The 57,671-nt window shown below is 40.6% G+C and carries 44 protein-coding genes and 2 tRNA genes (1 of these 46 running past the window's edge); 31 read left to right on the top strand and 15 right to left on the bottom strand.

Annotation, left to right across the window (positions count from 1 at the left end; genetic code table 11):
• The 10 genes in view from DET49_RS13615 to ftsZ are tightly spaced (at most 60 nt apart) and all read left to right on the top strand, a layout consistent with a single transcriptional unit that may run on beyond the window.
• Positions 1–220, top strand: partial view of a penicillin-binding protein gene (locus DET49_RS13615; RefSeq protein WP_133548624.1) — the final stretch only. Its footprint begins 1,772 nt before the window's first position; only the last 220 of its 1,992 coding nucleotides appear in the window; its start codon lies off the left edge, out of view; its stop codon occupies positions 218–220.
• Positions 217–1,683, top strand: a complete 1,467-nt coding sequence (locus DET49_RS13610; protein WP_133548623.1) for a UDP-N-acetylmuramoyl-L-alanyl-D-glutamate--2,6-diaminopimelate ligase — start codon at positions 217–219, stop codon at positions 1,681–1,683. Before DET49_RS13615 ends, DET49_RS13610 begins: the two co-directional genes overlap by 4 nt.
• Before the next feature lie 39 nt (positions 1,684–1,722).
• Positions 1,723–2,961: a phospho-N-acetylmuramoyl-pentapeptide-transferase gene (mraY, locus tag DET49_RS13605; protein ID WP_133548622.1), complete on the top strand. Its 1,239-nt coding sequence runs from the start codon at positions 1,723–1,725 to the stop codon at positions 2,959–2,961.
• A gap of 6 nt (positions 2,962–2,967) precedes the next feature.
• Positions 2,968–4,335: a UDP-N-acetylmuramoyl-L-alanine--D-glutamate ligase gene (murD, locus tag DET49_RS13600; protein WP_133548621.1), complete on the top strand. Its 1,368-nt coding sequence runs from the start codon at positions 2,968–2,970 to the stop codon at positions 4,333–4,335.
• A 56-nt stretch (positions 4,336–4,391) separates the two neighbouring features.
• A complete protein-coding gene (locus tag DET49_RS13595; RefSeq protein ID WP_133548620.1) occupies positions 4,392–5,600 on the top strand; it encodes an FtsW/RodA/SpoVE family cell cycle protein in 1,209 nt (402 codons plus the stop codon).
• 60 nt (positions 5,601–5,660) lie between these two features.
• Complete coding sequence (gene murG / locus DET49_RS13590; RefSeq protein WP_133548619.1) at positions 5,661–6,752, top strand: undecaprenyldiphospho-muramoylpentapeptide beta-N-acetylglucosaminyltransferase; 1,092 nt, start codon at positions 5,661–5,663, stop codon at positions 6,750–6,752.
• A gap of 38 nt (positions 6,753–6,790) precedes the next feature.
• On the top strand, positions 6,791–8,146 hold the full coding sequence (murC, locus tag DET49_RS13585) for a UDP-N-acetylmuramate--L-alanine ligase (protein WP_133548618.1): 1,356 nt from the start codon (positions 6,791–6,793) through the stop codon (positions 8,144–8,146).
• The gene (locus tag DET49_RS13580) at positions 8,136–8,852 is read left to right on the top strand and encodes a cell division protein FtsQ/DivIB (RefSeq protein ID WP_133548617.1); all 717 of its coding nucleotides are present in this window, start codon (positions 8,136–8,138) and stop codon (positions 8,850–8,852) included. The genes murC and DET49_RS13580 overlap by 11 nt, the downstream gene beginning before the upstream one ends.
• 3 nt (positions 8,853–8,855) lie before the next feature.
• Complete coding sequence (gene ftsA, locus DET49_RS13575; protein ID WP_133548616.1) at positions 8,856–10,223, top strand: cell division protein FtsA; 1,368 nt, start codon at positions 8,856–8,858, stop codon at positions 10,221–10,223.
• A gap of 26 nt (positions 10,224–10,249) precedes the next feature.
• Positions 10,250–12,280, top strand: coding sequence for a cell division protein FtsZ (gene ftsZ, locus DET49_RS13570; protein WP_133548615.1), 2,031 nt, complete (start codon positions 10,250–10,252; stop codon positions 12,278–12,280).
• 91 nt (positions 12,281–12,371) lie between these two features.
• Here the strand turns inward: ftsZ and DET49_RS13565 are convergent, their stop codons facing one another.
• The 5 genes from DET49_RS13565 to dacB all read right to left on the bottom strand — a co-directional run bounded on the left by DET49_RS13565 (position 12,372) and on the right by dacB (position 17,300).
• Positions 12,372–12,575 carry a hypothetical protein gene (locus DET49_RS13565; RefSeq protein WP_133548614.1) on the bottom strand — a complete coding sequence of 68 codons (204 nt, stop codon included), beginning with the start codon at positions 12,573–12,575 and terminating at the stop codon, positions 12,372–12,374.
• 122 nt (positions 12,576–12,697) lie between these two features.
• Positions 12,698–13,255, bottom strand: a complete 558-nt coding sequence (locus tag DET49_RS13560; RefSeq protein WP_133548613.1) for a hypothetical protein — start codon at positions 13,253–13,255, stop codon at positions 12,698–12,700.
• A gap of 26 nt (positions 13,256–13,281) precedes the next feature.
• Positions 13,282–14,808, bottom strand: coding sequence for a helicase HerA-like domain-containing protein (locus DET49_RS13555; protein WP_133548612.1), 1,527 nt, complete (start codon positions 14,806–14,808; stop codon positions 13,282–13,284).
• Positions 14,809–14,885: 77 nt separating this feature from the next.
• Complete coding sequence (locus DET49_RS13550; protein WP_133548611.1) at positions 14,886–15,938, bottom strand: LD-carboxypeptidase; 1,053 nt, start codon at positions 15,936–15,938, stop codon at positions 14,886–14,888.
• Positions 15,939–15,962: 24 nt separating this feature from the next.
• On the bottom strand, positions 15,963–17,300 hold the full coding sequence (gene dacB / locus DET49_RS13545; RefSeq protein WP_133548610.1) for a D-alanyl-D-alanine carboxypeptidase/D-alanyl-D-alanine-endopeptidase: 1,338 nt from the start codon (positions 17,298–17,300) through the stop codon (positions 15,963–15,965).
• A gap of 165 nt (positions 17,301–17,465) precedes the next feature.
• Between dacB and DET49_RS13540 the strand changes: the two genes are divergently transcribed.
• The 4 genes from DET49_RS13540 to DET49_RS13525 all read left to right on the top strand — a co-directional run bounded on the left by DET49_RS13540 (position 17,466) and on the right by DET49_RS13525 (position 24,287).
• A complete protein-coding gene (locus tag DET49_RS13540) occupies positions 17,466–20,558 on the top strand; it encodes a SusC/RagA family TonB-linked outer membrane protein (RefSeq protein WP_133548609.1) in 3,093 nt (1,030 codons plus the stop codon).
• A gap of 12 nt (positions 20,559–20,570) precedes the next feature.
• On the top strand, positions 20,571–21,986 hold the full coding sequence (locus DET49_RS13535) for a SusD/RagB family nutrient-binding outer membrane lipoprotein (RefSeq protein WP_133548608.1): 1,416 nt from the start codon (positions 20,571–20,573) through the stop codon (positions 21,984–21,986).
• 158 nt (positions 21,987–22,144) lie between these two features.
• Positions 22,145–23,596: a M14 metallopeptidase family protein gene (locus DET49_RS13530; RefSeq protein WP_133548607.1), complete on the top strand. Its 1,452-nt coding sequence runs from the start codon at positions 22,145–22,147 to the stop codon at positions 23,594–23,596.
• A gap of 58 nt (positions 23,597–23,654) precedes the next feature.
• Positions 23,655–24,287 carry a 7-carboxy-7-deazaguanine synthase QueE gene (locus DET49_RS13525; RefSeq protein ID WP_133548606.1) on the top strand — a complete coding sequence of 211 codons (633 nt, stop codon included), beginning with the start codon at positions 23,655–23,657 and terminating at the stop codon, positions 24,285–24,287.
• Between the two features lie 55 nt (positions 24,288–24,342).
• On the opposite strand, the gene DET49_RS13520 is transcribed toward DET49_RS13525, so the two are convergent.
• Positions 24,343–24,915 carry a DUF2911 domain-containing protein gene (locus DET49_RS13520; protein ID WP_133548605.1) on the bottom strand — a complete coding sequence of 191 codons (573 nt, stop codon included), beginning with the start codon at positions 24,913–24,915 and terminating at the stop codon, positions 24,343–24,345.
• A 257-nt stretch (positions 24,916–25,172) separates the two neighbouring features.
• On the opposite strand from DET49_RS13520, the gene asnB reads away from it, so the two are divergent.
• The 5 genes from asnB to secDF all read left to right on the top strand — a co-directional run bounded on the left by asnB (position 25,173) and on the right by secDF (position 34,248).
• The gene (asnB, locus tag DET49_RS13515; RefSeq protein WP_133548604.1) at positions 25,173–26,792 is read left to right on the top strand and encodes an asparagine synthase B; all 1,620 of its coding nucleotides are present in this window, start codon (positions 25,173–25,175) and stop codon (positions 26,790–26,792) included.
• Positions 26,793–26,976: 184 nt separating this feature from the next.
• Positions 26,977–28,917, top strand: a complete 1,941-nt coding sequence (gyrB, locus tag DET49_RS13510) for a DNA topoisomerase (ATP-hydrolyzing) subunit B (RefSeq protein WP_133548603.1) — start codon at positions 26,977–26,979, stop codon at positions 28,915–28,917.
• Between the two features lie 122 nt (positions 28,918–29,039).
• A complete protein-coding gene (locus DET49_RS13505; protein ID WP_133548602.1) occupies positions 29,040–30,062 on the top strand; it encodes a DUF6588 family protein in 1,023 nt (340 codons plus the stop codon).
• 91 nt (positions 30,063–30,153) lie between these two features.
• Entirely contained in the window at positions 30,154–31,080 is a 927-nt protein-coding gene (gene mdh, locus DET49_RS13500; protein ID WP_133548601.1) for a malate dehydrogenase, read from the top strand.
• 165 nt (positions 31,081–31,245) lie between these two features.
• Positions 31,246–34,248: a protein translocase subunit SecDF gene (gene secDF, locus DET49_RS13495; protein WP_133548600.1), complete on the top strand. Its 3,003-nt coding sequence runs from the start codon at positions 31,246–31,248 to the stop codon at positions 34,246–34,248.
• Between the two features lie 247 nt (positions 34,249–34,495).
• Here secDF and DET49_RS13490 read toward each other — a convergent pair whose 3' ends face one another.
• The 6 genes from DET49_RS13490 to folE form a co-directional block, all read right to left on the bottom strand.
• Positions 34,496–34,990 (bottom strand): DUF192 domain-containing protein, encoded by a 495-nt coding sequence (locus tag DET49_RS13490; protein ID WP_133548599.1) that lies wholly within the window; start codon positions 34,988–34,990, stop codon positions 34,496–34,498.
• Positions 34,987–35,808 carry a prolipoprotein diacylglyceryl transferase gene (lgt, locus tag DET49_RS13485; RefSeq protein ID WP_133548598.1) on the bottom strand — a complete coding sequence of 274 codons (822 nt, stop codon included), beginning with the start codon at positions 35,806–35,808 and terminating at the stop codon, positions 34,987–34,989. Before lgt ends, DET49_RS13490 begins: the two co-directional genes overlap by 4 nt.
• A 50-nt stretch (positions 35,809–35,858) precedes the next feature.
• Positions 35,859–36,104, bottom strand: a complete 246-nt coding sequence (gene yidD / locus DET49_RS13480) for a membrane protein insertion efficiency factor YidD (RefSeq protein ID WP_133548597.1) — start codon at positions 36,102–36,104, stop codon at positions 35,859–35,861.
• 5 nt (positions 36,105–36,109) lie between these two features.
• Positions 36,110–36,673, bottom strand: a complete 564-nt coding sequence (locus DET49_RS13475; RefSeq protein ID WP_133548596.1) for a GNAT family N-acetyltransferase — start codon at positions 36,671–36,673, stop codon at positions 36,110–36,112.
• A 148-nt stretch (positions 36,674–36,821) separates the two neighbouring features.
• A complete protein-coding gene (cysS, locus tag DET49_RS13470; RefSeq protein ID WP_133548595.1) occupies positions 36,822–38,306 on the bottom strand; it encodes a cysteine--tRNA ligase in 1,485 nt (494 codons plus the stop codon).
• Between the two features lie 35 nt (positions 38,307–38,341).
• A complete protein-coding gene (folE, locus tag DET49_RS13465; protein ID WP_133548594.1) occupies positions 38,342–39,019 on the bottom strand; it encodes a GTP cyclohydrolase I FolE in 678 nt (225 codons plus the stop codon).
• Between the two features lie 131 nt (positions 39,020–39,150).
• On the opposite strand from folE, the gene DET49_RS13460 reads away from it, so the two are divergent.
• Entirely contained in the window at positions 39,151–40,995 is a 1,845-nt protein-coding gene (locus tag DET49_RS13460) for a T9SS type B sorting domain-containing protein (protein ID WP_133548593.1), read from the top strand.
• Positions 40,996–41,104: 109 nt separating this feature from the next.
• On the opposite strand, the gene DET49_RS13455 is transcribed toward DET49_RS13460, so the two are convergent.
• The 3 genes from DET49_RS13455 to DET49_RS13445 form a co-directional block, all read right to left on the bottom strand.
• Positions 41,105–42,565, bottom strand: coding sequence for a glutamate synthase subunit beta (locus tag DET49_RS13455; RefSeq protein ID WP_133548592.1), 1,461 nt, complete (start codon positions 42,563–42,565; stop codon positions 41,105–41,107).
• Between the two features lie 2 nt (positions 42,566–42,567).
• Positions 42,568–47,091, bottom strand: a complete 4,524-nt coding sequence (gene gltB, locus DET49_RS13450) for a glutamate synthase large subunit (RefSeq protein ID WP_133548591.1) — start codon at positions 47,089–47,091, stop codon at positions 42,568–42,570.
• 238 nt (positions 47,092–47,329) lie between these two features.
• Positions 47,330–48,472: an acyl-CoA dehydrogenase gene (locus tag DET49_RS13445; RefSeq protein WP_133548590.1), complete on the bottom strand. Its 1,143-nt coding sequence runs from the start codon at positions 48,470–48,472 to the stop codon at positions 47,330–47,332.
• A 93-nt stretch (positions 48,473–48,565) separates the two neighbouring features.
• Between DET49_RS13445 and DET49_RS13440 the strand changes: the two genes are divergently transcribed.
• The 11 genes from DET49_RS13440 to DET49_RS13390 all read left to right on the top strand — a co-directional run bounded on the left by DET49_RS13440 (position 48,566) and on the right by DET49_RS13390 (position 57,430).
• A complete protein-coding gene (locus DET49_RS13440) occupies positions 48,566–49,630 on the top strand; it encodes an anhydro-N-acetylmuramic acid kinase (RefSeq protein ID WP_133548589.1) in 1,065 nt (354 codons plus the stop codon).
• A gap of 65 nt (positions 49,631–49,695) precedes the next feature.
• A complete protein-coding gene (locus DET49_RS13435; RefSeq protein WP_133548588.1) occupies positions 49,696–50,922 on the top strand; it encodes a Glu/Leu/Phe/Val dehydrogenase dimerization domain-containing protein in 1,227 nt (408 codons plus the stop codon).
• Positions 50,923–51,142: 220 nt separating this feature from the next.
• Entirely contained in the window at positions 51,143–51,844 is a 702-nt protein-coding gene (locus tag DET49_RS13430) for a MotA/TolQ/ExbB proton channel family protein (protein WP_133548587.1), read from the top strand.
• A gap of 1 nt (position 51,845) precedes the next feature.
• Positions 51,846–52,238 (top strand): ExbD/TolR family protein, encoded by a 393-nt coding sequence (locus DET49_RS13425; protein WP_133548586.1) that lies wholly within the window; start codon positions 51,846–51,848, stop codon positions 52,236–52,238.
• 1 nt (position 52,239) lies between these two features.
• Complete coding sequence (locus tag DET49_RS13420) at positions 52,240–53,064, top strand: energy transducer TonB (protein WP_133548585.1); 825 nt, start codon at positions 52,240–52,242, stop codon at positions 53,062–53,064.
• A 30-nt stretch (positions 53,065–53,094) separates the two neighbouring features.
• Complete coding sequence (locus tag DET49_RS13415) at positions 53,095–54,285, top strand: bifunctional folylpolyglutamate synthase/dihydrofolate synthase (RefSeq protein ID WP_133548650.1); 1,191 nt, start codon at positions 53,095–53,097, stop codon at positions 54,283–54,285.
• 66 nt (positions 54,286–54,351) lie between these two features.
• Positions 54,352–54,426 (top strand) — tRNA-Val (locus tag DET49_RS13410).
• A gap of 95 nt (positions 54,427–54,521) precedes the next feature.
• Positions 54,522–54,596 (top strand) — tRNA-Val (locus DET49_RS13405).
• 612 nt (positions 54,597–55,208) lie between these two features.
• Positions 55,209–55,529, top strand: a complete 321-nt coding sequence (locus tag DET49_RS13400) for a helix-turn-helix domain-containing protein (protein WP_243729671.1) — start codon at positions 55,209–55,211, stop codon at positions 55,527–55,529.
• Positions 55,523–56,827 carry a type II toxin-antitoxin system HipA family toxin gene (locus tag DET49_RS13395; protein ID WP_133548583.1) on the top strand — a complete coding sequence of 435 codons (1,305 nt, stop codon included), beginning with the start codon at positions 55,523–55,525 and terminating at the stop codon, positions 56,825–56,827. Before DET49_RS13400 ends, DET49_RS13395 begins: the two co-directional genes overlap by 7 nt.
• Before the next feature lie 84 nt (positions 56,828–56,911).
• Positions 56,912–57,430, top strand: a complete 519-nt coding sequence (locus DET49_RS13390) for a hypothetical protein (protein ID WP_133548582.1) — start codon at positions 56,912–56,914, stop codon at positions 57,428–57,430.
• Positions 57,431–57,671: the final 241 nt, after the last annotated feature.

The raw sequence follows: 57,671 nt of genomic DNA, 5'->3' as shown, positions 1-57,671 counted from the left end.
TAAGATCGCTAAGGATTTTGAAACTTATTATGCTAAAATAGAAAACGAAAAGCTGATTATGCCAGATGTAACCGGGATGCCGGCAATGGATGCCGTTTCTCTATTAGAGAACCTTGGCCTTAAAGTGAACTTTAGCGGAACAGGGAGAGTGAGTGGGCAATCCATATCGGCAGGACAAAAAATAGCAACAAACCAACAAGTAAAATTAAATATAGGTTGAGAGTCTTAAAAGACATATTGTATAAAGTAAAAATCGATGCCGTCGTAGGAAATACTTCGGTGACTATCAATAAGCTTGAGTTTGATTCAAGAAAAGTGGAATTGAACGACGCTTTCGTAGCTATTCGCGGAAGCCTATCAGATGGTCACGAGTTTATAAACCAGGCCATCAATCAAGGAGCGCTTGCGGTTATTTGTGAAGAATTCCCGCAGGAAATCGTAAATGGGGTCACCTATATTAAAGTTGGAAATACCCAGCAGGCCTTAGCCTATATCGCTGCGAACTATTACGATAATCCCTCTGAAAAATTAAAGCTTATAGGGGTTACCGGCACCAACGGAAAAACTACGATAGCCACACTTTTATATCATTTATTTACAAAAGCAGGCTTTAAAGTCGGATTACTTTCTACGGTGAAAGTGATGGTTGCAGAAAATTCTTTTGATGCGGTAAGGACTACACCAGATTCCATCACGATCAATAATTATTTAAAGCAGATGAATGATGAGGGCGTGGAATTTTGCTTTATGGAGGTGAGTTCTCATGGGATAGATCAGCACAGGACTACAGCTTTGGAATTTGCTGGCGGAATTTTCACAAATCTAAGTCATGATCATTTAGATTATCACGATAGTTTTGCGCAATACCGGGATGTGAAAAAGCGATTTTTTGACGAGTTGCCGGCTTCAGCCTTTGCCCTTACAAATATCGATGATAAGAACGGGCAGGTGATGCTTCAAAATACAAAAGCACAAAAATATACCTACGCTTTAAAATCCTACGCCGATTATAAAGCGCAAATCCTTGAAAATTCTTTCACCGGATTATTGCTAAAGGTAAACGACCAGGAATTATGGACACGCCTGATTGGAAGTTTCAATGCTTATAATGTGTTGGCTATTTATGCCACGGCAGAACTTTTAGGACTGGAATCTATAGAAAGTTTAAAAATCATCAGTGAATTAAATTCAGTGAGCGGAAGGTTTCAGTATATCATTTCAGAAAAGCAGAAGATTACTGCTATTGTTGACTACGCCCATACTCCGGATGCCTTAAAGAATGTCCTGGAGACCATTAATAGCATTCGTACAAAAAATGAAGAACTGATAACAGTGGTAGGTTGCGGGGGAGATCGCGATAAAACCAAAAGACCAAAAATGGGACATATCGCTTCGGCTTTAAGTACCAAGGTGATTTTTACCAGCGATAACCCCAGGACCGAAGATCCGGAGAAGATTATAGAAGAGGTTGAAGCAGGAGTGCAGCCACAGAATTTCAAAAAAATCATGGCCGTAACAAGTAGGAAACAGGCTATTAAAACCGCCTGTCAAATAGCAGGTGAAAGGGATATTATCCTGATTGCCGGGAAAGGGCATGAGACCTACCAGGAAGTCAATGGTAAGCGCAATGATTTTGATGATCTAAAAATAGTAACCGAGTTTTTGACACAATTAAATAAGTAAGCAAAAAAGTTTCATCTAAAGGGAGAGCAACAAGAGAATATGCTATATTATTTATTTCAATATCTAGATGCAGAATACCAGGTGCCCGGGGCCCGGTTATTTGAGTATATCTCATTTAGAACGGCTATGGCCATTATCCTTTCCCTTGCAATCTCCACCATTTACGGAAAAAGGATCATCAATTACCTTCTAAGCCAACAAGTGGGTGAAAGCGTTCGTGACCTGGGCCTTAGAGGACAAAGTGAAAAAGCGGGAACTCCGACCATGGGAGGGCTCATCATCATTTTTGCCACCTTAATTCCGGTTTTGCTTTTCGCTAAACTTGAAAATATTTACGTGCTATTGCTCATAGTAACTACCCTATGGATGGGAGCTATTGGTTTTATAGACGATTACATTAAAACCTTTAAAAAGGACAAAGAAGGCCTGAAAGGAAAATTTAAGGTTTTAGGCCAGGTGGGCCTGGGACTTATTGTAGGAGGGACCTTGTTTTTTCATCCGGGAGTTACCGTAAAGGAGGAAACTAATGAACCAGCCCCTGCGCAGCAAGAGCTGGTAGATAGTTTTCAAAAAATAAGGGAAATGGGGCCTGAGACCAAAAGCACGACCACTACCATTCCCTTTGTAAAGAATAATGAATTCGATTATTCGGTTTTGATCAGCTGGATAAACCCTGGCTTAAAAGATTATGCCTGGCTTATTTTTATCCCAATAGTGATTTTTATCGTCACCGCGGTATCTAATGGAGCTAATTTAACCGATGGAATAGATGGCCTTGCCGCAGGATCTTCGGCAATAATTGTGCTTACCCTGGGGATTTTTGCCTGGGTTTCGGGGAACATAATTTTTTCAGACTACCTCAATATTATGTATATCCCAAGATCGGGGGAGATGACGATTTTTATAGGGGCTTTTGCAGGTGCTTTGGTTGGATTCTTATGGTATAATACCTATCCCGCCCAGGTTTTTATGGGGGATACGGGAAGTCTAACTATTGGCGGAATTATCGCCGTGCTCGCAATCGCTACCCGAAAGGAATTACTGATTCCTATTTTATGTGGAATTTTTTTAATGGAGAACCTATCGGTGGTCTTACAGGTGAGTTGGTTTAAAATCACCAAGCGGAAATATGGGGAGGGCCGAAGGATTTTTCTGATGTCTCCCTTACACCATCATTATCAGAAAAGAGGTTACCACGAAAGTAAAATAGTAGTGCGTTTCTGGATCATAGGAATTTTCCTGGCCATTGTCACTATAATAACGCTGAAAATAAGATAAAAAATATTGAAAACTAAAGCTCAAAATAACAACAATTCCGGTAGAAAACTGGTGATCCTTGGCGGCGGAGAAAGCGGTGCAGGAGCTGCTATTTTGGGCCTAAAGGAAGGTTTTGAGGTTTTTGTTTCAGATAAAGGAAAAATAAAGGACAAATACAAATCGGTTTTCCAGCAATTGCAAATCGATTGGGAAGAAGAAACCCATACGCAGGCTAAAATTTTAGAGGCTGATGTGGTGATGAAAAGTCCGGGGATTCCAGAATCCGTGGCTATTGTAAAGCAACTTCAGGAAAAGGGGATTCCGGTTATTTCAGAAATAGAATTTGCCTGGGGTTTTACTTCAGCAAAAATTATCGGAATAACGGGGAGCAACGGGAAAACCACCACTACCAAATTTGTGTACCACATTTTAAAGAATGCGGGCATAAAAGTAGGAATGGCCGGGAATGTAGGAGATAGTTTTGCAAAACAAGTCGCCCAAACCAAGCCCGACTGGTTTGTCCTGGAATTAAGCAGTTTCCAGTTGGATGGAATAAAGGATTTTAGGCCGGATATCTCGGTGTTGACCAATATCACACCCGATCATTTGGACCGGTATGAACACAAGCTTGAGAATTACGTTTTTTCAAAGTTCAGAATTGCGGAAAATCAAACTGAAGAGGATTTTTTCATTTATGATTTGGACGATGAAATCATCACCAAATGGATTGAGAAAAATCCTGTTAAAGCGCAAAGATTACCGTTTTCCCTGGCGCAAAAAGTGGAGAACGGTGCTTATATAGAAAACGAGAATATTATTGTTAATATAAAAAACAACCGATTTAAGATGCCAACAACAAAACTAGGTTTGCAGGGTAAGCACAATACTAAAAATGCTATGGCTGCGGCCACTGTTTCTCAGCTATTACGAATCAGAAAAGAAACCATACGGGAGAGTATGGAGAGTTTCCAGGGAGTGGAACACCGTCTGGAAAAGGTGCTGAAGATCAATAATGTCCAATACATAAACGATTCTAAGGCGACCAATGTGAACGCTACTTTTTATGCCCTGGAGAGTATGAAAAGCGAAACCGTTTGGATCGTTGGAGGTGTGGATAAGGGAAATGTCTATGACGACCTTTTGCCACTGGTAAACGAAAAAGTAAAGGTGATCATTTGCCTTGGAATAGACAACCAAAAGTTGATACAAAACTTCGGGAACTGTGTGGATACTATTGTAGAGACACAATCCATGAAGGAAGCGGTAAGAATGGCCTACAGCCTGGCGGAAAAAGGAGACTCGGTATTGCTTTCACCGGCTTGTGCGAGTTTTGATCTTTTTGAAAATTACGAAGACAGGGGGCGCCAGTTTAAAGATGCTATTCGAAATCTTTAAAATTGAGCCTTAGCGATTATAAATACCAGTAATCAGAAAATATTATTAATAATTAAATGAGCAGCATTTTTTCAAATCTTAAAGGCGATAAGGTTATCTGGGCTACGGCAGCGTTGTTGGCAATATTTTCATTTTTGCCAGTCTATAGCGCCAGTAGTAACCTTGCGTATTTATATGGAGATGGTAGTACCTTCCAGTATTTGGTGGTGCATTTCTTCCATCTGCTTTTAGGTTTTTGTTTGCTCTTTGCTGTCCATAAAATTCCCTACCACTATTTCAGGGGATTATCCATTTTATTTCTACCGGTTATCATCGTATTGTTAATTTATACCGTTGCCCAGGGCACTATGATTGACGGTGCCTATGCCAGTAGATGGATTCAGATTCCCGGCTTAGGGGTTTCGTTTCAGTCATCTACCCTGGCATCGGTAGTCCTGATGATTTATGTAGCACGTTACTTATCAAAAAAGACCAATGACACCCTCACATTTAAGGAGTCAATTTTACCGCTTTGGATGCCTGTGGGAGTAGTATTATTATTAATTTTGCCGGCCAATTTCTCCACAACGGCCATTATATTTTCTATGGTGCTGGTGCTGATGTTTTTAGGGGGATATCCCGTGAAATACCTCGGAATTATCGTTGCTGCAGGATTGCTTTTGCTAACGATGTTTATCATAACGGCCAAAGCCTTTCCAGGCCTTCTGCCCAACCGTGTGGATACCTGGGCAAGTAGGATCGAGAGTTTTTCCAATGAGGAAGATACCGAGGCCGATTATCAGATTGAAAAGGCAAAAATTGCGATAGCCACAGGGGGTGTTGCCGGAACGGGAATTGGTAAAAGTGTTCAGCGAAATTTCTTACCGCAATCTTCATCGGATTTTATCTATGCGATTATTGTTGAGGAAATGGGGTTAATTGGAGCCTTTGGAGTCATGGCAGCGTATTTATTACTGTTATTTAGAATCGTAATCGTGGCCACTAAAGCCAATACGGTTTTCGGAAAACTGCTGGTTATGGGAGTTGGTTTACCGATAATCTTCCAGGCTTTGATCAATATGGGTGTAGCTGTAGAGTTGTTTCCGGTCACCGGACAAACTTTGCCTTTGATAAGCAGTGGGGGAACCTCTATTTGGATGACCTGTGCGGCACTTGGAATTATTTTAAGCGTAAGTGCCAAACGTGAGGAAATGAAGGAGCGCGAAGAAGCTGAAAAGGAGTTGGATAACGAAAACCCCTTGGATATATTAAGTGAAGCGATTTAAAAGAAGGGATATGTGATATCCCTGGGATGAATAAAAGATTAAGATTAAAATTTAGAACCAGTGAAAAAGGATTTACGTGTAATATTATCTGGAGGTGGCACCGGCGGGCATATTTACCCGGCCATAGCTATTGCCAATGAGATAAAAGCGCGTTATCCGGAAGCAAAAATATTGTTTGTAGGTGCCAGTGACAGGATGGAGATGGAGAAAGTTCCAGAGGCAGGGTACAAAATAGAAGGTCTTTGGATCAGCGGAATACAGCGAAAGTTAAGCCTGAGTAATTTCTTGTTTCCTTTTAAACTACTGAGTAGTTTGGCGAAATCCCGAAGAATAATCAGGGAATTCAAGCCTGATGTGGTTATTGGCACCGGGGGTTTTGCCAGCGGAGCTTTGTTAAAAGTGGCCAGTTCTAAAGGAATTCCGAGCCTTATCCAGGAGCAGAATTCTTTTCCGGGAATTACCAACAAATTACTGGCCAAGCAGGCCGATAAGATTTGTGCCGCTTACGAGGAAGTCAAACGATTTTTCCCTGCTGAAAGAACGGTGATTACGGGTAACCCGGTGCGAGAGGATTTATTGAAAATTGATGCAAATAAAACAAAAGCTCTGGCGCACTTCGGCCTTGAAAAGGACAAGAAGGTGGTGCTAGTTTTGGGGGGAAGCCTTGGAGCCAGAAGAATTAATCAATTGGTAGAAGCCAATTTGGAAAGATTTATAAAAGAAGATATTCAGCTTATCTGGCAAACAGGTAAGTTGTATTACGAAGAATATAAGAAATACAATGCAGGCCTGGTACAAACGCATTTATTTCTAAATGAAATGAACCTGGCTTATGGCGCTGCCGATGTGATTATATCCAGGGCAGGTGCCGGTACGGTTTCTGAATTAAGTATTGTAGGGAAACCGGTACTTTTTGTGCCTTCGCCAAATGTAGCAGAAGACCACCAGGCCAAAAATGCGATGGCAGTAGTAAGGAGAAATGCGGCGATGATGTTGAAAGAAAATGAGCTGGAAGAAAAATTTGAAACCGAATTTTTCGCTTTAATGGCCTCTGAGCATAGACAGAAACAGCTAGGGGAAAATATTAAAAAACTTGCTTTGCCAAATGCAACATCCAGGATTGTGGACGAAGTAGAGAAATTGATTAAATAAAATTTATTCTGAAAATAAATTCAGAAGCAGAAAATAACATGCAGGATTTAAACCATATAGAAAACATTTATTTTATCGGCATTGGCGGTATTGGAATGAGTGCCCTGGCACGTTATTTTAAATTTCAGGGAAAAAATGTGGCCGGTTACGATAAGACTTCAACTTCGCTTACCAGGACACTGGAAGCCGAAGATATTGTTGTGGTTTATGATGAGCAAATGAACTCGGTTCCTTCAAAATTTACCGATAAGGAGCATACACTGGTCGTTTATACTCCGGCAGTCCCAGGGGAGCACCAGCAACTGGCTTATTTCAAAGCCCAAGAATTTGAGCTAAAGAAAAGAGCTGCAGTACTTGGGTTGATCTCTAAGGGGAAATTCACCCTGGCCGTGGCAGGGACTCACGGCAAGACCACCACCACGGCAATTTTAGGCCATTTACTTAAAGAAACCGGCGCAAAAGTTACCGGATTTTTAGGGGGGATCAGTGAAGATATCCAAAGCAATTTAATCCTGGAAGGTGATGAGGTCATTGTAGTTGAAGCTGACGAATTTGATAGGTCTTTTCTTCATCTTTCCCCAAATATTGCTGCGATCACCTCGATGGATACTGACCATTTGGATATATATGGTAAAAAGGAAGAGTTGGAACATACCTTCAGGCAATTTGCCCGGCTGGTACCAGAAAATGGAACTTTATTCGTGAAAAATGGATTAGCCCTGGAGGGAATCACCCTTGGAATAGAAGATCAAGCTGATTATTCGGCTCGAAATATAAAGATTGAAAATGGTAGCTATCATTTTGATCTTATAACCCCCGCGGGAGTTATAGAAAATTTAAAGTTTAATCTACCCGGCAAACACAATTTGCTAAATGCTATAACCGCCCTGGCGATGGCTATCCAATATGGATCCCCAATCCCCAAGCTGGCCAGGGCGTTATATAGTTTTAAGGGTGTTAAACGAAGATTTTCATATAAAATAAGATCTGAAAAGCTCGTGCTTATAGACGATTATGCCCATCATCCGGCAGAGATTGCCGCAGTGAACCAGGCGATTCGGGAAATGCACCCGGGTAAGAAAGTACTGGCCGTTTTTCAGCCACATTTGTTTAGCAGAACCAGAGACTTTGCTGATGATTTCGGACAAAGCCTTGCTTTGTTTGATGAGCTGTTATTATTGGATATTTATCCGGCACGGGAATTACCGATGGAAGGCGTTACTTCCAGTTGGCTTTTGGATAAAGTCCCTAGTAGCCCAAAGAAATTAATTCAAATAGAAAATATTATCGAGGAGATTAAAAGATCAAATCCTGAAGTGGTGGTGCTTATGGGGGCCGGTAGTATAGGAGAAGAAGTAGAATCTATAAAAAACGCGCTGCAGGATGAAGCTTAAATTGAATTACATAAAATTGCCTTTATTACTCATTATGGTGGGCTTTTTATTCGGGTTTGCAAAAAAGCGCAATGAGGCTCGAAAAGTTAATGAAGTAAAGGTGGAATTTATAGTTGGTGAGAATCTCTATGTTACTGAGGAAGCGGTTAATAACTTGTTGATACAAAATGGAGTGACCACCTCGGGTATAGATAAAGAAATTTTAGATTTGAATAGGGTAGAGAACCTGTTGAACGATCATGATATGATAGAAAATGCTGAAGTTTTTTTAAGTCTGGATGGCAAGCTCCAAACTAAAATAAATCAGCGTAAACCCATTGGCAGGATAGTGGGAAATTCTTCCTTTTATTTGGACAGGAATGGTCGTGTAATGCCACTTTCCCCGTATTATTCCGCTCGGGTACCTTTAATTGTCGGAGTAGATTCCAGCAATGTGGATACCGCCTATTCGCTGGTAGATTATATTCAGAAGGATCGATTCCTGACCAGGCATATAACCGGCGTTAAACGTTTGCCTGGCGATAAATTTGAATTGGAAATGAGAAAACTAAACTTTTCTGTGTATTTCGGCAAAGCCCAGAACATAGCATTGAAGTTCAATAATTTTAAAGCATTTTATAAAAAAGCTTTACAAGATAAAAAATTAGGGACCTACAAAAAAGTGAATTTACAATTTGGAGATCAGGTTGTTTGCACTAAAAAGTAAATTATGGAACACAGCGACATAGCCGTAGGATTAGATATTGGAACCACAAAAATTGTGGCCATGATCGGACGTAAGAATGAATATGGAAAGGTGGAGATCGTAGGTATTGGAAAATCCAAAAGCCTTGGTGTTCACCGTGGGGTGGTAAATAATATTACCCAAACTATTCAATCCATACAACAGGCTATTCAGGAAGCAGAAGCAGATTCTGGATTAAAAATACGTGATGTAGTGGTTGGTATTGCCGGCCAGCATATAAGAAGCCTGCAACACAGTGATTACATTACCAGGACAAACCCCGAGGAGGTTATTGATGCCGATGATATTCATAGCCTTTGCAACCAGGTTCACAAACTAGTGATGTTACCGGGCGAGGAAATTATTCACGTATTGCCACAGGAATTTAAGGTAGACGGGCAGGCGGAAATAAAGGAACCTATCGGGATGTATGGCGGAAGACTCGAAGCCAACTTCCACGTAGTAGTTGGCCAGGTTTCTTCCATTAGAAATATTGGTCGATGTGTCAAGAGCGCCGGGTTGGAACTTTCCGCAGTGACTTTGGAACCATTGGCTTCGGCAAATGCGGTACTTAGCCAGGAAGAAAAGGAAGCCGGAGTAGCCCTTATAGATATTGGAGGGGGAACTACAGACCTGGCAATTTTTAAAGATGGGATTATCAGACATACCGCGGTCATTCCTTTTGGAGGAAATGTGATTACCGAGGACATTAAAGAAGGATGTTCCATAATAGAGAAACAGGCCGAACTGCTGAAAATTAAATTCGGTTCTGCCTGGCCGGGGGAAAATAAGGACAACGAGATTGTTTCGATCCCCGGCCTAAGAGGAAGGGAACCTAAGGAGATCACCTTGAAGAACCTTTCAAAAATCATTCATGCCCGGGTTGTAGAAATTATTGAACAGGTGTACCTGGAAATTAAAAACTACGGACACGAAGAACAAAAGAAAAAATTAATTGCCGGAATGGTTTTAACCGGAGGCGGTGCGCAGTTGAAGCATTTGAAGCAACTCGCGGAATATATCACCGGAATGGATACCAGAATTGGGTATCCAAACGAACACCTGGCAGGGAATAATGATAGCGAAACAACCAGTCCGGTTTATGCAACCGCAGTAGGTTTGGTTATGAATAGCCTGGAGCACGGAGAAAAGAAATTTCAGGAGGAAGTAGTGCTGAAAAGCAAAGAAGAAAGAGAAAAGGAAGAGGCGGAATTGCAAAAAGATTTTGAACAAAACCCACCGGAAGGTGATGAATTTGAACAGGATTCCGAAGCTCCCAAACGACAGCCTAAAAAGAGCATTTTTGATAAATGGGCTGAGAAGTTTAAAGATTTTTTAGATAACGCAGAGTAAAAGAGAGAACCAGTAAAACAGAATTTATGAGCAGTACAGAATTCGACAACATTGCATTCGATTTACCAAAGAATCAATCGAACGTCATCAAAGTTATTGGTGTAGGTGGAGGAGGCAGCAATGCTATAAACCACATGTTCCAGTTAGGGATAAAAGGAGTAGATTTCGTGGTTTGCAATACCGATGCACAAGCCCTGGATAATAGTCCTGTTCCCAATAAAATACAGTTAGGGGTAAGCCTAACAGAAGGTCTGGGAGCCGGAGCGAACCCACTTATTGGAGAGCAGGCCGCCGTGGAAAGTTTTGATGAAATTAAACAAATGCTTGATGTAAATACCAAAATGGTATTTATCACAGCAGGTATGGGTGGCGGTACCGGTACAGGAGCGGCTCCCGTGATTGCCAAGCAGGCCAAGGACATGGATATTCTTACCGTGGGAATCGTGACTATTCCTTTTCAGTTTGAAGGGAAGATGAGGAACGAGCAAGCTCAACTTGGGGTGGAAAAACTAAGAAGTCACGTTGATTCCCTGATTGTAATCAACAATAATAAGCTTCGTGAAGTTTATGGGAACCTGGGCTTTAAAGCCGGTTTCTCTAAGGCCGATGAGGTTTTGGCTACCGCTTCCAGGGGTATTGCGGAAGTAATTACACATCACTATACCCAAAATATTGACCTTAGGGATGCCAAAACAGTCTTAAGCAACAGTGGAACAGCAATTATGGGATCTGCACAGGCGACTGGTGCCAGCAGGGCTCAGGATGCTATTAGCAAAGCTTTGGATTCTCCTTTATTGAACGATAATAAGATTACCGGCGCCCAAAACGTATTACTGCTAATCGTATCGGGTGGCGAGGAAATCACTATTGATGAAATAGGGGAGATCAACGACCACATCCAGGCAGAGGCCGGGCACAGTGCCAATATTATTATGGGTGTTGGTGAGGACGAAGCTTTAGATGATGCGATCTCGGTTACTATCATCGCTACGGGGTTTAACGTTGAGCAACAGAACGAAATTGTAAATACCGAAACCAAAAAGATTATCCACACCCTGGAGGATGATCAAAAAGCAGAGCAAAAGTTAAATCCCAAGAAAACGGGGTTTTACCCACAAATTAATCAGCAGGTTGAAGAGCCCAAAGAAGAAGAACCAAAATCAGAGGAACCAGACAATACCATTGTACATACTTTGGATGATAGCGTCGAGGAAGTCGATGAGGTAGGAAATATTCAGGTCAAGGAGGACGAATTATACAGAACGCCTGAATCGGCCAGAGATATGGAAGTTTCTTTTGAAGAAATCAATCCTGATGATTTCATTATCAACGATACTTCAGAAGAAATAAGATCTATGGAAGTAAATGAGCCTAAAGAGGTTCAAAATGATGATGACGAACAAATAATGTTCACTTTTGATTTTCCTATAAATCAGGAAAAAAAAGAAGAACCTCAAGCGGAAAAACCTAAGCAGGAACAGCCCAGAGCTCAACAACCCAGGCAGGAGCAAAAGCAGCAGGTCAGACATCAGCTTGAAGAAGATGAGTCTAAAGATATCGAAGTAAACGAACCTGTGGAGATCATTCCGGTAACCGAAAGTTCTACCAGGGGGGTTAAACGTTACAGCCTGGACGATTATATGGAATTCGAACAATCTCTGGATAGGTCAAAACCCCAGGCCAAGAAGAAAGAAGAACCAAAGGACGAAACCATTGCTTTTGAAAAGAAAACGCTAAAACCAGAACCTGATCATTCTGAAAAAAAGCAGGAAGATAGCCAGGAGGAAGATCCATTTAACAATCCAATTTCTGAAGTTTTAATAGAGCGCGCTGCAGAGCGTAGAGCAAAAATGAAAGAATTTAATTACAAGTTTAGAAGTAATGCTGCTCAAATTGAGGAGATTGAAAAGCAACCTGCATATAAAAGGCAGGGCGTAGATTTGGATAAAAGCGAAAAAGGAGCAGGGAAATTATCCCGAACTACCTTAGGGAAAGATGACAATGATGAACTTCATTTTAGAAGAAACAATTCCTTTCTACACGATAATGTAGATTAATTAATACCAATCTCTTTTTCTTTTTTATATTACTGTTCATAAAAAAAGGTGCCTCGCAATGGGCACCTTTTTTGTATTATAAGTGATGTATTTAAAGCTTTTTCTCTGCTACAATATCCTCGGTATCTTTTCTTCTCTTTATAAGGGATATTCCGGATATAAAAAAAATGAAACCAATTATAGACAGCGCCCAGGGGCTTAGCATAAGGGCGATACTTCCAAAAATTCCCAGAATTCCAATTACCAGTGCTATGGCACCGCCAAGGGTTAGGGTAATTCCTAAGATTTTAATCATAATTAAATTATTTAGTTTGGAAAATAAAGGTAGCCAAAGATTTCAATTCTGGTGCCGGATTAACATATATTAAAGAAGTAGAATTTATTTTATGCATTTTTATCGACTAAAACATAAGATTTTTAATTCCAGTAGATCATAAAATACTTGAACTTGGCGTCATCGGGAATTTGTGAGGCCCTTATTTTTGATACCGTATCATATCTTAAATCCGCAGGTAATTCTTCTTTGTCAATAGTGATGTAAGCATTTATCTCATCAAGAAAAACCACGGCCGCGTTTAGGGTATTTTCTATTCTTGAGATATTATAATTTTCTACAATATCTTTAAAAGTACTTGCGGTACTTAGACCATCTTTTGTTTTAAACCTGGGATCAATGATTCTTATATGTCCAATTGTACTGGTAGAATCGAATTCCTGGAGCGGTTCTAGTGTCATCAGGTGTTTTCCTCCTTTTTCAAAAACTTTAATCTCGTTTGTGGCTAGAAATTCCTGTGCCCCACTTTTTTGTTTTACGATAGAGTCTTCAGCGAATAAGGAGTCTAACTGGTTGATCTTTATATCCCTGTTAACAGGCCCTACCTGGCTGGCCGTAATTAAAAACGGATTGTCCTGGTCTTTCTGACAAGAGGTTAGTCCCAGTGTTAAGCCTAGAATAAGTAGCAAAGATTTTTTCATTTTTTAGATTGAATATTGATGAGTTATTATTTTAATAGTTTATTGAGCACTCCCATCACCCCACGAATAAAAGTAGCGCTGGTGAGTACTTTGATAATCGCAGCTTGAGTTTTTCCAGGGTTGCGGCCGGAATGGGAAACTGCCTTTTTTCTTTCTAACGCTTCTGCTTCTGCTTTTGCTTTAGCCTCCCTGGCCTGTGCCTGGTCTATTTTTTTATTCAGAAGTTCATAGGCGCTTTCCCGATCGATTGCCTGGTTATATTTTGGCCTTAATTGAGAATTTATAATGATTTCTTCCAGCTCGGCATCGGTTAAAATATCCATCCTGCTCATAGGCGCTCTTAACAAGGTAGCGGCCAGGGCAGCAGGCCTTCCTTTTTCATCCAATGCCGAAACCAGGGCTTCACCGATACCTAACGAGGTAAGTTCGTTTTTGGTATCGTAATATTTAGAAATAGGATAGTTTTCGGCTGATAATTTGATCGCTTTTCGATCATTTGCAGTAAATGCCCTTAAGGCGTGTTGAATCTTTAATCCCAGTTGGCTTAGTACTTGGGGAGGAACATCGGTAGGGTTTTGGGTAACAAAATAAAGGCCAACGCCCTTAGACCGAATTAATTTTACAATACTTTCAATTTGATCAAGCAAAGCATCAGAAGCTTCCTTAAAAATAAGGTGTGCTTCGTCAATAAAGATCACAAGTTTAGGTTTGTCGAGATCACCTTCTTCGGGGAAAGTCGTGTAAATTTCTGCCAATAGACTCAGCATAAAAGTAGAAAACAACTTTGGTTTATCCTGAATATCGGTAAGCCGCAGAATGTTTACATAGGCCTGGCCGTTTTTGGCTTTCCGGGTAAGATCGGTTACCTCAAAAGAGCGTTCGCCAAAAAAACCATCTGCCCCCTGCTGCTCGAGGGCAACAATTTTTCTTAAAATAGCCCCGGTCGAGGCGCTGGAAATTCTTCCGTATTCCTTTTCTACAGTTTTTTGACCTTCACCGGTAACATACTGGAGCATCTTTTTAAGGTCCCTTAGGTCCAGCAGTGGTAACTTATGATCGTCACAATATTTAAAAATAATGGCCAGGATTCCTTCCTGGGTTGAGGTGAGCTCTAAAATTCGCGATAATAGAATGGGACCGAATTCACTAACAGTGGCTCTTAACCGAACCCCGTCTTGTTTTGAAATACTAAGAAATTCAACGGGTGCATTCGAAGATTGAAAAGGGAAACCCAGTTTTTTATGACGCTGGTGTAAAAATGCTTCTCCGGAAGATGGTTTTGCGATCCCACTGAGATCTCCTTTTACATCCATAAGTAGCACAGGCACGCCTTTTTGAGAAAGGTTTTCAGCTAAAATTTGCAGCGTTTTAGATTTTCCTGTTCCCGTCGCCCCTGCAATTAGGCCGTGGCGGTTCATAGTTTTTAAAGGAATTTTTACAGCGGCATCCGCAAAGGTTTCTCCCTGGAGCATTGCAGCTCCCAAATGAATGAAATCGCCCTTGGGCTGATAAGCGTCCCGAATGTATGCTACAAATTCTTGTGTTCTATCCACGCTTCAAATTTCCTTAAAAATAAGAATTGTTGCGAATAATTACCGGTTTTTAGCCAGTTTACTTTCTGATAGGGGAATTATTTTACAGGGTTTTCCAGGAGTTCGATACTACCTTTGGTAGCGTTTATCTTGGCTTTCAACCCATTAGGAATGGTAATATTATCATCAATATGGCCAATCATAGCTCCGGAAAATGCAGGGATATTTAACGGCCTTATGTAATGATCAATCACTTCTTCCATCGTTAACGAGCCGTAACCTGAACCCCCCGGATTACAACTGGTGCATTTCCCAAAAACAAATCCTTTGATTTTATCCAGCACCCCGCCTAATTGCAACTGACTCATCATGCGGTCTACCGCATAGATTTGTTCCCCCACATCTTCTAGATACAGGATGTTATTTTCCCAATCTGAAGGGAAATATGCTGAGCCCATAATGCCAGTTAGTACCGATAAATTTCCGCCAACCAGCCTGCCGGTAGCTTCACCACTACGAATTGTTCTTATCCTATTGTCTATTTGCACCAGGTTATCGCCCTTATCCTTGGGATTGGTAAAAGTGATTTTTTCATTTTCGAACAACAAACGTCTAAAATGATCAAAACTAAAAGAATTCCAGGTGGAAACCGCCAATGGCCCGTGGTATGTTACCAGCCCTGTTTTTTCATAAATCGCTAAATGAAGTGCGGTGATATCGCTATAGCCTATAAAGATCTTGGGGTTTTCTTTTATGATCTTATAATCTAGTTTATCAAGAATCCTCGCAGCACCGGACCCTCCACGAAGGGCCATAATTCCCTGGATCTCATCATTGCCAAACATATTGTTGAGTTCCTGGGCACGCTCCTTATCGGTTCCTGCCAGGTGGCCGTACCTACTTTTTACGAATTCCCCGAATTGCACCTTTAAACCCATCGCTTCCAGGTTTTCCCTGGCAATTTCATAAGGCTGGGTTTCAAAAATTGCGCTAGAAGGACTAACCACCCCAATAGTATCTCCCTTTTCTAATCCCTGTGGAATAATAACATCATTATTTCCAGGAGTGATTTTATCAATTCCCGTAAAGTTTGCCAGGGGAAAAGCTAAGCTTCCTATTCCTATATTCTGAATGAATTTTCTACGTTGCATCTAAGGTGATTTTAGAGATTAAAGTTAGTAATTATCACGAAGCTGGAGGAGCACTTTTTCCATTTCAGCCTTTAAAACCGCGGTAGGGACGGTGTAATTACTATTCATAAAACTAAAAATAAGCAGTTTTCCGCTTTTGGTCTTTAAATATCCGCTCAGGCTGTGATTGTTTTTTAAAGTCCCGGTTTTGGCAAAAACATACGGTTCAGCTGCTTTGTAATAATTTTTTATAGTCCCGGAATGTCCCCCGGAAGGCAGCATATCCAGTAATTTTTCCCGGGGCACATCGGCTTTGATCTTCTGCAGCAGTTTAACCATACTTCGGGGTGTAAAAAGATTGTAGCGCGATAATCCGGAGCCATCATACCACATGGGTTCATCGGGTAGGTCTTTTAAATAATTTTCTTTCATATAATCTATGGCGATATCAGATTTTAAGGTATCCGCAATTTTATTTGCGGCCATCAGCAAAATTTGTTCAGCTATAAAATTATCGCTCACCTTGAGCATTCTCTTGTAAAGGCTGTCACTTGGTATACTATATAAGGTGTGATCCAGGTCCAGGTTGATCTCCGAATGCTTAACAAGATGCACTGGCCTCTCAAGGGTATCCTTTAAAAGTTCGACGAGCATCTCGGGGGAATATTTAAAGGGTACAGCCTGTTGGAAATCTGCTTCCATGTTCTGGTTGCTGAATTTAAAGCTATTTTTAGCGATATCGCGCCTGATCCTTGATGAACCTAAACTGTCCTTTTCATTTACCAGGGAATCTTTAAAAATTTCAGGAGAAACTACAGGGCTTTCTTTATTTTCTTTAAAATCAAAAGTTACCATATTTCCATAAATGGGAAAAGCAGTGCGTTCCGCTGAATAATAGGCGTTATAATCGTCCCATGCCCAGCCGGGTCCCTGGTGTTTTTCGGTATAGGAGGGAGTCACATAAGCGAGCTGTTCCCCCTTGTTTTTTAGAAATTCAAAAACCCTTGAATCGGGTAAATTTTGATTTAAAAAAGATGGGTCCCCGGTAGCCTGAAAATAGAGCGTATCGTTTTGGAGCTGGTATTGAAGTGCAGCAATGGAATCTCCTAAAATTTTTAAGCCTGTAAAAAAGCTAAATAACTTGGTATTGGAGGCTGGGGTGAAATATTTGTCTGCATTATGGCTATAAAGGGTTTTGTTTGCCTTGGGATCAATTACTATAAAGCCAGCAAATCCCTGCCTAAAGACCGGCGATTCCTTAAAAATTTCATCCAGAGGCTTACTTATTTTTCGACTTGTGGAACAGCCTCCAAGTAAAATGATGAGTAAAAAAAAGCTAATGCTTTTTAAGGAACTTTTGATTGCAGATAAAATATTCGGCATTATATAATTTTAAACAGGTTTGCGGATTTTTAAAAAATTAGCACAAAGTTAAATTAATATTTAAGAAGTTAATAAAAGTTTAATTTTTAAATCAACAAATTTGCTCAGGTCTTGTGCTTTTAGGTATATTTAATTTATAATTCAGAAAACTTTAACACAAAAGGAATGAAAAACAAAATTTCAATTATGGCCTTGCTGGCATTTTTCCAGATTACCGGAATGTTCGCGCAGCAAAGAGAAGTCACCGGTACGGTTACCGGGGCAAGCGATGGTATGACCCTGCCGGGAGTGACCGTGCTTGTAAAAGGAACCAACAATGGTACTGTTACCGATATGGAGGGTAACTACGCTATTGATGTAGATGAAGATGCTGTCCTGGTATTTTCATCGATTGGCTTTCAAAAGCAGGAGGTGCCGGTAAATGGGCGCAGCGTGATCAATGTCACGATGAGTGAAGATCTTGAAGGTCTTGATGAAGTTGTAGTGACTTCTCTTGGTATCGAAAGGGAGAAAAAAGCACTGGGTTATGCCGTGCAGGAAATCCAGGGCGAGGATATCACCAAAACCAATCAGCCCAATATTGTAAACGCACTCCAGGGGCAAACTGCAGGTGTTCAAATTACAAATTCGGGAGGTGCTCCGGGCCAAAGTGCCAGGATTGTTATTCGGGGTGTAAACTCCCTGGATCCTAATGCCGACAACCAGCCTTTATTTGTAATAGATGGGGTGCCGGTGGATAATTCCACTATAGAAAGTAGTGGTACCCCTCGTGGATTGTCCAACCGGGCTGCCGATATTAACCCCAACGATATAGAATCTATGAGCATTCTAAAAGGTGCGGCAGCAACAGCGCTTTATGGAGTTCGAGCTGCCAACGGGGCCGTGATAATTACCACAAAAAAGGGTAAGGCGGGAGATGTGCGCATTAGTATCAATAGTACCATTGGTTTCGAAGAGGTAAATCAGTATCCTGAAATTCAGGAGGTATACGGACAGGGATTCGGTGGCGTTTATGATCCTAATTCCTTTTGGCCAAACTGGGGTCCTTCAATAGACGAAATTAGAGAAATCGATCCCGATGCTGAAATAAATGACATTTGGAGAGATGCCATGAGAACGGGTGTTCAAATTGATAACTCCTTTAGTATATCGGGTGGGAACGAGATGGCTACTTTCTATGCTTCTCTTAACAACCTGGACCAGGAAGGGATTATTCCATTTAGCAACTGGGGGCGGACCTCGGCCAGGTTTAACGGAACCCTGAAATTTAATGATAAATTTAGGGTTGCCGGAAACATGAACTATACCATATCCGGGGGAAATCGTGTGCCCCACGATAGGTTTATGGAACGTATGATTTATAATACGCCTATGCAGGATATTAACGATTACATCAATGAAGACGGCACCATGAAGAGTATTGGAACCAATACCAATCCAATTTATGATGCCCGCTTTAGCACCTTTGAAGATGAGGTTAACCGAATTATAGGGAACATGAAATTCACCTATAGCCCATCGGATTGGCTGGATGTGAATTATTTAATCGGAACGGATTTTTATACGGATTCCCGTACTGAAATTACTCCGGGTCCATTAGGGATAGAGGGAGAAGTTCCTTTAAGTTCAGAAGGTTTTATAACAGAAACCAGAATAGAAAGCAGGGATATTAACTCCAACCTTTTTATTACCCTAAAAAAACAATGGGATGAAAAATGGAATACGACCTTACGTGTAGGGAATGATATTTTTGAAAGAGATTATGAACTTGTTGAGGCTACCGGGGAAAATTTTGTAATTCCTCAGTTTTATGATCTTAGCTACGCAAGTCAGATCTCTACCTCGCAGGATAAACGTAAAAAAAGGTTGATAGGATTGTATGGGGATCTTATGGTGGATTACGATGATATGTTATTTCTCAATATCACCGGGAGAAATGACTGGACTTCCACCTTGCCAAAAGGCAATAATTCCTTCTTCTATCCATCGATTAACTTAGGATTTGCTTTCACCGAAGCTTTTGAAATGCCAGAAGTACTTACTTACGGTAAACTTAGAGTTTCTTATGCGGAAGTTGGTAAAGATACGGACCCCTACAGAATAGGTCAAACCTATACCTCTCCAGCAATTTACCCACTTGGCGGAGAAGTTGGTTTTACCAGGTTTAGTCAATTTGGAGACCTGGGCTTAAAACCAGAAAGAACGACTTCTATTGAAATAGGTACCGATCTTAGATTTTTTGAAAACCGATTCGGCATTGATTTTACCTGGTATAAATCAAATAGTAAGGACCAAATTATTCCCGTTCCCGTTTCAGAATCTTCAGGCTTCTCTACTTTTATTACCAATGCGGGAGAAATCGAAAACCAGGGGGTAGAATTCATTATACGTGGAAATCCTGTCAGGACGGAAGATTTCACCTGGAACATTACTTTAAATGCAGCCTACAATCAAAATGAGGTGGTCAGTATTCGAGAGGGTATTGAACAAATCCAGGTAGGAAGTCAATACGGATATGCCGGGAGTACCGTTACGATGCAACTTATTGAGGGAGAGGCTTACGGTAATATTTTCGGGAGCAGTTATGAGCGTTTTGGTGCAGATGAGAGTAGCCTGTTCTTAAACGAGGATCTGCCTATTGTTATTGGGGAGGATGGTTTTCCTGTTAGAAATGGAGAACAATTAATCCTAGGGAATAGTACTCCGAAGTGGATTGGAGGTTTAACCAATGATTTCTCTTATAAGAATTTTGATTTTTCTTTCCTAATAGATTTCAGAACCGGGGTTGAGCAGTATAGCCAGTACGATAATTTCTTTTCTGCCTTTGGTATTGCAGAATATACGTTGAATAGAAATGAAACTCGAGTTTTTGATGGGGTGCTTGCAGATGGATCCCCTAACACCCAGGAGGTTTGGTTAGGCCAGGGAGTTGGTCCTGATGGCAGGGATTATGGCGCAGGTTTCTACAGAAATACGTATCGTTCTGTTAGTGAGAACTTCGTACACGATGCCTCGTTCATTAAGCTGCGTAATATTTCCCTTGCTTATAACTTTGGAGAAAAGGTGTTGAACTCGCTTTCCTTCCTTAAAACAGCCAGGGTTTCCGTAGCAGCCAATAACATTATCCTGTATACCCCCTGGGATGGTTTTGATCCCGAATCATTTAGTGCCGGTGCCGGTGGGAATGCCACAGGGTTTACTGGACTTGGATATCCGGGTGTGCAAAGCCTGTTTTTTACACTTAACTTAGGTTTATAAAAAATATTGAATATGAAAATTTTAAGACAAACATATAATTATATAGCAATTGCAGGGCTATTTCTCACCTTCTCGGCCTGCGATGATTATCTTGATATCAATGAGAATCCCAATAACCCCACAACGGCACCTTTAGCCGGTTTAATGGTGAATTCTACATTTGAAACCGCTCAGAACACCTTTAGGATTGGAAGCACAACATCTTATTATGTCCAGTATCTGGCTTCTCCTAACCAGGCTAGTGCTACAGATGTTATGGATCCCCTTAGTTTTAGCGGGACCTGGTCTGCCCTGTATGATGTGATGACGGATCTAAATGATATGATACTCGAGGCCAATGAGACTGGAGCTTCCCATTACGAAGGTGCCGGACAGGTAATGATGGCTTTAAACCTGGCGATGACCGTGGATGCCTTCGGTGATGTTCCTTATAGTGAAAGTTTTAATTTCGAAACCATTACCCCTACTTATGATGATGACGCAGAGTTGTACAGTAGAATTTTTGAATTACTGGACAGTGGAATTGCAAATCTTTCCCAGGAAACAGACCTGCCGATTGAGTCAGATGATTTTATTTACAATGGAGATGCGCAGAAATGGATCAAGTTTGCAAACATGCTTAAAGCACGTTACAAAAATCATTTAAGCCAAACCGATCAATATAACCCTGCTGAAGTACTAGCTGCAGTTGATGCCGGTTTTGAAAGTAATGCAGATAACGCCCAGGTAGAATATTTTGAAGAGGAATTCAATCCGTGGGCTGATGTGGCTATCAATAATGCAGATCTGATTCTTGGGGGCTGGATTTCAGAGCAATTTGTGGAGGCTACCGATGGAACAACTTTTGGGGTAGTAGATCCCCGTATTCCTTATATGATTGGAGCTACTGATGACGGAGAATATATTGGCGTTCCCAATGGAGCTGGTCGTGGTACAGCAGCTGCTTCGGGAGAGCGTTCTACCCTGGAGACCGGGGATTTTTATTCTTCTGAACAGTCGCCGATCCTCATAGCAACTTATGCAGAACAAAAATTTATTGAAGCTGAAGCTGCCTTTGGAATCGATAAAACCCGTGCTTATAATGCTTATCTGGAAGGGATAAGAGCGCATATGAGGATGTTGGGAGTAGAGCCGGCAGAAATAGATGCCTATATCAACAGTCCGGAAGTAAGTGTCGGCGTGGAGGACTTTACCTTAGACCTTATTTTTAAAGAAAAATGGGTAGCTATGTTCTTGCATCCGGAAGCCTGGGTGGATGCCCGAAGGCATGATTATGACTATGAAAATTTTGATCTTCCGGCCAATGTTAACCCGGATCTTAATGGTCAGTTCATTAAGAGGCTGGGGTATCCGGATTCAGAAATTGGAAGAAACGGAGCCAATGTGCCCGATGTGACTTTGATAGATCCTATTTTCTGGGATGAATAAAAGTTTTATAAAAGCAACATTCTTTAATCTCCCGGCCAGCCCGGGAGATTTTGGTTTAAAAAAGTCCCGAAAGCCTTTCGTAAGAAAAGAATGGAAACAAACACTCGCAGGAGAAACTAAAAACATTAATTTTAAACCAAACCCTTAAAAGAGACCAAATGAACTTTAAAAATATAAGTTGCCTATTATTTTTATTCGGAATTATAAGCCTCGGCTCAGCTCAAAAGAAACCGCTATATGCTAAACTTTATAGTTCTTATGAGAATTTTAAGGAAGAATCTATTGAAAAACGCCGATTTACCCGGGCCAAAATTCAACCTTTAATTGAGGAATTTAAAAAGAATCGGGACTTTAAGGTTACCAAAGTAGGGGAGTCTATCCAGGGCAGGCCACTTGAATTGATTTCGATAGGTCAGGGTGAACTTGACATTTTTCTATGGTCTCAAATGCACGGCGACGAATCTACCGCAACCATGGCCATTTTTGATATTCTCAATTTTTTAGATTCCAGGGAATTTTCAGAGGTAAAAAACGAACTGCTGGCAAAAGTGAAACTTCACTTTTTACCCATGGTCAATCCCGATGGAGCGCAAAGATTTCAGCGTAGAAATTTACTGGGAGTGGATATTAACAGGGATGCTTTGCGTTTGCAGTCACCGGAGAGTAAAACGCTCAAAAGAGTACGGGATAGCCTGGAGGCTGATTTCGGGTTTAACCTTCACGATCAAAGCACTTATTACAATGCAGAAAGAACCCCGAAACCGGCAAGCATTTCTTATCTCGCCCCGGCCTATAATTATGAAAAATCCATAAACAAGGTGCGCGGGGATGCCATGCGGGTCATTGTGCAAATGAATGATATTATCCAAAAATACGCACCGGGACAGGTGGGTCGTTATAATGATGATTTTGAGCCAAGGGCTTTTGGAGACAATATGCAAAAATGGGGTACAAGTACTATTTTAATCGAATCTGGTGGTTATCCCAATGATCCGGAAAAACAGGAAATCAGAAAACTGAATTTCGTTTCCATTCTGGCTGCCCTGTTCTCCATTGCCCAGGAAGATTATCAAAACGCAGATATTTCCAGCTATGAAGCCATTCCCAATAACGATAGAAATTTATTTGATTTAAAACTCGAAGGGCTTTCCTATGAATTGCTCGGGGAGGAATATATCCTGGATTTAGGAATTAACCAGGAGGAAATCCAAAATGAAAACCTGGATTATTTTTATGACTCCTATATTTCAGATCGAGGTGATCTTTCTACCTATTATGGCTATAAGGAGCTTGACGCCACAGGTTATAAACTAATAAAGGGAAAGGTTTACCCGGAGACTTTTGCCAATTCCGGGCAACTCGAAGAGGAAAATATTTCAGAAATATTAAAGCAAGGCTATGCCTATATTCGATTAAAAGAATTACCCCGGCAAGAATTCACCAAGCTACCTATAAACCTGGTAGCAGAAGATTTTCAACTTCCCGAAAACCTTGAACCTAATTTCTTTCTTGAAAAAGACGGAAAATTGAATTATGCAGTAATTAATGGGTTTTTAGTAGATCTCTTCAAAAAAGACTTTCAGGTAGAAAATGCGATTATTATAGATTAAAAAGGATTTCGTCCCGAAGCACAGCTTAAAAATAAGAGATTCCGTATCTTTGCGGGCTATGATTACAGAAGAGACTAAGGCACTTGTAGACGATGGGATTATGCTTCCGTTAATGGAAGAATTTTATACCATCCAGGGAGAAGGATTTCATAAAGGAACGGCTGCTTATTTTATCAGAATTGGTGGCTGTGATGTAGGATGCCACTGGTGTGATGTTAAAGAGAGCTGGGATCCCTCCATTCATCCCCCAACCCATATTGGGAAGATCGTGGAAAAGGCGGTGGCAAGTAGTAAGACCATTGTAATAACCGGTGGCGAACCATTAACCTGGGATATGACCAGGCTTACCGGTGCGTTAAAATCCAAAGGTTGTGATATTCATATTGAAACTTCCGGGGCCTATAAGCTTACCGGGCAGTGGGATTGGATCTGCTTATCTCCCAAGAAAATTAAATTACCTACCCAGGAAATTTATCCCTTGGCTCACGAGCTTAAAGTGATCATTTTTAATAAACATGATTTTCAATTCGCTGAAGAACAAGCTGCAAAAGTTAGCAAAAACTGCATTTTATATTTACAACCGGAATGGAGTAACAGGGAAAAGATGATGCCGCTTATCGTGGATTTTGTGATGAAAAATCCTAAATGGAAAGTTTCTTTACAAACCCATAAATATCTGAATATCCCATAAAAAAAACGGCTGTTTAAATTAAACAACCGTTTATATTTTTGATTTCAACTAATTTTTACTGTACGGGTGAAAAGGGTACCTTAACATATTTATCGGCCCAACCCATCAATAGGTTAACTCCGCTTCCGTCTTCGGCACGTTCCATAGCCATAGAGAAGTTTTCAATAGTAAAGTCCGAATTCCTCACGGGAACATCAATTCGTACATAATCTTCTTTTTCGCTATATTCATAAGCGCCCCAGCTATGGGTGGAATTGTTTAAGATTATTGTCCATTCATTTTCTTTCGGAATGGTATATAAAGTATAAGTTCCTTCCTCAATGGTTTTTCCGGAAATCTGCATATCCTTATAAAAGGTGATTTCGGTTGCTTCGTTTGCCCCTGTGCGCCATACTTCGCCATAGGGTACTAATTTTCCGAAGATTTCCCTGTCTCTTTTTTGCGGTCTGCTGTAAATTACCCGCATAACTTCTTCATCGCTCAGGTCCCGGTACAGCACCATATCCATTGGACTGGTATCTAATTTTGGGAAATTAGGTCCCTTAGTAGTATCTGTTTCTTGTGCCTGGAGATTTGAAAAAGCAACTATGCTTATTAAAAATACCGTAGTTAAAAATGTTTTCTTCATTGCTTATTATGTTTGTGAATAAATTCAGCTTAAAGATACTATACCAATAAGAGCCCGAGTGTTAATTCTTTATTTAGAAGCTGTTAAAATTTTAATTATTTACAGATGTAAGATTTATTAGTGAATCAGGGGTTGTTATCTTATAAATGAATTCTAATTTCAGTTTTTTTATTTTCATATTATATCAATTAGCTATACTGTGTTTGTAAACTGTAACCTGTGGCGCATATTTGTATGGAATTATTAAAGCAAATGTTATGTGTGGAATTTTAGCAGTAATCGGAAAACGATTATCAGAAGAGAAGATCAGCGGGTTGTCAAAAAGAATGTCGCACCGCGGTCCAGACGAAAGTGATGTACATGTAACCGAAGAAGGTTATGTACTGAGTCACGAGAGATTATCAATTGTAGATCTTGAAACCGGAAAACAACCCATCCAGGGCACTTCAACTGCCTGGATGATTCACAACGGCGAGATTTATAACCACCAGGCTTTGCGAAATAATGAATTAAAAGATCATTCTTTTAGAACTACAGGGGATTCAGAAGTGATTGTTCATTTATATGAAGAATATGGCGTTGATTTTTTGGATAAACTAGACGGGGTATTTTCTTTCGTGGTGGTTGATGGTAAGGATTTTATAGCGGCCAGGGATCCAATTGGGGTGAAACCACTGTATTATGGAACCGATGATGAAGGTACTATTTGGTTTGCCAGTGAAATGAAAACTATAGTAGATCAGTGTAGTAGTTTGGCTGCATTTCCTCCCGGACATTATTATACCCCACAAACCGGGTTTGTGGAATATTACACTCCGGATTGGTTTGATTATAAAAAAGCGACTCAAGCCTTAGACCTTTCCAAGATAAGAGAAAGTCTAATCGAGGCCACTCGCAAGAGATTAATGGCTGATGTCCCGCTGGGTGTTTTGTTAAGTGGTGGTTTAGATTCTTCTTTAACATCATCCATTGCCGCAAGGTTAATGAAGGACAGTGGACAAAAGTTGCATTCCTTCTCTATAGGTTTAGATGAAACAGCTCCAGATTTAATCGCAGCCAGAAAAGTTGCTAAATTCCTGGGAACCGAGCATTCCGAATTTTACTTCACCGTCGAAGAAGGTATTGATATCCTGAAAAAACTGGTATGGCACTTAGAAACTTACGATGTAACCTCTATAAGGGCCAGTACCCCGATGTACTTCCTATCAAAAGGAATACAGGAAAAAGGTGTTAAAGTAGTCTTGAGTGGGGAAGGAGCCGACGAGATCTTCGGAGGATACCTGTACTTTAAAAACGCACCATCGCCAGAAGATTTTCAAAAGGAAACCATCAGAAGGGTGCAAAGGCTTGCTACTGCAGACTGCCTGAGGGCCGATAAGTCTACCATGGCGCACGGACTTGAAGCCAGGGTGCCGTTTTTAGATAAGGCATTCTTAAAAACAGCAATGGAGACTGAAGCTGTGCATAAACTGCCAAAAACATACGATGGTGTAGAGAAATATATTCTAAGAAAAGCATTTGATACTCCCGAAGACCCATTTTTACCTGAAGAGGTTTTATGGAGGCAAAAAGAACAATTCAGCGATGGGGTAGGTTATAGTTGGATAGATGAGCTGATCGCGTACGCTTCAGCCAGGGTTACAGATGAGCAAATGGCAAGCGCTTCTGATAAGTATCCATACAATACACCAGCCACTAAGGAAGCGTATTTCTATAGAGAGATATTCCACAGCCACTTCCCACAGGAAAGCGCTGCGAAAACAGTAAAAAGATGGATCCCGAAATGGCAGGAGGACCTTGATCCAAGCGGTCGTGCGAACACCTCTCACGTAGCTACAAATGCCAAGAAAGATCTGGAAGAATTAGCAAGAGTTTAGGTTAAACAATCGTGTGGTTTGTTATGCCCGTAATACAGTGTAAAAATCACTGTGTTATGGGCTTTTTTCTTCACAAATTGTTAATAACTTAAAGTGCTTGAAGAGCTTACTGGCCCATTAAAAATATGCGTTTTGTTATATTTGTTCGTTATTCAAAACAGACGAATTTAATTAGCAAAAATATATGAGCGAAGAACCCAAAAAACACAGTTATTCGGCCGATAGTATTCAGGCTTTAGAAGGAATGGAGCACGTGCGCCTTAGACCTTCCATGTATATTGGGGATACCGGCATAAGAGGTTTACACCATTTGGTGTATGAGGTGGTAGATAACTCTATAGATGAGGCTATGGCAGGTCATTGCGATACCATCAAAGTAACTATTAATGAAGACGGTTCGGTAAGAACAGAGGACAACGGACGGGGAATCCCGATCGACCTTCACAAAAAAGAAGGGGTGTCCGCCCTGCAGGTTGTGATGACCAAGATTGGTGCCGGTGGTAAATTCGATAAAGATTCTTATAAAGTTTCCGGGGGTCTGCACGGGGTTGGGGTGAGTTGTGTTAATGCGCTTTCCTCCGCATTAAAAGCTACTGTTTACCGAGACGGCCAGGTATGGGAACAGGAATATGAGTTGGGAAAACCGCTCTATCCAGTAAAGCCTGTTGGAGAGACGGATTTAAACGGGACCGTAATTACTTTTAAGCCCGATCCCAGTATTTTTCAGCAAACCGTAGATTTTAGTTACGAAACTTTGTCCAGCAGAATGCGGGAGCTTGCTTATTTGAATAAGGGAATTCAAATAACACTTACCGATAAGCGTGAGGTTAATGAAAAGGGAGAATTCCTATCTGAAAGGTTCCATTCTGAAGAGGGATTAAAAGAATTTATAAAATTCCTAGACGGCAATCGGGAACCAATTATCGCCGATGTCATCGCGATGGAGGGGGAGAAGAATGATATTCCTGTTGAGGTGGCCATGGTTTACAACACTTCTTTTAGTGAAAACCTGCATTCTTATGTAAACAATATAAATACCCACGAAGGAGGAACGCATTTATCCGGCTTTAGACGTGGACTGACCACGACCCTTAAAAAATATGCCGATGCTTCCGGGATGTTGGATAAATTGAAATTTGAGATCGTAGGAGACGATTTCCGGGAAGGTTTGACTGCGATCATCTCTGTTAAAGTGGCTGAGCCCCAGTTTGAAGGCCAGACAAAGACAAAACTTGGGAACAGGGAGGTAACTTCAGCTGTTTCTCAAGCTGTTTCAGAAATGCTTGAAAATTACCTGGAAGAAAATCCCAATGATGCAAAAACCATCATTCAGAAGGTAATTCTTGCTGCCCAGGCCAGAAACGCAGCTAAGAAAGCGCGTGATATGGTACAGCGTAAAACCGCGATGAGTATTGGTGGCTTACCCGGGAAATTATCCGACTGTTCTGAACAGGATCCTGTGCAAAGTGAAGTGTTTCTTGTTGAGGGAGACTCTGCTGGTGGTACCGCCAAGCAGGGTCGGGATCGTAGATTCCAGGCCATATTGCCACTGAGAGGTAAAATTCTCAACGTAGAAAAAGCGATGACACATCGTGTTTTTGACAACGAGGAGATAAAAAATATTTACACTGCCCTGGGGGTAACCATCGGTACCGAAGAGGATAGCAAAGCTTTGAATACTGATAAACTAAGATATCATAAAGTGGTGATTATGTGTGATGCCGATGTAGATGGTAGTCACATTGAAACCCTGATCTTAACTTTCTTCTACAGGTATATGAAGGAACTAATAGAAGGAGGGCATATCTATATTGCAACCCCACCATTATATTTGGTGAAAAAGGGAAGCAGAAAACGCTATGCCTGGAGTGAGCAGGAACGAGATGAGATTGCAGAAAGTTACAGTGGGGGCGTACAAATTCAGCGTTATAAAGGTCTTGGAGAAATGAATGCTGAACAACTTTGGGATACCACTATGGATCCGGAAAGACGAAAATTGAGACAGGTCAATATTGATAACAGCGGGGAAGCCGATAGAATATTCTCGATGTTAATGGGGGATGAAGTACCGCCAAGACGTGAATTTATAGAGAAAAATGCTAAATATGCGAATATTGATGCATAGTACATAATAACCTTAAAGCAAAAAACCCGTAAGATATCTTATGGGTTTTTTGCTTTTTACAGAACTGATAAATAGAATTTTTTTTTGCTATTTTTACCCCACTAACTTAACACCTACTTATTTTGAAATTTCAAGCTCAAACCTTCATTTTTATTTTTTTATTTTCATTGTCCACCTACGCCCAGGAAAGTGATGTCGATAGATTCGCAAATGAAATGCTCTTTATCGCAGATGAATTTGCAGGCCCTGCGGCCGAAGGAGCTGCTTACCAGGCTGGTGCTGGCTGGTTTACATCGGCTACGGCCCTAAAGCCATGGCAAGTAGAGATCTCCTTTCAGGCCAACGCCTTGTTTGTGCCTTCCAACAGACAAACTTTTACGATTTCCAATAATGATTTTGCCGGAGTACACGAGAATGGTGTCCCTATATTAAGTATTGAAGGAGAAAGCAGTAATGCTGTAATACCTACTGCCTTTGGTGGAAAATCTGATACTTATTTTGTTGGGGATATTAATTTTCAGGGGAATAATGTTCCGATTAGGTTCCAGGCCATAGAGGGTATTCATAAAAGCGTCATTGCCTATCCCTTTGTGCAGGCGAGTGTCGGACTGCCTTATGAAACAGAATTTTCAGCCAGATTCTTGCCACAGTTGATGGTGGATGGGGTAGCTTTCATCACCTATGGTGCGGCAATAAAACACAATTTTTCACAGTATTTCAGATTCAATAATGAAGATGATTTCCAGGCGGCAGCGATAATTGCCTATAACAAGTTTGATGTAGAATATGAATTCATCGAACCGGTAGATTTAGCTACGGACGGAAGTTCTTTTGGAAACCTTACCCTGGTCAATGTAAATTCCAATCTCTGGATGGCCTCGGTAATTGGTTCCAAGAAATATGGCGACAGCTTTGAAGTATTTGGTGCGCTGGGTGCAACTAATTCTAAATTTAATTATGCGATGGGCGGGAGTGGTTTTGCCCTGGGGCCTATTAATTCAGCACTTGGTAGACTAGAACAAACCCAGGCTCAGATTAAAGCCGATCTGGGTTTTAATATTTACATGGATCGTTTTAAGATTAGCACCATGGCAACCGCAGGTAAATTTTTTCACCTGAATGTCGGCCTGCATTTTAAAATATAAAACCTATAGTTTTAACCATATCTTATAGTAATACTATACCAATATTTGTATTTTTGGGTTCAAATATTAATCGATTTAAATAAAATATAAGATGAAAGTTACTATAGTAGGAGCAGGTGCCGTTGGGGCAAGTTGTGCGGAATATGTTGCCATTAAAGATTTTGCTTCGGAAGTGGTTTTACTCGATATTAAAGATGGAGTAGCCGAAGGTAAAGCGATGGATTTGATGCAAACCGCAACCCTCAATGGATTTGATACTAAAATTACAGGGACCACAAACGATTATTCTAAAACTGCAGGCAGTGATGTGGCAGTAATTACCAGTGGTATTCCCCGTAAACCGGGAATGACACGTGAGGAATTAATCGGAATAAACGCGGGAATTGTAAAAGAAGTTTCTTCAAACCTTATCAAGCACTCTCCAAATGTAACCTTAATCGTGGTAAGCAATCCAATGGATACGATGACTTACCTGGTGCATAAAACTACAGGACTTCCAAAAAATAAAATTATTGGAATGGGTGGAGCTTTAGACAGTGCACGTTTCAAGTATCGACTGAGCGAAGCTTTAGATTGTCCTCCATCAGATGTGGATGGGATGGTAATCGGAGGCCATAGTGATACCGGGATGGTGCCTTTAACAAGGTTGGCTACAAGAAATTCAGTTCCGGTTTCAGCCTTTTTATCTGAAGACCGCTTAAACCAGGTTTCTGAAGACACTAAAGTTGGGGGTGCAACCCTAACCAAGTTATTAGGAACCAGTGCCTGGTATGCCCCTGGAGCAGCAGTGTCTGCCCTTGTACAGGCCATTGCCTGTGACCAGAAAAAAATGTTCCCTTGTTCGGCCATGCTACAGGGGGAATATGGCCTGAATGATATTTGTATTGGCGTTCCTGCAATTCTAGGAAAAGAGGGGCTTGAGAAGATCGTAGAGATTGAACTGGATGATGCCGAGGCTAATAAAATTAAGGAAAGTGCTGAAGGCGTGAAGAAAACCAATGCGCTTCTAGAACTTTAAGCACGTATAAAGCTTTAAAATATAACAAGAAAGGCCGCTAATTACGCGGTCTTTTTTATGTTTAAAAGTTAAATTATTCAAAAAAAAATTGTTGGCATTTCATTTTTGAAACCCTATATTTGTCCGTTTTTAAAATCGACCTAATTAATTATAATTTAAGGAATAATGCAGAACAAAGGACTGATTAAGGTTTTTGCAATTTTATTTGGACTGGTATGTATATACCAGTTGTCTTTTACTTTTATTACCAATGATGTAGAAAGTGAAGCTGAAGATTTTGCCACGCAAGAAATTAGCGAAAATGTAGAGGATTATTCAGCATTGAGAGATGTTGAAGAGCAAAATTATCTCGATTCCATAGCGGATGAGGAGATTATTGCCGGTATTACCTATAGTGAGGCCAAAGACAAGGAGCTGAATAAGGGGCTTGACCTGAAGGGGGGAATCAATGTGATTCTTCAAATTTCGGTAAAAGATATCCTGGCCGGCTTAGCTAATAATACCGACGACCCTGCGTTTAATCAGGCTTTAAATGAAGCAGAGGAAGCTTCAAAGGATAGCCAGGAAGATTATATAAACCTTTTCTTCGAGGCTTTTAACGATATCCCTGATGCCCGACTTGCATCTCCTGATGTTTTTGCAAATAAAACATTAAGCGATGAGATCAACTTCGAGATGTCTAATGAAGAGGTGGAAACTGTAATTAGGAGAAAGGTCGATGAGTCTATTACTTCAGCTTTTGAAGTACTTAGAAAACGTATCGATAAATTTGGGGTAACCCAACCCAATATTCAGCGTTTAGGAAATTCAGGAAGAATCCTGGTAGAATTACCAGGTGCTAAAGATATTAACAGGGTACAAAGTTTGTTGCAGAGTACTGCGCAACTTGAATTCTGGCACGTATATAAAAATACTGCCTTAGGTAACTTTTTAGCCCAGGCTAATAATGTACTTAAGGATATTGTAGATAAAAAGAGTGAAGAAACTACCACTCCAACCGACACTACGGCTACTGAAGGAGCAAACGATATTGATGCCTTACTTGCGGAAAGTGAAGATTCCACCGAGGTAAATACGGCTAACAATCCTTTATTTGAACTCATTGAAAGCCCAGGCTTTCAGGGAGGTCCTGTTTTGGCCTATTTTGCCGTGGAGGATACTGCGACGGTAAATAAATACCTTGCTACGCCCCAGGTAAGATCTTTACTTCCGGCAGACCAGCGTTACGCTAAATTTGCCTGGGGTATTCCCCAGGATGAAGGTGTTGTAGGGCTTTATGCATTAAAGGGGAATAGGGATATGGAGCCACCACTTAGTGGGGACGTGATCACTGATGCCCAACAAACTTACGACCAGATGGGCCGTATTGCCGTGTCCATGCAAATGGACGGTACTGGAGCCAAGATTTGGGAAGATATGACCGGGCAGGCTTCATCACAACAAAGCAATATTGCCATTGTTTTAGATAACACGGTTTATTCTGCTCCCGGAGTTTCTACCGGGCCTATTTCAGGTGGGAGAAGTGAGATTTCTGGAGACTTCAGCATAACCGAAGGTCAGGATCTGGCCAATGTGCTAAGAGCAGGTAAGCTTCCTGCTTCTGCAGAAATAATTCAAAGTGAAATTATAGGACCAAGTTTAGGTCAGGAAGCAATAAACAGCGGGATGTGGTCCTTTGGGATCGCCCTGGTTCTGGTATTGTTATGGATGGTTTTTTACTATGGTAAGGCCGGCCTTTTCGCCGATGTTGCCCTGGTATTGAATATCCTGTTTATCTTCGGAATCCTTGCCGGTTTAGGTGCCGTATTAACTTTACCTGGAATTGCCGGTATTGTTTTAACCATTGGTATCTCGGTGGATGCTAATGTCCTTATTTTCGAAAGGATCCGGGAAGAACTCGCCAAAGGCAAAATGCAAAAGGATGCCATTAAAGACGGTTTTAGTAATGCGCTTTCCTCTATTCTTGATGCCAACATTACTACCGGCTTAACTGCCTTTATCTTATTGATTCTGGGTACCGGCCCGATCAAAGGTTTTGCAACTACTTTATTAATAGGTATTGCTACTTCTTTGTTTACCGCAATTTTTATAACCAGGTTATTCATTGACGGATATGGTAAAAAAGGAAAAACCCTTGATTTTGCTACAGGAGCAACTAAAAATCTTTTCAGAAATGTAAAAGTAGATTGGTTGAAAAAACGTAAACTAGCTTATATTTTCTCCGGGATATTAATCATTATCAGCCTTGGTTCTCTGTTGGTACAGGGCCTTAACCCGGGGGTTGATTTCGTGGGAGGTAGAACCTATACCGTACGTTTTGAGCAGGATGTGAATCCAACAGAAGTTGAACGTGCCCTGGTTGCTGAATTCGGAAGTGCCGAGGCAAAAACCTTTGGTCCGGATAACCAGTTAAAGATTACTACCAAGTATAAGGTTGAAGAAGAAAGTACCGCTGTGGATAAGGAGATCCAGCAGACCATGTTTGAAGCCCTTCAACCATATCTTCCGGCCGATCTTAGTTTCGAAGATTTTACCGCTGGAGGAGCTGCAAAAGAGGTTGGTATTATGCAATCCATGAAAGTGGGGCCTACTATTGCCGATGATATTAAAAATGACTCTTTCTGGGCGATCCTGGGATCCCTGGTAGTTATTTTCCTTTACATCCTATTGCGATTTAGGAAATGGCAGTTTAGTATTGGTGCCGTGGTTGCTGTTGCTCACGATGTTATCATCGTTTTAGGTATATTCTCATTGCTTTACAAAGTAATGCCCTTTAGCATGGAAATCAACCAGGCCTTTATCGCAGCAATCCTAACGGTAATCGGTTATTCATTGAACGATACGGTAGTTGTATTTGACAGGATCAGGGAGTTTGTTAATGAACATACCAGCTGGCCATTAGGCAGAACGGTAAATACCGCTTTGGATAGTACCATTAGCCGTACCCTGAACACCTCGCTTACGACCTTGATTGTATTGCTTGCCATCTTCATCTTTGGAGGAGAAAGCATCAGAGGCTTTATGTTTGCCTTGATTATTGGGGTGATCGTAGGTACTTATTCATCTTTATTTATTGCGACTCCTGTGATGTATGATAGTGTAAGTGACAAATCAAAGATTGAAAAGAAAAAGAAAACTGAAGAAGAAGCTAAGGAAACTACTGTTTAGGCTCTCCTTTAAAGGTATATAATCAAAATTGCGTTCCAGAAATGGAGCGCTTTTTTGTTTTAATAGCTTTATGAAAAGATGATCAATGGCTTTTTGAATTTGATCATAAGGCTGCTTAAAATGGTATTTGAAATCAGAAGGGAGCCTAGTCCCTGATATGGGAGACAGCTAAATGCAGAAGTACCTATAAGGGTCTCTCTTTTCTAATTGAGGAAAAGGCTAGTTGAAAATGGAGTTTACAATAAAACTAATCGATTCGCTTAAAATCTATTTTATCACCAACTTCTATATTCCAATCCTCAGCAAGTCCTGCATTTAACTCGAGAACATACTGGGCTGGTAATTCGGAGGGTAAGGAGGTTTCATCATTAGGCTGAGCATTCTTTTGAAAACTCACGGCCGTACTATCTGCACCATAATAAATGATATCTAAGGGAATATTGGTGTTTTTCATATAAAATGCCCTGGGGGCCTCATCTTCATAAATAAACAGCATCCCCTGCTGATCCTCCATACTTTTGCGATACATTAAACCTGTCTGGCGTTCATATGAATTATCGGCAATTTCGATGTCTATTTGTTTTATGGTATCCCCGTTGGGCTTAAGCAGCGTTGCCTCCCCTTCTTTTGTAAAACGTATTTCTTCGGTTTCAATAGGTGCCTGCTGATCCCCGTCGTCCTTACAGGAGGATAGTATAGAAGCCACCAAAATGGAAGATAAAATTATGGATTTACGTATCATACGGTTCTTGGTTTGGTCGGCCTGTACATAAAGTAAAGCCCGGCAATTATAAATGGTATACTCAGCCACTGGCCCGTGTTTAATAACCAGGTGGTACGCTCTTCAACCTGAGCTTCTTTTATAAATTCAATAAAGAACCTAACCGTCCATAATAAAACCAGGAACAAGCCGAAAATATAACCTATTTTATGGCGTTTTTCGGTCTTCCAGTATAAATACCACAGGATTATAAAGATAAGTAAATAGCAGAAAGATTCATATAACTGTGCAGGATGCCTGGGGAAAGTCTCGCCTAAATTAGCGAAAATGATCCCATAATCAGAGTTGGTGGGTTTTCCTATAATCTCCGAGTTTAAAAAATTGCCTATTCTGACAAAAATGGCCCCACTGGCTACCGGGATCACAATCCGGTCTAGTATCCAAAGCACGGGTTTATTAAGCACTCTTTTTCGGTACAGGTACATCGAGATAATGATACCAATGGCGGCACCGTGGCTAGCCAGCCCTCTGAAGCCTGTAAATTCAAATTCCGGTTCAAAACGAACCGGTAAGAAGATTTCCAATAAATGGTTCTGAAAATAATCCCAGTCATAAAAAATCACGTGTCCCAGTCTTGCACCAATAAGGGTAGCCAGAACGGTATAAATAAAGAGAGAATCTAATTTTTCGATCGCGATTTTTTCCCTTATGAAAATACTTTTCATAATATACCAGCCAAGTCCAAAGGCTATCAAAAACATCAAACTGTAATAGTGAAGGGTAAAAAAACCTAAGTCTAAACCTTCCGAAGGGCTCCAGGTAATGGCGTTAATAAGCATAAATTAAAATTGATTAGTAGGGTAAAGATACATATTTGCAAGTAGTTGCCCTATCTTTTGGTTTCTGTTTTTTCGGGAACCGGGTCATAACCCTTGCCTCCCCAGGGATTACAACTAAAAATACGTTTTAAGCTTAACCATCCCCCTTTAAAAACACCAAAGCGCTGCAGAGCGGTTAAACTGTACTGGGAACAGGTGGGTGTGTACCTGCAGGTGGCTGGGGTAAGTGGGGAAATAAAATTCTGGTAAAATTTCACCAACAGAATAAACGGATATGCCAGGTATTTTTTAAGCATCTTTGTTATATCTTGTTGAGTACTGTGTTTTTTGGGTCTGATGATAAAATCGCATATTCAAAATTGTCAGACCAACCATCTTTAAGAGGCAAAACTTTCCTTTTCCTACCCTCCTTTGTCATACCAACTTTTTCTAAAATCCGAATACTTCCAATATTATCAACAGCGCAACCAGCTTCGATCCGATGTAATTTGAGTTCCTCGAATCCAAATTCAAGAATTCTGTATAACGATTCAGTTGCATATCCTTTGTTCCAAAAATGAGAGTGAAATTTATACCAAACTTCGGCACTCTTAAATTTTGGATTTCCCAAGTTTAATGAAAGAAGTCCAATAAAAGATTTTTCATCCTTGAGCTCAACCTTAAAAGTAAAATTTGTTTCTTTTCCGTTGTTATTTTTAGTTATCAACTCCTCCAATATTTTTTCAGTTTCCCTAATATTTGTTGGAATCCCTAAAGTATTGAATTTGTCAGTTTCGGGTAATGAGAGCAATTCGTGTATTTTTTCTAAATCCGATATCGTTATTAGTTTTAAGTTCAATCGATTAGTCTCTAATTCTCCTTTCATAATCGGATTTTTTGCATTACGCGCAGCCTCCTGTATAAAAAATGTACGAACGCACATGATTGTCCGCAGAAAAATCCGCTAAGCTAGCACAATCTCTAAGTTTTGATTTGAGACAGGTTCCAACATCGTTTCACCTTTGCTTTGAAAATTATTTTATACTAAAAGTAGTACCCTCTTTTCCGTCTTTAAGCTGAATTCCTAATTCCTGTAGTTGATCCCTTATTTGATCGCTTAAAGCGAAATCTTTATTATTCCTGGCTTCAGCGCGAAGTTTTATCAGTAATTCTATCGTTGAGGAAAGCTTATCAGAGGTGTCATTATTTTCAGAAACCTGATCTAAAAGTCCCAGGACATCAAACATAAAAGCCGACATGGTTTTCTCAAGTTCATCTTTATCTTCCGCAGTAATGGTTGCCGCCCCCTCCTTTATGTTATTGATCATTTTAACCGCATCGAAAAGCCGGGCAATTAAAATCGGGCTGTTGAAATCATCATTCATCGCATCGTAACAAGATTGTTTCCAGGTCTTGATATCAAGGCTTGATTTCCCGGAAACCGGGAGCTCTTCAATTAAATGATAGGCATCCATTAACCGGTTAAAGCCTTTTTCGCTAGCTTTTAAAGCTTCATCTGAAAAATCCAGGATGCTTCGGTAATTCGCCTGAAGCATAAAAAACCTGGTCACATTTGGTGAAAACGGCTTCTCTAAAATATCATTGTTTCCGGAGAAAATTTCTTCCGGAAGAATATTGTTCCCGGTACTTTTAGCCATTTTCTTACCATTTAAGGTGAGCATATTGGCGTGCAGCCAGTAATGAACCGGGTTTTTCCCAGTAGCTGCCTCTCCCTGGGCAATTTCACATTCATGGTGTGGGAATTTTAAATCCATTCCCCCGCCGTGAATATCAAATTCTTCCCCTAGATATTTGGTGCTCATCACCGTACATTCTAAATGCCATCCGGGAAATCCATCACTCCAGGGGGACGGCCAGCGCATAATATGCTGGGGTTCCGCTTTTTTCCAAAGCGCAAAATCCTGGGGATTTTTCTTATCGCTCTGCGCGGCAAGTTCGCGGGTATTAGCGATCATATTTTCAATATCCCTACCGCTTAATTTGCCATAATGGTTGGTTTCATTGAATTTTTTTACGTCAAAATAAACAGAACCGTTTACCTGGTAGGCGAATCCCTTTTCTATAATGGTTTTTACGATTTCTATTTGCTCCACAATATGACCGGTTGCCGTGGGTTCAATACTTGGCGGTAAATTGTTGAATTTTTGCAGGATGTTATGGAAATCTATGGTGTAGCGTTGTACGACCTCCATGGGTTCAATCTGTTCCAGGCGCGCCTTCTTGGCAATCCTGTCTTCCCCGCTGTCGGCATCATTTTCCAAATGGCCGGCATCGGTGATGTTCCTGACGTATCTCACTTTATATCCAAGGTGTTTCAAATAACGAAATACAAGGTCAAAGGAGATAAAGGTTCGGCAATTACCTAAATGAACATTACTGTATACAGTAGGGCCGCAAACATACATTCCAACGTTACCTTCGTTTATCGGTTCAAAGATTTCCTTTTCCCCGCTCATAGAATTGTATATTTTCAAGCTCTGTTCCTGGTAAAGCGCCATAGATAGTTAGTGTTGGTTATTAAAAAAGAAAATATTTAAAAGGAAGTATCCAGTTTTATATAGTCAAGAAATTCCCGTTTCACGGATTTTTCTTTGAAGGCCCCGCCGAATTCACTGGTGACGGTACTGCTGTCTATATCTCTAATTCCACGACTGTTCACGCACAGGTGCTTGGCATCAACCACACAGGCTACATCTGGAGTGCCCAGTGCTTTTTGTAACTCCTGAACAATCTGCATGGTCATTCGTTCCTGTACCTGAGGCCTTTTCGCGAAATAATCTACAATCCGGTTCATTTTAGATAGTCCTATTACCCGACCTTTTGAAATATAGGCCACGTGGGCCTTACCAACGATAGGAAGCAAATGGTGCTCGCAGGTCGAATACACGGTAATATTCTTTTCCACCAGCATTTCGCCGTATTTATACTTGTTCTCAAAAGTAGAGGCAATGGGTTTTCTCTCGGGGTTCAATCCTGCAAAAATTTCATTTACGAACATTTTTGCTACCCTTTGAGGAGTTCCTTTAAGGCTGTCATCGGTAAGATCAAGACCTAAAGTTTCCATAATATGTTTTACATCCTTGTTGATGAGCGCAACTTTTTCAATCTCACTCAGCTCAAAAGCATCTTCACGAATAGGGTTTTCAGCACTGCTTCCAGCGTGGGCATCTCCCTGCTCATCAATTTCATTCAAAATTTTGTCTATTTTCATACCGTTTTTACAATAATAGTCGTAAACCGATTGTTTGGCTTGCAAAGATACATATTTAATAGGTTTTTATATAAAGATATAAGCAGCGGTTTACATAGATATTTGTTATTTTGTAACTTCTATTTCCTATTATGAAACAAGGATTGCTTCTTCTTTTTTGTTTTTTTATTCTTTACACAGGGCAGGGCATTGTTTACGGCCAGGGAAGCTCTTGTGAAAATTTAGATCCTTTTTGTGCCGGGGATGAGGAGTTGGTTTTTCCCAATTCTAATGTCAATAATAGTGCTATCGCAAATGGGGAAGTAGGGCCGGATTACGGTTGCCTGTTATCCCAGCCTTACCCGGCCTGGTTTTATTTGCAGGTGGAAGAAACCGGGAATCTGCGATTTAATATTTCTCAATTTCAAAATGAAGATGGTAGTGGGTCCCAGTACGATGTGGATTTTATCGTTTGGGGACCCTTTGAGCGAACGGACGAGTATTGTTCAGACCAATCTCTGGTAGCTCAAAATATTATAGATTGCAGTTACGAACCTGCCGCTATAGAACAAATGGATATTCCCAATGCTGAAGCGGGCCAGGTCTATGTCGTCCTGATTACAAATTACGACCAGCTACCGGGATTTATAAGTTTAAGACAAACCAATGCCGACCAGGCTACTTCCGGTTCCACGGATTGTGGGATCCTGGATGAGGTCCTTGGACCTGATAGGGTTATTTGTGGTAAAGAGGAGACTATTTTAGATGCCAGTACAAGTGGGGTAGAACGGTATGAATGGTATAGATTTAATGAAGCGGCGGATAGTTTTGAGATTATTCCAGGCCAGGAAGAAGCAACCCTGACAGTAAGGGATTCTGGCCGCTACAAGGTAATTGTGTATGAAAATGTTACCGAACGTCCCGATGAAGATGAAATTGAAATAAGTTTTTATAGCAAGCCCCTGGCAAATACCCCGGAAGATCTCTACATCTGTAATCCCAATCAAACTACCATAGATTTGACTTCCGCTTCGCCTGAAATTCTAAGCGGCAATAGTGGGGAAGAAAATTACCGGGTGAATTTTTATGCTTCCTTACAGGATTTTGAAGCTGGAAATCGGATTACAAACGCCGCTGCCTTTCCCATTGAGCAGTCCGGTGAAATAATTGCACAGGTAGAGGGGGAAGAAAGTGCCTGCCTTTCCCAGCAAATTTTATTTCAGATAGAACCGGCATATCTCCCTGAGAATTTTCTGCCCCAGGAAAGTATTCTTTGTGTTAATCCGGATGGCTCTGTACCAGACCAAGCTGGCCTGGGTGAAGATTTGGGGGCTGATTATGACTACCACTGGATCGCAGAGGGTGATACCATTAGCACCGAGGCAATTTTGAATTTTACACAGATCCCGGATTTTAATGAATTAAGCCTTAACATCACCAATACGATCTCTGGGTGTACCGGGGCATTTCAAACCAGGCTTTCTGTTTTTTCAAGACCTGATATGCTTTCCATTGAAATTGCCGGCAGTGATTTTACCGGTGGCTATATAATTACCGCTGAGGCCACAGCAGGGGCCGGAATTCAAGACGCCACATACCAGTACCGCGCTGATGATGGTCCCTGGCAGGAAAGCCCGGTGTTTAGAAACCTGGCTCCCGGATATCACCGTATTAGTGCCCGCGAAATCAATGGCTGCGGAACAACCACTTCTGAAGAATTTTATTTAGTAGGTTATCCACGCTTTTTCACGCCAAATTCTGACGGGTATAACGACACCTGGACCATTGAGAATACTCCTGAGATCCAAATACTAAAACTTTATATTTTTGATCGCTACGGTAAATTACTCAAGGAGTTATTTCCCGGCGGACAGGGTTGGGATGGGACCTATAACGGACACCCATTACCGGTGGAAGATTATTGGTTTAGGATAGAGTTTGAAATGCTGGACGGTACCCGTGGTGATTTTGGAGGCAATTTTACCTTAAAAAGATAAATGGCTGTTTGGTAGATTTGTAAATAATTATTCTCAAACTTCTTTAGTCTGACACAATTAAAACCTTTCAAACAGCCATTTTAACCCACAATTTATTTAAATTCTAAAATTAAGCAGCAGGAAGATCGCCTTCCCCTTTTCTTGGCAGCATAGATTTTCCCATAAGGTATTTATCCACGTGATAAGCCGCTTCACGGCCTTCAGAAATCGCCCAGACAATCAAGGATTGTCCTCGGCGCATATCACCGGCAGTAAATATATGCGGGACATTAGTCTGGTAAGCTTCATTTCCTTTGATATTGGTTCGGCTATCCAGTTCCAGGCCTAATTGTTCACTTAAGCTTGTTTCCGGTCCGGTAAAACCTAAGGCCAGAAGTACCAGTTCACAGGGCCATTCTTTCTCCGAACCTTCCACTTCTTGTAACTGCGGTCTTCCGTTTTTACCTTTAACCCATTCGATATTTATAGTTTTTAAGGCCTTTAAATTTCCTTCTTTATCTCGAATAAATTCTTTGGTATTTATGCTCCAGTTACGCTCAACGCCTTCCTCATGGGAGGAAGTGGTTTTCAGGGTAAAAGGCCAGTAAGGCCAGGGGTTTTCATTATCCCTTTGCGCTGTCGGCATGGGCATGATCTCAAAATTCGTAACCGATTTTGCACCGTGGCGATTGGAAGTTCCCACACAGTCAGAACCTGTGTCACCACCACCAATAACAATTACATTTTTACCTGCAGCCGAGTATTTTTCGGTTTGTTCTTTCAATCCGTCTACCACTTCGTTGTTGGTCTTTAAAAAATCCATTGCCTGCATGACCCCGTCGCCTTCGGCGCCTTCAATAGGAAGGTGCCTGCGTTTGGTCGCTCCCCCACAAAGTACCACAGAATCGAAGGCTTTAAGTTTTTCGACTTCATAGTTTTCTCCTACGTGAACCCCGGTTTCAAACTTTATTCCTTCTTCTTTCATAACATTAACCCGACGATCTATGACATGTTTTTCCATTTTAAAATCTGGAATTCCGTATCGCAGTAGGCCACCAATTTTTTTATCACGCTCAAAGACAGTAACCTGATGCCCGGCACGATTAAGTTGTTGCGCAGCTGCAAGTCCGGCAGGACCAGATCCTACAACAGCTACTGTTTTGCCGGTTCTGACCCTCGGGGGTTGTGGGGTGATCCAGCCTTCTTTAAACCCGCGTTCTACTATATATTTCTCAATTAGCTCAATGGCCACCGGTGGATCTGTAATTCCAAGTACACAGGCAGATTCGCAAGGAGCGGGGCATAATCTTCCAGTAAATTCAGGAAAATTATTTGTGCCGTGTAAAATATTAAGTGCCTTTTTCCAATCGTTTTTGTAAACCGCGTGATTGAAATCCGGGATCAAGTTTCCAACCGGGCAGCCACTGTGACAAAAGGGAATTCCACAATCCATACACCTGGCTCCCTGTACCCCGAGTTCCTCGGGAGACATTTCCTTGGTGAATTCTTTATAATCTTTAACTCGCTTCTCAACAGCTTCTGTCGCTTCCACCTTACGGTCATATTCCAAAAAACCTCCTATCTTACCCATAATTATGCTGTTTTGAGTTCTACTTGTTCTTTTTTCATTTTTTCTTCTTCCATTCTCTGTAATGCTTTTTTAAATTCTATAGGCATTACTTTTATGAATTTACCTGCATTTTCATTCCAGTTTTCAAGAATTTCCCTGGCCAGATCGCTTTCGGTATATCGATAGTGGTTTTCGATAAGTTCTTTTAATTCTGACTTGTTTTCCGGGGAAGGATCCTCTAAACCGATCATCTCCATATTAAAATTATGTTTGTCCAGGTTATTATCGGCATTATAGATATAAGCGATTCCCCCGCTCATTCCGGCAGCGAAATTCCTTCCTATCTTTCCTAGAATAACCGCAATTCCTCCGGTCATGTATTCACAGCCGTGGTCGCCAATGCCTTCAATAACCGCTTTTGCACCTGAGTTCCTTACACAGAACCGCTCCCCGCCAATTCCATTGATATATGCCTCGCCGTCTGTGGCACCATACAGGGCCACATTGCCGATGATGACGTTTTCATTGGATTTGAAAGTTGCTTCTTTAGGTTTTCTAACACTTAGCGTTGCTCCAGAGAGCCCTTTTCCTAAGTAATCATTAGAATTTCCGGTGATATTCATCGTTAATCCTTTGGTAGAAAAAGCACCAAAGCTTTGCCCTCCGGAACCGGTGAAATTTAAGGTCAGTGTGCCTTCAGGTAATCCTTTTGCACCGTGAATCTTTGAGATTTCATTACTCAAAATGGCTCCCGTTGTTCGGTTAATGTTACTTATTGGAAAATCCAAGCTCATTTTTTCCTTACGGTAAATGGCCGGATGGGCCTGTTTTAATATTTCAAAATCCAGCACGTTTTCCAGATTGTGGTCCTGGGTTTGCGTATTGTATAGCGGCATATCTTCGTCGATTTTCGGCTTATACAAGATATTGGAAAGGTCTAATCCCTGTGCTTTATAATGCGATATCGCCCGGTTCATGTCCAGTTTCTGGCTTTGCCCAACCATTTCGTTGATTGTTCTAAACCCAAGATCGGCCATAATCTGGCGTAGTTCCTGTGCAATGAAATACATAAAATTGATCACATCTTCCGGGGTACCCTTAAACTTCTTACGAAGTTCCGGGTTTTGTGTAGCGATACCCACAGGGCAGGTGTTTAAATGGCATGCCCGCATCATAATACAACCTGAAGCCACCAGCGGTGCTGTTGAAAAACCAAATTCTTCTGCACCAAGCAAAGCAGCAACGGCCACATCACGACCGGTTTTTAACTGGCCATCACACTCTACCACGATCCTGTTTCTTAGGTTGTTGAGCAGTAGGGTCTGTTGGGCTTCGGCAATTCCAAGTTCCCATGGCAAACCTGCGTGACGCAAGGAAGTAAGCGGGGATGCCCCCGTACCACCATCAAAGCCGGAAATAAGTACTACGTCGGCTTTGGCTTTTGCCACACCAGCAGCAATGGTTCCCACGCCCACCTTAGAGACGAGTTTCACATTGATCCTCGCTTCGCGATTGGCGTTTTTAAGGTCAAAGATCAATTGTGCCAGATCCTCAATGGAATAAATATCATGGTGGGGTGGAGGGGAAATTAATCCTACATATGGCGTGGAATTTCGGGTTTTTGCAATATCGGGATTTACTTTGGGTCCCGGCAATTGCCCTCCTTCTCCAGGTTTTGCACCCTGGGCCATTTTAATCTGAATTTCTTTGGCATTACTCAGGTAGTTTATCGAAACCCCGAATCTTCCTGATGCGACCTGCTTAATGGCAGAGTTTCTCCAGTTTCCATCAAGATCTTTGTGAAATCGTTGAGGATCTTCACCCCCTTCGCCAGAGTTGCTTTTTCCCTGCATACGGTTCATCGCCACTGCAAGATTCTCGTGGGCTTCTTTACTTATCGAGCCAAAAGACATGGCACCGGTTTTAAATCGTTTTACGATTTCTGTCCAGGGCTCTACTTCCTCAATGGGAACGGGATTTAAATCCCGGAATTTAAACATTCCACGAAGCGTCATTAAACGCTCGCTTTGTTCGTTTATTAAACTGGAATATTCCTGGTATGCTTTTGTGCTGTTTTGTTTTACTGCCTGCTGAAGCTTTGCGACGGTGGCCGGGTTGAACATATGTCTTTCCCCGGTTCTTCTCCAACGATAATCACCTCCAATTTCCAGGTCCAGGTCGGTATCTGTTTTCTTGGGAGCAAAGGCATTTTCAAAACGCTTTTGAATTTCTTTTTCCACCTCATACAAGCCAATTCCCTCGATTCGGGTTGGGGTATTGGTGAAATATTTATCGACAAACTTCTGATTTAATCCAAGGATCTCAAAAATTTGTGCGCCGCGATAGGAGTGAAGGGTAGAGATACCGATTTTGTTCATAATCTTCACGATCCCTTTTCCAATAGCTACGTTAAAATTCTCCACAGCAACTTCGGGATCATCTACTTCAATCTCTTTTTCCTCAACCAGGCTGTAAATAATTTCGTTCACCATATAAGGGTTGATAGCGCTTGCACCATATCCGAATAAGAGTGCAAAATGATGAGGCTCCCTTGGTTCTGCCGATTCTATCACGATCCCGAAAGAAGATCGTCTGTTGTGTTTTTTCACACCGTGGTGTACAAAAGAACAGGCAAGCAGGGAAGGAATAGGCGCCAGGCTGGGGTCGGCATTTCGATCGGTAAGAATAATTACGTTACAACCTTTATCTACCGCGTCATTAATTTCATAAATAATTTCATCCAGCCTTGTTTCAAGTCCGTTAAGACCTTTGTTGGCCTCATATAAAATTGAGATAGAGGCGGTTTTAAAGTCTGGGTGTTCTATATATTTTATTTTATCCAAATCCTCGTTGGAAATCACTGGATTTTGAATCCTGAGTTTTTTGGACTGCTCTGGTATGATATCAAATAAATTCCGGTCCTCCCCGATAGCCAGGCTGATATCGGTAACAATTTCTTCCCTGATTCCGTCCAGGGGCGGGTTGGTTACCTGGGCAAAGAGTTGTTTGAAATAATTGAATAAGAGCTGTGATTTATCTGAAAGAACCGCTAAGGGAATATCCGCTCCCATCGAACCAATGGCTTCTTTTCCCTGCAGGGCCATGGGCATAATAATGGTTTTTATGTCTTCCTGGGTATAGCCGAAGAGTTTTTGACGGGTATTGATGTCAATTTTCTCAACCGGGGTTTTGTTGCCGGTATAAGCTACCTGGGAAAGGTTCAGTAAGTTTTCATCCAACCATTTCCTGTAGGGTCTTTCGGAAATTATTTTTTGTTTCACCTCTTCATCACCAATGATTCGGCCTTCCTGCATATCCACAAGGAACATTCTTCCGGGTTCCAGTCGGCCATGTAGCTCGACATTCTCTGGTTTTACCTCGAGCACCCCGGTTTCAGAAGACATAATAACATAACCATCTTTGGTCAGGGTATACCTGGAGGGGCGCAAACCATTTCTGTCCAGTAAGGCACCGATGTATTTTCCATCTGTAAAGGGAATAGAAGCCGGTCCATCCCAGGGTTCCATAATACAGGCATTGTATTCGTAAAATGCTTTCTTATCGTCAGCCATCGTAGGGTTTTTCTCCCAGGCTTCAGGAACCATCATCATAATGGCTTCCGGTAATGATCTTCCGGTTTGAAGCAGTAATTCCAGTACCATATCCATGGAGGCGGAATCTGATTTTCCTTCAGGGACAATTGGAATAACTTCTTTTAAATCTTCCCCGAATTTTTCGCTTTCAAAAAGCTCTTCCCTGGCTTTCATTCGGCTTAAATTTCCACGTAAGGTGTTGATCTCCCCGTTATGACACATATATCGGAAGGGTTGTGCCAAATCCCAGGTTGGAAAGGTGTTGGTAGAGAACCGCTGGTGTACCAGAGCGAGTTTGGTTACCACATCGGGCTCGTTAAGATCACGATAATAGGTATTGATATCCTGGGGCATCAATAAACCTTTGTAAATAATGGTATTGGTTGATAAACTTGGCAGGTAAAAATATTCAGCTTCAGAAAGTTCTGATTTTTCAATTCTGTGTTCTGCGATTTTCCGGGCAGCAAAAAGCTTTGCGTTAAAACTTTCATCCGATACATCATCTCCTTTTCCAATGAAAACCTGTTGTACATTCGGCTCAGTAAGTGAAGCGATGCTTCCCAGGCAGGATCTGTTCACCGGCACTTCACGCCAGCCAATGAGATTCAGGCCCTGGCCGATGATTTCTTCTTCAAAAATCTCGCGACAAATTCTGCGCTGATTTTCAGATTGGGGAAGAAAGACCATTCCAACTGCATATTGCTTAAAATCTGGGAGTTTAAACTCACAGGTTTTTTTAAAGAAATCATGAGGAATTTCTATTAAAATACCGGCACCATCACCTGTTTTACCATCTGCACTTACCGCACCTCTGTGTTCCAGGCGAATGAGGATGTCTAAGGCTTTATGAATTATATCATTCGTTCTTTTGCCTTTGAGATTACATATAAAACCTGCCCCACAATTATCATGCTCAAATTCGGGTGAATAGAGCCCCTGTTTTTTTAATTTCATGTCCTTTTCGTCCTTAAGTTATTGTTTCAAAATTACCTATTTAGATAAATATTATGAAGTCTTAATCACTTAAAGTAAGAAGAAATTCGTTAAAATTAATTAAAATTGGTATAAATGATAATTATATAATTTGACCCCGTATCTATTATTGATTCTTTAATTTATAAACCGAGTATTAGGCATAAAAAAAGCCCGACTTTATAAAAATCGGACTTTTATATGCTTAACTATTGGAAAATTAATCCTTTAAAATTGCCCTGGAAATTACAATTTTTTGAATTTCCGAAGTGCCTTCGTAGATCTGGGTGATTTTAGCGTCCCGCATCAGGCGTTCTACGTGGTATTCTTTTACATAACCGTTACCACCGTGCACCTGTACCGCTTCCGTGGTAACATCCATGGCGGTTTTAGAGGCATAAACTTTGGCCATGGCCCCGGTAAGGTCATAGTTTCCGCCCTGGTCTTTATCCCAGGCTGCCTTCATTACCAAATGTCTTGAAGCCTCAATGGAGGTATACATATCGGCCAGTTTAAAAGCAATCGCCTGGTGGTTGCAAATCTCGGTACCAAAGGCCTTGCGTTGTTTTGAATAGTCCAAAGCCAGTTCGTAAGCGCCTGAAGCAATTCCCAGCGCCTGGGCTGCAATACCAATTCTGCCACCAGAAAGTGTTTTCATCGCGAATTTAAAACCGAAACCATCCTCACCAATTCTGTTTTCTTTGGGAACCTTCACATCATTGAAATTTAAGGAATGAGTATCGCTTCCGCGAATTCCCATTTTTTGTTCTTTCGGCCCGATTTCAAATCCTTCCTCGTTCTTTTCTACGATAAAGGCATTGATCCCTTTATGTTTTTTCTCCCTGTCGGTTTGTGCAATAACAATATAATAATCGGCTGAACTTCCGTTGGTAATCCAGTTCTTTGTTCCGTTTAATAAATAATGGTCACCTTTATCTATAGCGGTGGTTCGTTGTGAAGTCGCGTCACTGCCGGCTTCGGGTTCTGAGAGGCAAAAGGCCCCCAATTTTTCACCGGTAGTAAGTTTAGAAAGATATTTTTCTTTTTGCTCCTCATTAGCATAGGTATCAAGCCCCCAGCAAACCAATGAGTTATTTACCGACATAACAACTGAAGCAGAAGCATCAATTTTTGAAATTTCCTCCATCGCCAGAATATAAGAAATGGTATCCATTCCGCCACCGCCATATTCTGGAGAGGCCATCATCCCAAGAAAACCAAGCTCTCCCATCTTCTTAACCTGTGCTGCGGGAAATTCCTGTTTCTCATCTCTTTCAATGACACCGGGCAACAATTCGTTTCTGGCAAAATCACGCGCGGCATCGCGAATCATTATATGTTCTTCTGTAAGTTTGAAATCCATATTATTATTTTAATTTAGGAAAATCTAATTTTGATCATCAAAGGTAAAGTTTTGGTGTGTAATTTTCAATTTAGTTTCATTAATTTTACGAATATGAAAAAAGCTAACTACAAAATTATTGGTGTAATGTCGGGGACTTCCCTGGATGGTATCGATCTGGTCTATGTTAATTTCGATTTTAAAGACTCCTGGAGTTATAAGATTACAAGGTCTGAAACCGTTCCTTATCCTTTAAATTGGCAGGAAACTTTAGCCGCAGCCATCAATTATTCGGAAGAAGGTTTAGAAGAGCTCAATAAGAAGTATACAAATTTTTTGGCGGGGATCATCTCTCGTTTTATTGAGACCCACCAAATAAAGAATATAGATGCGGTAAGCAGCCATGGTCATACCATAAAGCACGAGCCGGAAAATAAGTATACCTTACAGATCGGAAATTTACCGGAGCTGGCTTACCTCACAGGTCAGACCGTAATTTGCGATTTCAGGGTGCAGGATGTAGCCCTTGGCGGGCAGGGTGCGCCGCTGGTACCCGTGGGCGATCAATTGCTCTTCCCAGAGTATCGGTATTGTTTGAACTTGGGCGGATTCGCAAATATTTCCACAGAAAAAAATGGCCAGCGCCTGGCTTATGATATTTGCGCGGTAAATACGGTGATCAATTATTATGCACAGCAATTAGGAAAAGAATTTGATGAAGGAGGTAAGCTGGCAGGGGCAGGTAAGCTGAACAAAGACCTGCTCAAAAAGCTGAATAACCTCTCCTTTTATGATCAAAAACCGCCTAAATCTTTAGGAATTGAATGGGTGAAATCTGCAGTTTTCCCGATCCTGGAACAGTACAAAGGAAACCTCCCGGATGTGCTTCACACCTACGGCCTGCATGTTGCCGAACAAATATCAAAAACACTTGACAATCAACCAGATTCAAAAGTATTATTGACCGGGGGCGGCACTTTTAATAGCTTCCTTATTAAACATTTAAGGGAAAGCTCTAAATGTCATTTTACCATCCCTTCCCAGGAGATCATCAATTACAAAGAAGCTTTAATCTTTGGTCTGTTGGGGGTTTTAAAGCTTCGGGAAGAGGTAAATGTTTTAAAGTCAGTAACCGGTGCAAAAAATGACCATTCTTCCGGAGTGGTATATGAGATCTAAACTTTTTGCTGAAAAATTAAAAGTATACCCCTTAGTTTATATATTTGTGAAAAATTAGAGTAGAAATGAAGGATTTATTAAAATTATACGAAAATAAAGAACCTGAAATCGTTTTTACCTGGAAAGATGCTGAAACGGAAGCTGAAGGTTGGACGGTAATAAATTCCTTACGTGGAGGAGCTGCAGGTGGGGGTACCAGAATGCGTGTAGGCCTGGATCAAAACGAAGTACTTTCCCTGGCAAAAACCATGGAAGTTAAATTTACGGTTTCAGGGCCTCCGATTGGAGGAGCGAAATCAGGAATAAATTTCGATCCTAAAGACCCAAGAAAAAAAGGAGTTTTAGAACGTTGGTACAAAGCGGTTTCTCCATTATTAAAAAGTTATTATGGCACCGGGGGCGACCTGAATGTGGACGAGATAAATGAAGTCATCCCGATTACCGAGGATTGCGGAGTATGGCACCCTCAGGAGGGTGTTTTTAACGGGCACTTTCGACCTAGTGAAGCTGATAAAATTAACCGGATCGGGCAGTTGCGCCAGGGTGTAATTAAAGTATTGGAAAACACCCGTTTTTCTCCCGATGTAACCCGCAAATATACTGTTGCCGATATGATCACCGGTTACGGTGTCGCCGAATCTGTTAAACATTACTATCATATTTATGGGGGTGATGTAACCCAGAAAAAAGCGATTATCCAGGGATTTGGAAACGTGGGGTCCGCCGCAGCTTATTACCTTTCGCAAATGGGGGTAAAGATAGTAGGAATCATAGACCGTGTCGGGGGGCTAATAAATGAAGAGGGCTTTACTTTTGAAGAGATCAAGGAGCTTTTCCTTAATAAGGAAGGAAATACGATTAAAAACGATAACCTGATTCCTTTTGAAGAAATCAATAAAAGCATCTGGGAAATTGATGCGGAAATTTTTGCGCCTTGCGCCGCTTCCCGGTTGATTACCCAGGATCAGATTAACAGTTTGATCGAAAGAAAATTAGAAGTGATTTCCAGTGGAGCAAATGTTCCATTTGCCGACAAGGAAATATTCTTTGGATCCATTATGGAATCTACCGATGAAAAAGTAAGCCTTATCCCGGATTTCATTGCAAACTGTGGAATGGCGAGAGTTTTTGCCTATTTTATGGAAAGAAGGGTTCAGATGACCGATGAGTCGATCTTTAATGATACATCGATGACCATAAAGAATGCGATTCAAAATACTTACGATCATAACAGTAGTCGCACCAATATCAGTAAAACTGCTTTCGAGGTTGCCTTGAAGCAGTTGGTATAAGTTTTTGATTAATCTTTTAATTTTAGTTGATTGAGATTATTCCTGAAGATCCCGCTCTCGAGCGGGATTTTTTTAGATAGAACTTAAAGAAACTAAGCTAAAGAGAAATAAAAAGTTCCCAATTGGAAGAAAGCAGTTTGCACTGCTGATTATTTTACTAAATTTGGTTTACAATTAAATCCGGTTTATCACGTTACATTAAAAACCCTAATTAAAACCTATGCTATACTTTTTTCAGCAGGACGGCGTTGCCGAGGCCGCCCAGGAGGCAGAGCCAATAGTAGAAGAAAAAACCCTGTCCTTATTCGATTTAATGCTTAGTGGTGGCCTTGGAGGCCAAATCATCATCATTATTCTCTTTATCCTGTTGTTTGCGGCAGTCTATATTTATTTTGAAAGATTGTTCGCCATAAAATCAGCGAGCCAGATAGATAAGAATTTTATGCTTCAAATCAAGGATAATGTGCTCAATGGAAATATTGAATCGGCTAAAATGCGATGTGCACAAAGTGATTCTCCGGTAGCCAGATTAACTGAAAAAGGAATTTCCCGAATAGGTAGTCCCCTTGAAGATATCAACACGGCCATTGAAAATGCAGGTCGTTTAGAGGTTTATAAATTGGAAAAAAATGTAAGTATATTGGCAACTATTGCTGGTGCCGCACCCATGATCGGTTTCCTTGGAACTGTAATAGGTATGGTAATTGCCTTTCATGAACTGGCAACCAGTAGTGGCCAGGCCCAAATGGGTGCCCTGGCTGAAGGTATTTATACAGCGATGACCACAACCGTTGCCGGACTTATTGTTGGTATTATCGCATATATTGGTTATAACCACCTGGTGGTGAAAACCGATAAAGTAGTACACCAGATGGAGGCTACCGCAGTAGATTTCCTTGACTTGTTAAACGAGCCCGCTTAATATGAATTTAAGAAGCAGAAATAAAGTTAGCGCCGATTTCAGTATGAGTTCGATGACAGATATCGTTTTTCTGTTGTTGATATTCTTTATGCTTACTTCGCCGGTGATTACTCCAGAGGCTTTAGATCTTATACTTCCTAAGGCCAAAGGAAAAACCACCAGTGTGCAAAATGTATCGGTGAGTATTACTAAAGATTTACAATTTTATGTAAACGACCAGCGCATCACACAGTCGGCATTGGAAAGCACCTTAAGAACTGAACTAATAGGGGTGGAGACACCTACCATAATTCTAAGGGCAGAGGAAGGGGTGCCAATTGAGAAGGCTGTAAATGTGATGGATATCGCCAACCGAAATAGTTATAAAATCGTCCTGGCGGTTAAACCCGAATAACCTGATTATGTTAGAAACCAAACACGAAAAGAAATCCTTTACCATCACGCTAATCTTGCACGTGGTGTTAATTGCATTACTATTTCTGTTAGGCTTTAAATATTTAGATCCACCACCCGAGAATGGTATAGCTATTAATTTTGGTACTTCTGAAGTTGGTTCCGGGCAGGAGCAACCTAAAGAGCCAGTGAAATCTGCTCCCCAGAAGACTACTGTTCCAGAGACCCAAACCCAGCCAGAACCAGTAGTGGAGGAAGAGGTAGTCACCCAGCAGATAGAAGAAGCACCGGTTATTCAGGAAAAGCAAAAACCAAAGCCGGTAGTAGAAAAGAAGCCCGAAAAACCTGTAGAAAAACCACCGGTTAAGAAACCGGAGCCTAAACCAGACCAGTCTACTACTGACGCTATGAGTAGTATCTTAAACGGCCCGGAGCGTTCCGGTTCCGATAATGGAGGGGAAGGAAACGACAGCCAGGCTGGCGATAAGGGAAACCCTGACGGAGATCCAAATGCCAGTTCCTACTATGGGAGTGGCTCAGGATTAGATGGTGATGGTAATTATCGTTTGGGGGGAAGACGTGCTTTAAATAAAGAAAAATTCATTCAGGACTGTAATGAATCCGGGATTGTAGTGGTTCGCATAGAAGTCAACCAAAGTGGGCAGGTCATTAGCGCCACCCCGGGGGTAAAAGGAACTACAAACAGTGCCACCTGCCTAACAGATCCCGCTAAAAGAGCAGCGATGGCAACACGCTTCAATAGCGATAGCAACGCACCTTCCCGCCAGGTAGGAACTATAATTTATAACTTTAAACTATCTGAATAAGTGGAGGCATATACCAAAACTGTGGAATGGATGTTCCAACAGTTGCCCATGTTCCAAAGAGTAGGGGCGCAGGCATTCAAAAAAGATCTTACCCGCACTATTAAGCTTGCCGATCATTTAGGAAATCCTCATAAGAACTTTAGGTCGGTCCATATTGCCGGTACCAATGGAAAGGGCTCAACCAGCCATATGCTGGCTTCGGTATTGCAGCAGGCCGGTTATAAGGTGGGATTGTATACTTCTCCGCATTTAAAAGATTTTCGGGAACGAATTAAGGTCAGTGGTAAAATTATTCCGAAAAAATCGGTAGTTGGATTTATCAAAGAGCACAAGGAATTCCTGATAGAAAATGAACTCTCTTTTTTCGAAATGACTGTCGGTATGGCTTTCGATCATTTCGCAAAAGTTAAAGTAGATATCGCTATTATAGAGGTAGGTTTGGGCGGTCGCCTGGATTCTACAAATATCATTACTCCTGAAGTTTCTGTAATCACCAATATAGGATTGGATCACACCGCATTTTTAGGAACGACCCTGCCGGAAATTGCAAGAGAAAAAGCCGGGATCATTAAGGATTCCGTACCTGTGATTATCAGTGAAAAACAAAAAGAAACCACCGGTGTTTTTACAGAGGAAGCTAAGAAACATAATGCTCAAATATACTTTGCCCAGGATTTAAACATTCCGAAATACCATACCGACCTTAAAGGAGATTACCAGAATAAGAATATAAAGAGCGTTATAGTTACAGTACAGGTTTTAAGAGAAAAAGGCTGGAAAATTCCGGAGGAATGCCTAAAAAACGGGCTCAATAGCGTGAAATTGAATACCTCCCTACAGGGACGATGGGATATTTTACAAAAAAAACCTAAAGTGATTTGTGATACTGCGCATAACACAGAAGGGCTAAGTCTGGTCTTCAAACAACTTAAAAAAGAGAAATTTCAACAATTGCATATTGTTTTAGGCGTGGTAAACGATAAGGATTTGGATAAGATACTGCCATTATTTCCAACATCAGCGATCTATTATTTTTCAAAACCTGGGGTTCCGCGTGGGCTAGATTCTGAAATTTTACAAAAAAAAGCATCTGAATTTAAGTTGGAAGGAAGGGTATTTAATTCTGTTTCAGAAGCCTACGATGCTGCTAAAGACGCGGCCTTAGATGAAGACCTTGTCTTTGTGGGAGGAAGTACTTTCACGGTAGCTGAAATAATTTAATTTTTTTGAAATTTTTCTTGGTGTAGATTAAAATCTAATCTATATTTGCATCCGCATTCAGCAATAGGGCGCGTAGCTCAGTTGGTTCAGAGCACTTGGTTTACACCCAAGGGGTCAGGGGTTCGAATCCCTTCGCGCCCACAGAATTTCAAAAGGCTTCTATAAAAGGAAGCCTTTTTTTAGCTTAGAGAGTTCAGCTGCTCTCTTAAATAAAAAGTTGTATTTATTGAAAATTAGGGCGCGTAGCTCAGTTGGTTCAGAGCACTTGGTTTACACCCAAGGGGTCAGGGGTTCGAATCCCTTCGCGCCCACTTTAAGATTTAATTCCTGCATAAAACCCTCGCAAATCGAGGGTTTTATTTTTTAATATCACCTTGTTTAGAAGTAGGTGCAAGGTGGGATGAATTGTAGTTAATCTGGACAACAAGACTCAGATGAATCGCTATATATCATTTAAAATAAATAACTTAAGTGTTTTTATTTATTTAGACTCACTTTATAACATATTTCTGCACATATTGATCGCAACTATATACTTGTAATTAAGGTTCCAGTTATTTCCAATATAGCAACGAACTAAAAAGGGTTAGCAAATACAGATCTTATATTGAATGCACCAAAATTAATTTTATTCATTTTAAAAGATTTTATTTAACTTAAACTTCATTTTTATTAATATTGAATGATAAATCATACATTATAACTCTATTTATTGTTTTTTGAATGATATAGCATTTATTTAAATTGGATCAAGCCCAATTGTTGTGTTTAAGCAAAAATTTTGGTTAATCTCCACCTTCTTTAGGAATCTAGTTTCTATATCCTTTAACTTATAAAATTTTATTATATTTGTATGTTATCTCATTCGAAATATAATTATAACATCTAATATGAATGATAATCCATACATTAAATGGCGAGAAATGTCTGATAAATCCTTATTAGAAATAATCGGGAATTTCATCCAAACAAATCGGTTAAATCAAAATAAGTCACAGGACCAAATTGCAACTGCAGCTGGTATAAGCCGGTCTACTTTAAGTTTGTTGGAAAGAGGTGAAAAAGTCAGAATAGACAGTTTTATTCAGGTTTTGAGAGCGCTTGACTTATTATATATAATGGATGTATTTAAAGTTCAGGACCAGATAAGCCCAATTGAATATGCAAAACTTAAGAAAAATAAAAGGAAACATGCCGCTCCAAAAAAGATAAAAAACAATGATAATGAAGACTTAGGATGGTAGATGTAGTAGAAGTAAAAATATGGGGGCAACTGGCAGGTGCAGTTCGATGGGATCAATCACAAAAATTAGGATTTTTTCAATATGATTCTAAATTCATTGATAAAGGATGGGATTTATCGCCTATCAAAATGCCAATCAGCGACGGAACAACTATTTATAGCTTTCCAGAACTCAGAAAAGGTCGAAATGAAACAGAAGATACTTTTAAGGGTCTGCCAGGAATGCTATCTGATGTATTACCTGATAAGTATGGAAATAAATTAATTAATGCGTGGTTAGCGAAACAAGGAAGACCCGAAAATGATATGAATCCTGTTGAGAAACTGGGATTTATAGGTACAAGGGGAATGGGAGCCTTAGAATTTCATCCTACACAAGTAAAAACTGGAAATAAAAGTTTCTCGCTGGAACTTGATAGTTTAGTTGAAGTAGCGAAAAAAATACTCACTGAAAGAAAGCAATTTCTAACAAATTTAAATGAGGACGAAGAAAAAGCAATGATGGAAATTTTAAAAATTGGAACTTCTGCTGGAGGAGCCAGACCTAAAGCTGTTATTGGATTTAATCCTAAAACAAAGGAGGTGATTTCCGGCCAAGGAAATATTCATAAAAATTTTCAACATTGGCTACTCAAGTTAGATGGAGTTAGTGGAGAACAATTTGGGGAAAGCTCTGGCTGGGGGCGAGTAGAGTATGCTTATTATCTCATGGCAATAGACTGTATGATTGAAATATCAGAATGCCAGTTATTAGAAGAAAACGGTAGAGCCCATTTTATGACTAAACGTTTTGATAGAGAAAATAATATAAAGCATCATATTCAATCCCTCTGCGGTATTCAACATTACGATTTTAATGATATGAATAGTTACAGCTATGAGCAAGTTTTTCAAACTATGAGAATATTGCGTCTCCAGTATCCCGAAGCTGAGCAAATGTTTAGGAGAATGGTGTTTAATGTTTTAGCAACTAACTACGATGATCACACAAAAAATTTCTCATTTATAATGAAAAGAAATGACCGATGGAGATTAGCACCTGCATATGATCTATGCTTTTCTTTTGATCCACATAATTTTTGGGTTAGTCAACAGACATTAAGTGTGAATGGAAAAAGACTGGAAATTAATAGACAAGATCTTCTCAAAATTGCTGCGGAAAATAATATAAAAAAGGGAGCAAAGATTATAGATGAAATTAATACTGTCATCAAATCTTGGAAAAATTATGCAGAATTAGCTAATGTCAGAGAGGATCTGGCAAACTATATAAACAAAAATTTAAATACTCTTTCATAATTAAATCATATGCAGTTACGTAATTATTCTTTATAATAGACGCAACCTTTTTGTATTATTTGCATCTATTTAAAAACAAGTATTATGAAAAGATTTCTTTTTATTTTGATATGTGGATTATTAATTACCTCCTGTTCTAAAAATAATGAGTCGATTGAACCGGAAATTTTACAAGCAGATAAAATAATATTTGGTGGAGTTTATGGAATGTGTGGGGGAGACTGTAGAGATTTGTACCTTATAGATGACCAAAAATTATATAAGGATGCCGATAATTTGTCTGATGAATATGGGAATTGGTCCAATACTTCTTTTGAAGAGGAACTTGATCAAAACCAATTTACTAATACGGAGAGTCTATTAAGAGTGCCATCGACCTTATTAAACCAAGATACATCAGATGAGCTTCTAGTCCAAAGCTGGGCCGATGTAGATTATTATATCTATATTGAAAAGGATGGAAAAACAAAAGAATTAATTCTTGATCACATTCATCCAGAGGCCAGCCCTGAAGTTAAAGCCTATTTTAATACCTTTCTAAAAAGCTATAAAGAATTAGGCGGTTATATGATTGATACAATTAATATTGAGCGCTATTATTAATTTTTTCAGGTCCGGAATTAAAGCAATACCAAAACACTTACCATTTTATCTTCACTTTGGGTAAGCATTCTAGCAAAAGAGGTTCATTGAAATTTCTATAGATACGGCTCAAAAAATTTTGAATATTCATTTTTATCAGTTAAGTAGGGCCTGCTGATTTTCTATTTTCACCTATATAACGATTTAAATTACAGGTTTTTATGTTTATTTTTTAGTTGGAATTTATTGTATAAGTGCAGTG

This window comes from Salegentibacter sp. 24 (assembly GCF_004362395.1).
GTDB lineage: Bacteria > Bacteroidota > Bacteroidia > Flavobacteriales > Flavobacteriaceae > Salegentibacter.
This window is presented reverse-complemented; position numbering and strand designations above follow the sequence as displayed.

Bases quoted from the DNA above. Each gene is read 5' to 3' on its own strand.
- DET49_RS13395 (WP_133548583.1), top strand. From the start codon at position 55,523: ATGGTAGATGTAGTAGAAGTAAAAATATGGGGGCAACTGGCAGGTGCA.
- ftsZ (WP_133548615.1), top strand. From the start codon at position 10,250: ATGAGCAGTACAGAATTCGACAACATTGCATTCGATTTACCAAAGAAT.
- DET49_RS13400 (WP_243729671.1), top strand. From the start codon at position 55,209: ATGTCTGATAAATCCTTATTAGAAATAATCGGGAATTTCATCCAAACA.
- folE (WP_133548594.1), bottom strand. From the start codon at position 39,019: ATGAAAATAGACAAAATTTTGAATGAAATTGATGAGCAGGGAGATGCC.
- DET49_RS13425 (WP_133548586.1), top strand. From the start codon at position 51,846: ATGAATTTAAGAAGCAGAAATAAAGTTAGCGCCGATTTCAGTATGAGT.
- asnB (WP_133548604.1), top strand. From the start codon at position 25,173: ATGTGTGGAATTTTAGCAGTAATCGGAAAACGATTATCAGAAGAGAAG.
- DET49_RS13415 (WP_133548650.1), top strand. From the start codon at position 53,095: ATGTTCCAACAGTTGCCCATGTTCCAAAGAGTAGGGGCGCAGGCATTC.
- DET49_RS13475 (WP_133548596.1), bottom strand. From the start codon at position 36,673: ATGAAAGGAGAATTAGAGACTAATCGATTGAACTTAAAACTAATAACG.
- DET49_RS13540 (WP_133548609.1), top strand. From the start codon at position 17,466: ATGAAAAACAAAATTTCAATTATGGCCTTGCTGGCATTTTTCCAGATT.
- DET49_RS13445 (WP_133548590.1), bottom strand. From the start codon at position 48,472: ATGGATTTCAAACTTACAGAAGAACATATAATGATTCGCGATGCCGCG.
- yidD (WP_133548597.1), bottom strand. From the start codon at position 36,104: ATGCTTAAAAAATACCTGGCATATCCGTTTATTCTGTTGGTGAAATTT.
- lgt (WP_133548598.1), bottom strand. From the start codon at position 35,808: ATGCTTATTAACGCCATTACCTGGAGCCCTTCGGAAGGTTTAGACTTA.
- DET49_RS13520 (WP_133548605.1), bottom strand. From the start codon at position 24,915: ATGAAGAAAACATTTTTAACTACGGTATTTTTAATAAGCATAGTTGCT.
- DET49_RS13530 (WP_133548607.1), top strand. From the start codon at position 22,145: ATGAACTTTAAAAATATAAGTTGCCTATTATTTTTATTCGGAATTATA.
- secDF (WP_133548600.1), top strand. From the start codon at position 31,246: ATGCAGAACAAAGGACTGATTAAGGTTTTTGCAATTTTATTTGGACTG.
- DET49_RS13560 (WP_133548613.1), bottom strand. From the start codon at position 13,255: ATGAAAAAATCTTTGCTACTTATTCTAGGCTTAACACTGGGACTAACC.
- DET49_RS13435 (WP_133548588.1), top strand. From the start codon at position 49,696: ATGAAGGATTTATTAAAATTATACGAAAATAAAGAACCTGAAATCGTT.
- DET49_RS13550 (WP_133548611.1), bottom strand. From the start codon at position 15,938: ATGCAACGTAGAAAATTCATTCAGAATATAGGAATAGGAAGCTTAGCT.
- dacB (WP_133548610.1), bottom strand. From the start codon at position 17,300: ATGCCGAATATTTTATCTGCAATCAAAAGTTCCTTAAAAAGCATTAGC.
- gltB (WP_133548591.1), bottom strand. From the start codon at position 47,091: ATGAAATTAAAAAAACAGGGGCTCTATTCACCCGAATTTGAGCATGAT.
- mdh (WP_133548601.1), top strand. From the start codon at position 30,154: ATGAAAGTTACTATAGTAGGAGCAGGTGCCGTTGGGGCAAGTTGTGCG.
- cysS (WP_133548595.1), bottom strand. From the start codon at position 38,306: ATGGCGCTTTACCAGGAACAGAGCTTGAAAATATACAATTCTATGAGC.
- DET49_RS13440 (WP_133548589.1), top strand. From the start codon at position 48,566: ATGAAAAAAGCTAACTACAAAATTATTGGTGTAATGTCGGGGACTTCC.
- murC (WP_133548618.1), top strand. From the start codon at position 6,791: ATGCAGGATTTAAACCATATAGAAAACATTTATTTTATCGGCATTGGC.
- DET49_RS13565 (WP_133548614.1), bottom strand. From the start codon at position 12,575: ATGATTAAAATCTTAGGAATTACCCTAACCCTTGGCGGTGCCATAGCA.
- gyrB (WP_133548603.1), top strand. From the start codon at position 26,977: ATGAGCGAAGAACCCAAAAAACACAGTTATTCGGCCGATAGTATTCAG.
- ftsA (WP_133548616.1), top strand. From the start codon at position 8,856: ATGGAACACAGCGACATAGCCGTAGGATTAGATATTGGAACCACAAAA.
- DET49_RS13595 (WP_133548620.1), top strand. From the start codon at position 4,392: ATGAGCAGCATTTTTTCAAATCTTAAAGGCGATAAGGTTATCTGGGCT.
- DET49_RS13490 (WP_133548599.1), bottom strand. From the start codon at position 34,990: ATGATACGTAAATCCATAATTTTATCTTCCATTTTGGTGGCTTCTATA.
- mraY (WP_133548622.1), top strand. From the start codon at position 1,723: ATGCTATATTATTTATTTCAATATCTAGATGCAGAATACCAGGTGCCC.
- DET49_RS13535 (WP_133548608.1), top strand. From the start codon at position 20,571: ATGAAAATTTTAAGACAAACATATAATTATATAGCAATTGCAGGGCTA.
- DET49_RS13460 (WP_133548593.1), top strand. From the start codon at position 39,151: ATGAAACAAGGATTGCTTCTTCTTTTTTGTTTTTTTATTCTTTACACA.
- DET49_RS13390 (WP_133548582.1), top strand. From the start codon at position 56,912: ATGAAAAGATTTCTTTTTATTTTGATATGTGGATTATTAATTACCTCC.
- DET49_RS13525 (WP_133548606.1), top strand. From the start codon at position 23,655: ATGATTACAGAAGAGACTAAGGCACTTGTAGACGATGGGATTATGCTT.
- DET49_RS13580 (WP_133548617.1), top strand. From the start codon at position 8,136: ATGAAGCTTAAATTGAATTACATAAAATTGCCTTTATTACTCATTATG.
- DET49_RS13455 (WP_133548592.1), bottom strand. From the start codon at position 42,565: ATGGGTAAGATAGGAGGTTTTTTGGAATATGACCGTAAGGTGGAAGCG.
- DET49_RS13430 (WP_133548587.1), top strand. From the start codon at position 51,143: ATGCTATACTTTTTTCAGCAGGACGGCGTTGCCGAGGCCGCCCAGGAG.